Source organism: Leeia oryzae DSM 17879 (assembly GCF_000376945.1).
In the GTDB taxonomy this organism is placed as follows: Bacteria; Pseudomonadota; Gammaproteobacteria; order Burkholderiales; family Leeiaceae; genus Leeia; species Leeia oryzae.
In genome coordinates this window covers 402,124-458,149 of record NZ_AQXU01000025.1, presented here as the reverse complement: position 1 = coordinate 458,149, position 56,026 = coordinate 402,124, and the positions used below count along the sequence as shown (strand labels likewise).

The following is a 56,026-nucleotide window of genomic DNA, read 5'->3' as shown; positions in this document are numbered from 1 at the left end:
TGCCGCGGCCAGGCTGCCGCTAGCCCCGAATGCCATGCCGTGTGCAAGCACAAACATCATGTTGGGACCGGGTGACAGCAATAACAGGCTGACAGACAGGGTAAACAGCCACAGGGTATGTGCATCCATGGTTTGCTCCCGAAGTCAGTACACGACAGAAATCACCAGCAGCAGTACCATCGCCCCATTGAAACAGCGATGATGCCGCGGTCGGGTCAGCAACGTTTGCAGGCGGGTGCCAGCCAGTACCCAGACGGCGATGCTGGGAAAGTTGATCAGGGCAAAGATACCGGCAAACACGGTCAGCGCCAGCAGGTTGCTGCCCGGGATATAGGCGCTGATGGCGCCCAGTGCCATCAGCCAGGCTTTGGGGTTGACCCACTGGAACGCGGCTGCGCCCCAGAAGCCAAGCGGGCGATGCTGTGCAGTGGTTTCTGCGGGCGCGTCAGCAGGTGGCGCCGTTAGTAACCCCCAGGCCAGCCAGGCAAAATAAACCAGGCTCAGGCCATGCATCCATTGCATCAGGCGCGGAAAGCGCTCAAAAATGACCGACGCTCCGGTACCCAGAATCACCACCATGGCAAAGAAACCGATGCTGATCCCCAGCATGTGCGGCAAGCTTTTGCGAAACCCGAACCGCAAACCTGACGTGAGCAGCATCAGGTTGTTCGGACCCGGGGTGATGGAGGTCACAAAGGCAAATAGGGCAAAGGCCAGCAGAGACGGCGTCAGCATGATCATTCTTTCTTGGTAGTGGAACCGGATCAGATAAAGCGGCGTAGCCACCTGGGCTTGCCTCACTTCACAAGTCCGATGCTAAAGACTATGATTGATACAATCAAAAAATTGTTATAGATACAATCCATGGCCCAACCCAGATCCCGAATCCTCCTAGACCAGCTGGTACAGTCCATCCGCGATGGCCGCCTGAAACCGGGCGACCAGTTGCCACCGGTACGTCAGTTGATGAAACAGCACGGGCTGGCACTGGCCACCGCGGCCAAGGTGTATCGCGAACTGGAGAACCTGGGGCTGGTGGTGGGTGAAACCGGTCGGGGGACCTTTGTGCGGGACCAGACGGTGCCGCGGGTGTCCTGGGTAGATCAGCAGCGAGCCACTGAGATTGTGGACCTGACGTTTAATTACCCCTCACTGCCCGGGCAGGACGAGCTGCTGCGAGAAGGGCTAAGGGGGGTGGCTGCCGTGGGGGATCTGGATGCGCTGATGCATTCTCAACCGCATGGCGGACGCCTGCACGAGCGGGAAACCGTGGCGCGCCATTTGCTGTCGCGAGGGGTGCAGGTGAGCGGCGCACAGGTTTTTTTGCTCAACGGCGCACAGCATGGTTTGTCGATTACCATGGGGGCCTTGTTCAAACCCGGCGACGTGATTGCCGTGGATGCCCTCACGTATCCCGGTTTGCTGAACCTGGCCCGGCATTATTCGCTGGAAGTGGTGGCCATTCCGGTGGGGGATCACGGTACCGATCTGGATGTGCTGGCAGAGGTGTGCCGACAACGCAAGGTTAAGGCCGTGTACACGATGCCCACGCTGCATAATCCGCTGGGGGTGGTGATGCCTGCCCATCAGCGCGAGGCGCTGGCCCAGCTGGCCAGAAGGTTTGACCTGATCTTGCTGGAGGACGGGGCCTATGCGTTTCTGGCCGAACCCGCGCCGCCGCCGCTCTGGCATTTCGCACCGGAGCGTACGGTGTATGTCTCTGCGCTCTCCAAGAGCGTCGCTTCCGGTTTGCGATTTGGCTTTCTGGCCGTGCCGCCGCAGTGGACCGCCATCATGGAGCACACCATCAGCGTGACCACCTGGAGTACCTCTAGCATTGTCAGTGCGCTGGCCTGCCGCTGGCTGGACATGGGGGTGGTCGAGGCGTGGGAGCACAAGAAGCGGGAGGATGCCCGCCAGCGACAAGCGCTCGCCGCGCAAGTATTCAGCGGACTGGATATCCAGACGCATCCGGCGTCTTATTTTGTCTGGATTCGCCTGCCAGAAGAAGTCCGGGCGGATGTACTCGCGGCCGATCTGGCCAGGCAGGGTGTGCTGGTGTCCACAGCGGCGCCATTCTGCGCGCATGGCAATCCGCAACATGCGCTACGGGTGGCGCTGGGTTCGCTGGACATGAACTCGCTGGCACAGGCACTTGCCAGCGTCCGGCACGCCATCGACTGGTACCCGGTTTAAGGGAAAACGGCCTTGCAGGCAGGGCTGAACATCGTTCAGGATTGGGTCTATACTATGTATATGGAACGCTTGCCTGTCTCCCCGCTTGTCAGTGGGCGGGGTTAGGCAGACCGCTAAAGCGCTTGACCTGTTCAAGTGCTACGCTGGATTTCACGCTGCGGACACAATCCATGGCAAGGAGTTTGTGCATGACAAAACGCGAGAGTGATGGCAAATCTGCCGCGACCACGCGCAAGGCGTAGTCGGCATCTCCGGTCACGGCATGGGCTTCCAGTATCTCCGGAATGGCATCGATGCCCTGAATAAAGTCCTTGATGGCTTTTTCGCCATGACGCTCCAGACAGACATTCATGAACGCCAGTACCCCAAGCCCCATGGCTTCGGGTTGCAGCTCGGCCCGGTAGGCAGAAATCACACCGGCTTCTTCCAGTTGCTGGATGCGCCGGCCAATCTGCGAAGAAGACAGCGGGATGATCTGGGAGAGTTTCTGGTGCGGCATGCGGGCATCTTTTTGCAGGGCCTGCAGAATCTGGTAATCAAAACGGTCAAGTTGCATGCTGATACTCCGCAAAATCGGGTCCGACAAATGGCTTGCGGGAATAATGCATGATTTATGATTTGCGTGCATTAAATTTGTGATTGGTCAAGAAATTGGCGCAAATATGCGGCAAAAAATCAGTGGGGTTTCCGTAAACTGTAATGAAGGTAGCCAGTAAAAAAACAGACGCACCTTCAAAAACAGGAGACACACATGAACGACATGACAGAGTTTCAAGCCCCTGACATTACCGTCCGTAAGAATCAGGGCCTGGTGCTGGCGGCAGACTTTACCTTGCCTCAGCCGCTAGATCGTTACACCGATGAAGACCATCAGGTATGGTCCCAGCTGTATGCTCGCCAGATGGAGGTGCTCCAGGGGCGCGCTTGCAACGAGTTCATGGAAGGCCTGACCCGCCTGCCGATCGAACCCCATCGCGTGCCGGTATTTGATGAGCTGAACCAAGCCCTTGGAGCCGCTACCGGCTGGCAGATTGTGGCCGTGCACGGGCTGATTCCGGATGACGTGTTTTTCGAGCATCTGGCCAATCGTCGCTTCCCAGTGACCTGGTGGCTGCGGGAAGCTAACCAGATCGATTACCTGCAAGAGCCGGATGTATTTCATGATCTGTTTGGCCATGTACCGTTGCTGGCCAACCCGATTTTTGCCGATTATATCCAGGCCTACGGCGTGGCAGGCCTGGCGGCCAAAAGCCAGAATGCACTTCACATGCTGGCCCGTCTTTACTGGTACACGGTGGAGTTTGGCCTGATCGCCACCCCGGACGGCACCCGCATCTACGGGGCCGGCATCATGTCCAGCCGCACAGAATCCATCTACAGTCTGGAAAGCGACAGCCCGAACCGCATCGCTTTTGACATGCAGCGCATTCTGCAAACCCGCTACCGGATCGATACCTTCCAGAAAACCTATTTTGTCATCGACAGTTTTGAAACACTGTTTGCCGCTACCCAGGACCTGGAGCGGCTCAGCCAGTATTACAATGCCATTCGTGATCTGACGCCGATCGGGGCCGGTGACATTGTCAGTACGGATACCGTCATTCATGCCGGTAATCGTGAAGGCTGGTCAGCATCGGACGACGTATAAAGGATATTCGAACCATGAGAACATTACTCGCAACAGATGCCTTGCAGGCGGCGCTAGTCGGCTTGCCGCACTGGCAGGTCAACGATGCTGAAAAACCTACGGCCATTCAGCGCAAATTTGTCTTCAAGGATTTCAGCCAGGCGTTCGGCTTCATGACCCAAGCGGCCATGCAGGCCCATCATCTGGATCATCATCCGGAATGGTTTAACGTCTATAACCGCGTCGAGGTGACCCTGAATACCCACGATGCCGGTGGACTAACCCAGCTGGACATCGATCTCGCACGTTATATGGACCAACTGGCCGGCACAATGGGAGTCTGACACGATGGAAAAGCAAGCAACCCTGATTCTGGCTGGCGGTTACGGCGCACTGGGGCAAGTCGTCGCCCAAGTCGCCCAGGCCAACGGTTATGCAGTGGCGTTACTGGGCCATCGTCCGGCGGATGCCGTATCCAGCAGCACCTGCCTGGCCCTGGATGTCGACTTGTGCGACGAAGATGCGGTCAAACAGGTGCTGGCGCAGGTGCATCAGCAGTTTGGCAGTATTGATGCGCTGGTGAATGTGGCTGGCGCGTTTGCCTATGCCCGCTTTGGCGACAGTGATGCCGCGTTGTGGGACAAGATGTTCCGCAGCAATGTACTAACGTCCGTCGTGACATCCCGTGCCGTGCTACCGTATTTCCAGCAACAAAAACGTGGACGTATCGTGTTCATGGGTGCCAAATCGGCCACCAGCGGCCAACCGGGCATGAGTGCCTATACCGCTGCCAAGTCGGCCCTTGCGCGGCTGACAGAAGCGCTGGCCGAAGAGGTAAAGGCCGACGGCATCACCGTGAATGCCCTGTTACCCACCATCATTGACACCCCGGCTAACCGGCGTGACATGCCGAACGCAGACTTCAACAGCTGGGTAAAACCGGAAACACTGGCGCATGCCATGCTGTCCCTGATGGCTGGCGACGCCGCATTCCAGACTGGCAGCCTGATCCCGATGACGGGTGGTTGAGGCTCAGGTCAGGGAAATGTTGCCTGGTGGATATCGCTACGCTCCATCCACCCTGCATGCGATATGAGGGATAGCGATAAGCATGAGCATCGCTATCCCGTCGGATGGATCTTCATCCCGCATAAACGGGATATTTCGCAACGCTTGATGCTCACTTGGACATCACGACAAAACGTAGGGCGGATGGAGCAACGCGATATCCGCCAATCCTTCTATGCCACCATTGGTTTGGCATCAGAACCGCACGAGGGCTGTGGATTCGAGGACAAGAGCCCTCAGGAAAATATCGTCATCTTCACGGGTATTGTGACAATTCGGCTGCCTAAGGCACTTGCACAGGGTGGATGGAGCGAAGCGATATCCACAAACTCCCCATTAATCCTCTGAACCGCCGGATGAGCCTTTCTTGGCTCTTGGGTGGGTTTTGTCGTAAACGCTGGCAAGATGCTGGAAGTCCAGATGGGTGTACACCTGAGTGGAAACAATGCTCGCGTGACCCAGTAATTCCTGTACCCCGCGCAAATCCTGAGAGGACTGCAGCACATGGCTGGCACAGGCATGCCGCAACAAGTGTGGGTACAGGTTCTGTGGAATACCCGCTTTGATGCCTTGGGCCTTGATGCGTAACTGAACGGTGCGAGTGGTGAGGCGCCCGCCTTGCTGGTTGATGAAGAGCGCCGGTTGGGCAGCCCATGGCCCTCTGACCGCCAGCCAGTGCTGCACAGCAGCCTTGGCCGATTGTCCGAACGGAACAAGGCGGGATTTCTTGCCCTTGCCAAACCGTACCACCAGCAACTGTTCATCCAGATCCAGGTCATGCTGATCCAGACCCACCAGCTCGCTAACCCGCAGTCCGCATGAATAGAGCAATTCAAACATGGCGCGGTCACGTAGCGTCAGCGGGTCGTCTCCGGTCATGCTATCGAGAAAGAAACTGGCCAGATCAGGGGTCACCACTTCCGGCAGACGCTTGTCCGCTTTGGGCGGGTGTATGCCGTCACAGGGGTTGCTTTCCCAGCCATGGCGGTTCACCAGATAATGGAAACAACGCCGCCAGGCAGACAGCATGCGCGCCAGACTGCGGGGGGAGAGGCCGCCTGCCGCCAAGGCCGCCAGACGGGCACGAATATCCCTTGGCGTCAGTTGCTCGAACGGAATCTCGGCTTTCATCAACTGCTGCAGGTCGCGCTGATAGGCCGCAATGGTATGCGGACTGGCCTGACGTTGTTGCGCCTGCCATGTCAGAAAAGTGGACACCACAAGCTGGTTATCCATGACCGCTTCCGGTTCAGGCCTCGTCACTATGGGTGGCGCTGACGGCGGCCTCGCGTTGCAGGGCTGCGGTCAACAGTTCACCCAGTCGGGTCAGGTATAGTGTCCCCATTTCCGGGTAGAAGCGCTGCGGGTCTTCACTGGCCATGGCCAGCAAACCGATGGTTTCGCCATGACGCAACGGGACCAGTGCAAAAGACTTCAGGTCATCACCGGGCTCGCCAAACCAGCCCTGGATGTCGGGATGGATGTGCGGACCGCAATAAGGATGCTGCATGTCCAGTGCCAGTGCTTTCACGCTGTCGTCTACGGGTACTGCAACCGGCAAACCTTCCAGACTGGCAATCGGGCTCCAGATGCGCAGGGTGGCTTGCGGTACGTTGAAGTTCTCGGTCAGATGGAACAGGAAGGTATTGATCGTGGCTTCCAGTGATGGTGTACGCAGCAGGGCGACCACAATGCGGTGCACCTTGTCGCTAATGGTGTCGTTTTCTTCGCCGAATTGCAGCAACTCCCCGAGCTTGCTTTCCAGCAACCGGTTTTTCTCGCGCAGCGTCAGCATCTGGCGTTCTGCCAGCGAAATGGCGTGGCCGCCATGCGGGTGCGGCACAAAAATATCGGCCAGCAAATCAGCATAGTCTTCAAAAAATGTCGGATTGTCTTTAAGGTAGTGCGCAATATCCGCAGCTTGCATCTGGGGTTACTCCAAAATAATGAGGTCGATCGGTCGTATACGGACCGGGTATCAGGCAGCAACAATCTGTCCTTCAAATACGGTGACGGCCGGGCCGGTCATCATCACCGGGCTGCCATTGCCAGCCCAGGCAATCGACAGTTGCCCGCCACGGGCGTTGACTTTGACCGGGCTGTCGAGCAGTCCGCGCGAAATGCCGGCTACCACTGCGGCACACGCACCGGTGCCGCAGGCCAGTGTTTCGCCTGCACCACGTTCATAGACACGCAGGTTGATTTCGTGCCGGTCGACAATCTGCATGAAGCCGGCATTCACCCGGGCCGGAAATTGCGGGTGATATTCCACTTGCGGTCCCAGAACGGCTACCGGCGCCGTTTCGGTGTTGTCGACCACGGTCACCGCATGCGGGTTGCCCATGGAAATGGCGCTGATGGTGAGTGTCGTACCATCTGCCAGCGTCAACGGGTACGTCGTGGCCATGGTCTCTGCCAGAAACGGGATGTCAGCCGGGTTGAACTGGGGTGCCCCCATGTCGACCGTGACCAGACCACCTTCCACCAGCCGGGGCTTGATGACGCCTTTGGCGGTTTCCACCAGGATTTCCTGCTTGTCCGTCAGTCCTTTTTCCACCACAAAGCGGGCAAAACAGCGGGCACCGTTGCCGCATTGCTCTACTTCGGTCCCGTCGCAGTTAAAAATCCGGTATTTGAAATCATGTGCCGGGTCGTCGGCTTTTTCTACCAGCAGCAGCTGGTCGAAGCCCACGCCAAATTTGCGGTCACCTACCTGACGCAGCCAGTCCGGGGTAATGTGAATTGGCCGGCTAACGCCATCCAGTACTACAAAGTCATTACCCAGACCTTGCATTTTAGTGAACGGAATCGTGTGGTCAGACATGTGCGGGCTACCTGAAAATGAAATGTTTGGCTGTCCAGTCAGTGTATACCGGCCAGCATGAAGCGGCTAGGGTTGGCAAGGTGCGGGTCAGCCAGCGCTTACTGCCGGCACAGTCGCAGGTAATCCTTATAGATGCACCTGTCCATGATGACCCAGATACCGGCATCCCGCGCGCGCTGGGCAGCGGCTTCATTGATGATGCCTTCCTGAATCCACAAGGCCGGTACTTGCCGGGCGATGCAGGCATCCACAATCGGGTCCAGCTCGCGGGCATTCCGGAACACGTTGACCAGATCAATATTGCCCGACACTTCCTGCAAGTCCGGGTAGGCCTTTTCTCCCAGCACTTCAGCCACGGCGGGCCGGACCGGTACGATCTGGTAGCCAAACGTGCGCATGATCTTGGAGACGCCAAAACTGGGTCTGGCAGGGTTAGGCGACAAACCGATCACGGCAATGCGGTGGCTCTTTCTCAGGGTATCCCGAACGCTGTCATCGTCTGGATTGATAAACATGTGTGCTCTCCTCCATCCCGTTCATTAATTTACTCCAAGATGGCCAGTCTGTGTGCAGCAATTCGGGGGGTAAACCCGTTGTGTGTCACTGGCCGGATCGTTGGATGCAATGTTGACGGTCCTTATTTTTTATACGGATTTTTTTCGCCTTTGGGGCGGGTTTTATAACGTTTGTGCAGCCAGAAGTATTGCTCCGGATACTGGCGGATGACATCCTCCAGCCAGGCATTCATGCGCCGGGTATCGGCCTCGATGTCGCCACTCGGGTAGTTTTCCCATGCCGGTTTAAAGCGTACGGTATAGCCGTCTTTTTCCATGGTGGTAATCACCGGCACCACCTTGGTGCGTGTGACCTGGGCCAGTCTGGGCATGGCCGTTACCGTGGCGGCCGGTTTCCCGAAAAAGGGGACAAAAATCGCATCCCGATCCCCAAAATCCTGATCCGGTGAGTAGTGCAGCTGATAACCTTCCCGGAATGCCTTGATCAGGGCCCGGGCGCCGTCCTGCCGGGAGACCATGCACGACGGGATGAAGCGCTGCCGGGATTCTTTCAGCATCTTGTCAAACACCGGATTTTTCTGGGTGACGTACATGGCTACCATTTTCCGGTCGATGGCCATGCGCATGCCGCCCGCATCCAGTCCCAGAAAGTGGGGTGCAAACCAGAGGCTCGGTTCCTCGGGTAGGTTTTCCATGCCTTCAATGCGAATCAGCTTTTTCAACTGTGCTTCAGAACCGAACCAGATATAGGCATGGTCCAGCAAGGTCATCACAAAGTAACGAAAATGCCGTCGCAGGATATGGTAACGAGCCGATGCACTTTTTTCCGGAAACGCGATATCAATATTGTATTGCGCCACCCGGCGCCGCTCGGCCGATAGCCAGAACAGCAAATCCCCCAGGAAAAATGCCAGTATTTTTAACAGGGGGCGCGGCAGGAAGCGCAGGCATTTAAAAACGGCGAGAAAAAATTGCATGATCACCTTTTAGGGACGGGTATTGTGAGCACTCGTGCCATATTCATTTGTACAGGTTTTTGCTGTTGGGTGGACGTGTGCCAAACCGGCGGTGTACCCAATAATACTGCTCCGGCATTTCCCGGACCCGATCCTCGATAAACGCATTCATCCGCCGGGCATCCGCTTCATCATCACCGGATGGAAAGTTCTCCCAGGCCGGATAAAAACGGGCCTCATAGCCATCGTTTAGCCCTAGTTGCCGGATCACCAGCGGTACTACTTTGGCATCACTTACCTTGGCCAGGCGTGACACGGCCGTAATCGTTGCTGCTGGTGTACCAAAAAAAGGAACAAACACCGAGTCACGCGCACCAAAGTCCATGTCCGGCAAGTAGAAGAGCGGGGCATGCGTTTTTAGAGCCTTGATAATGGCGCGTAACCCCTGCTGCTTGCTGATCAGGTTGGGGTTGCCATAGCGCTGGCGTGCCAGGCGGAGCACTTCGTCCAGGGCTGCATCCTTGTTGGTGCTGTACATAGCATGTGACGGGATCTGCTCGCTGATGGCGGCGGCGGCATTGATGCCGACAAAGTGTGGCATCAGGATCATTACCGGTTTGCCCTGATGGTCGGTCAGGTGCTGCATGTCAACGATGCGCACAGAATTCAGGAAGCGTGACTTAGGCTGCCAGCATTGGACTGCCAATTCCATAAAGCTTCTGGTCAGGGCCATGAAGTGCCGGCGTGCTACCTGCTTGCGCTGCTGGTCCGTCCATTCGGGAAAGCACAAGCACAAGTTGATATCGACAACCTTACCACGTCCGAGGGCATACAGCAGGGCGCCGATGGCGTACCCGATCATCCCGATAACCGGTAGCGGCAGATAGGCCAGCAAGCGCAGGCCCGACAGCATGGCCCTTGTCAGGCGTTGTCGCTGGTAGCGCGGGTGGGTGCGTTCGCGGGGGTCTTGTAGCGGTTGTAGCTCCACAAATACTGTTCCGGGCTGCGGCGGACGAGCTGCTCGACCGCTTGGTTTAACAAGGTGACGTCATGTACACGTTCACCACTAAAATGGGCGGGCAGGCTGGCAAAATGGATGACAAATCCCCGTCCCCAGGCAAGACGCTCTGCATAAAACAGAATCACCTCTGCCCCTGTACTGACGGCCAGCCTCGGTACCAGCGTCATGGTATAGGCAGGACGCCCGAAAAATGGCACCCATTCCCCATCCCCCTGACCCGGCACCTGATCCGGTAAGATCATGGTGCTCCCGCCGTTTTTCAAGGTTCGCAGCAGTTTGCGTACCCCTTGGGCGTCTGCGCTGACCGCATCGCTGTCTTTTTTCTCGCGTCCGTGCATCATCAATGGTGCCAGCCAGGCCAGCTTGGGTGGCTTGAACATGGCCAGAATGGCCAGCCGGGAGGCCAGAAAGTGGCCGCCAATCTCATAAGCACCTAGATGGGGGGTGACGAAGAGGATGCCTTTGCCGCTTTGTTGCGCCTTTTCCACGATCTCCCAACCCGTGGTGTGGCGCGTCCAGCCGGCAATCTCGGCAGGCTGGCGACTCCAGGCCGCCAATAGTTCCAGCACGGCTTTGCCCGATTCGCGCACATTTCTGCACACCAACAAGGTATAATCCCAAAATGTATGACCCAGTTGCGCGTTGCGGATGTTTTCCATCAACCGCTTACGGTAACGTGGTGTGACCAGAAAGACCAGCCAGCCGAGTAAACCGCCCAAGGCATGTAATACCGGGAGCGGCAGCTTGCCAATGCCTTGCAGGCAGCGGTGCGTAAATGAAAGTCTGGCCATCTGTCTCTGTGTTAACGCTTTATTTTATGAAGTGCTGTTGAAGCATCAATAACCCGGGTTTAGCCCGCTATTTTACACGTGCCCGTCAAAGCCGCATAACAGATGTTGGGTGAATCGTCAGGAGATCCGTTGCTGTCGGTCAGATTTTCTTCAGAAAATCGCCAGAACTGCCGATATCCATCGTACTGACATGCTGTGACATGCGTCGCCTTTGATCCGGCGCAATAGAGGAAAGATAATGAGTGAATATCTGTTTACCTCGGAATCTGTATCCGAAGGCCACCCGGACAAGGTGGCGGATCAGGTTTCTGATGCCATCCTGGATGCCATTCTGGCTGAGGACAAACATGCCCGCGTTGCGGCAGAAACGCTGGTAAACACCGGTTTGTGCGTGCTGGCTGGCGAAATTACGACCCATGCCAACGTTGATTATATCCAGATTGCCCGCGATACCATTCGCCGCATCGGGTATGACAGTTCTGACATGGGCTTTGATGCCAAAGGGTGTGCGGTGCTGGTCGCGTATGACAAGCAGAGTCCGGATATTGCTCAGGGCGTGAACGAAGGCCAAGGGCTGGATCTGGATCAGGGCGCGGGTGACCAGGGGTTGATGTTCGGCTATGCGTGTGATGAAACGCCAAGTCTGATGCCTTTCCCGATTTACTACGCGCACCGTCTGGTGCAGCGCCAGAGCGAGATGCGCAAGGATGGCCGTTTGCCATGGCTGCGTCCGGATGCCAAAAGCCAGGTAACCGTCCGTTATAACGAAGAGACCGGCCTGCCGGTGGCGATTGATACCATCGTACTGTCTACCCAGCACCATCCGGATATCGCTTACGAGACCCTGCGCGAAGCCGTGATTGAAGACATTATCCGCCCGGTATTGCCGCCGGAAATGCTCACCAAGGACACCAAGTACCTGATCAACCCGACTGGCCGTTTTGTGATTGGCGGCCCAATGGGAGATTGCGGTCTGACCGGTCGCAAGATCATTGTGGATACCTATGGTGGCGCGGCCCCGCACGGTGGTGGTGCATTCTCTGGCAAAGATCCGTCCAAGGTGGACCGCTCTGCAGCGTATGCAGGCCGTTATGTGGCGAAAAACATCGTTGCAGCCGGTCTGGCACGTGAATGCCAGATTCAGGTCAGCTACGCGATTGGCGTTTCCCAGCCAACCAGCGTCATGGTGTTCACCAATGGTACCGGCAAACTGCCGGACAACGAAATTGCCGAATTAGTCAAACGTCATTTTGACTTGCGTCCAAAAGGTATCGTGCAAATGCTGGACCTGTTGCGTCCGATCTATGCCAAAACGGCAGCTTACGGGCACTTTGGTCGTGAAGAGCCTGAATTCAGCTGGGAGCAGACTGATAAGGCGGAAGCATTGAAAGCGGATGCCGGTTATTAATTCATATTCTGAATAATACATTGGCATTAATCTGCTAGGTTTCTAGCAAATAAAAATCCCGAATGCATAATATGTGTTCGGGATTTTTATTTTCTGGCATTGGAAATTTTAAAAATTTTGCCTAAGTAATATTACGTATTTGTGTTTGGGGAATTGGAATAATTAGCAGGGAACTTGTTTCCAGTAAAGAATTGCATTAAATTACGTTGAAAGCGTATTTGCCGGGAGCAATACAAACACATGAAAAAGAGTCTGGTTATCAGCGGGTTTGTATTGAGCAGCGTTTTGTGGGCTTCGGTAGCCCATGCCCTGCCGCTGAGAGTCATGTATGGTCGGGCAGATTATGTCCCGTTTGCCGAATTTGCCGACAAGAACAGTCCGGAGAAACTGACCGGCGGTATTGTGTATGATCTGGCTAACTTGCTGGCTGGTGAACTGCAGGTGGATGTGAAATTTGTCGAGTCTTCCCGGAAGCGTGTCGAGTTCACCTTGCTTTCTGGCAATGTCGACATCGCCTGCAATACCAACCCTGCCTGGATGGCGCAATCTGGCCGCTATGGCTGGACCCAGCCTATTTTTGCCCATGAAGAAGTCATCGTTACGCTGGCCGCTGAGGATTTCAAGCCCGATACGCTGGCTGAATTAAAAGGCAAGCGCTTGGGCACAATTCTTGGTTATTTCTATCCTGAGCTGCAAAATGCTTTTGCGCATGATGTCAAACGGATGGATGAACCAACGCTGGACAGTAATTTCCGCAAGCTGCAATTGCATCTGATCGATGCCTTGATCACGACCAGAGATGAGTTCTTTGCCAGGCTAAAGTTAAAACCCGCAGAGCGTCTTGCCTACCGCATGAGTGATTTCAAGGTGTCTGAATCAACTGCATATTGTACGGTGTCTCCGTTGTCCCGTTTTTCCGTTGCACAAATCAATCAAGCCATTGACCGGTTAAAACAAAGCGGGAAATGGACAGATTTATTGAGCAAATATGACCTTGCCCCGGTTGAATCAATGAGAAAATAAACCAGCAAATTCGGTATGCAGCGGATTCACTTTTAAAAATGAATCTGGTTCGTATTAGAAAAGCATGAAACTCTAAAAAATAAGAATTGAATAGGCACGATCATGAATCTGAAAAAAACAAATATTCTGCGCTGGTGCAGTGCTTCCCTTTTGTGTGCATTGGCATGGCCTGCCACTGCAACCACCCTCAAGGTCATGATCGGTCATGGCGATGGCGAACCGATTGTCGAATTTGCCAACAAGCAGCAGCCTAACAAGCTGACCGGTGGCGTGATGCATGATCTGGCCTATGCGCTGGGCAAACAGCTAAAGCTGGATATTGCGTTTGTCGAGTTTTCCCGCAAGCGGGTAGAGCCGTCATTGCGTGATGGGGGGGCTCATCTGGCATGCAATACCAGCCCTGATTGGTTCGAGCACAAAGACTGGTTTGTGTGGAGCAAGCCGGTATTTGATCAGGTAGAAACCTTTGTGACCCTGTCGGATGCTGCCAAGCATCCAAATCTGCCCGAAGACCTGAACGGTTTGAAGTTGGGGACCATTCTGGGCTATGGTTATCCGAATCTGGACAAACAGTTTGCCAATGGCACCAAGCGGGTGGATGAACCTACGGTGGCCGGCAACTTTAAAAAACTCAAACTGAAAATGATTGATGTGCTGATCAGTTCGCGTGGCGAGATTGGCGCTTTTCTGCACAAGCTGCCGGACAATGAGCGGGATGACTTCTGGGTGAGCAAGAATGACCTCACCGTGACGCCGACTTATTGCGCTTTGTCCCCCAAAGCGCCGATTAAGCTGGATGCTCTGAATAATGCGCTACTGGCGATCAAACAGTCTGGTGAGCTGGGGCGTATCTTGCGCAAGTATGACCTCAAACTGAGTGACTAGATCACAGTCAGCTAAAGACGCACAACAAAAAGGCACATCCCATGACGGGATGTGCCTTTTTGTTGTGCGCTGTTGCGGGGATGCGCTTGTTTGCGCTGCTGGTTTGTCATTTTCCCCGGTTCGGGTCTATGATGTGCCCCATCTTGTTTAAGGTTTCAGGTACTCCCTATGTCTGACGATACCCTTTCAGCCGCTGCGTTGCGGGCTTTGCAACTGATGGATCTTACCTCGCTGAACGACAGTGATACCGACGAGGTAATTACCGCCCTGGCGGCCTCCGCGAAGACCCCTGTGGGTTCGCCGGCCGCCCTGTGCGTGTATCCGATGTTCATCCGTGCCGCCAAGCAAGGACTGGCTGCGGTTGGTCTGAGCCTGCCGGTGGCGACGGTGACCAATTTTCCGGGGGGCGACGCTTTGCCGGAGCTGGCCGCTGCAGAAACGGCTGCTGCCATGACGCTTGGGGCCGATGAAGTGGATGTGGTGTTTCCCTACCGGGCACTGATGTCCGGCGATGAAAATGTCGGACGATTGCTGGTGCAGAAATGCCGTGCCGCCGTGGGCGACAAAGTGCTCAAGGTGATCATCGAGTCTGGCGAGCTGAAGTCACCTGCACTGATCAAGCGTGCCAGCGAGATTGCCATCGAAGCCGGTGCCCATTTCATTAAGACCTCGACCGGCAAGGTGCCGGTCAATGCCACGCTGGAAGCTGCAGAAATCATGTTGCAAGTCATCCATGATGCAGGCAAACCTGTCGGCTTCAAAGCCGCTGGTGGCGTGCGCACTGCCGCAGATGCAGCAGCTTATTTAGCACTGGCAGATCGCATCATGGGACCCGGCTGGGCGAGCCCGGCCACATTCCGCTTTGGTGCATCCGGTTTGTTGAATGCATTGCTGGAAACACTGGGCCATGGCGAAAACCGCAAACCATCCGGCGGATACTGAACTGTATGACCCGGATCACCGAGATTATCCGCAAAAAGCGTGACCGGCAGATGCTGGCGACGGCAGATATCGAAGCGTTTATTGCTGGCGTTACCCGGGGTGAAGTCAGCGATAGCCAGATTGCCGCGTTGGCGATGGCCATTTGCATCAACGGCATGCAGGTAGACGAGCTGGTTGCCTTGACACTGGCCATGCGGGATTCCGGGGACGTGCTGCAATGGGCGCATCTGGGTTTGCATGGCCCGCTGCTGGACAAGCATTCCACTGGCGGGGTGGGCGACCTGACCTCCCTGCTGCTGGGGCCGATGGTGGCCGCTTGCGGAGGCTATGTACCGATGATTTCCGGGCGCGGTCTTGGGCATACCGGTGGCACGCTGGATAAACTGGAAGCCATTCCCGGTTACTCGGTCACGCCTTCGGTTGGCCATTTTCAGCAGGTCGTAAAAACCGTGGGTGTTGCAATTGCGGGACAAACCGACCGACTGGCTCCCGCCGACAAGCGGATTTACAGTGTGCGCGATGTGACGGCTACGGTAGAATCGGTGCCGCTGATTACGGCCTCCATTCTGTCGAAAAAGCTTTGTGCCGGACTGGATGCGCTGGTGATGGATGTCAAGACCGGTTCGGGGGCTTTCATGCCTACACTTGACCAATCGGTCAGTCTGGCGGAAAGTATCGTCCACGTCGGTAATGGTGCCGGCATGCGTACACGTGCCGTACTGACCGACATGAGCCAGTCACTTGCGCCATCGGCAGGCAATGCACTGGAGGTGCAGGTCGCGCTGAATTACCTGATGGGCAAACGGCGGCCCGCACGTCTGCACCAGGTGACGATGGCATTGGCAGAGCAGATGCTGCTGCTGGGCAGTCTGGCGGCAGATGCTGCTGAGGCGCAACAGAAATTGTTGCAGGTACTCGACTCGGGTGCCGCGTTTGAATGTTTTGACCGCATGTGCCATGCCATGGGGAGTCGGGCAGATATCGCCAGCTATGATCACTGGCTGCCAAAGGCACCGGTTGTGCGCCCTGTGCCCGCAGTGCAAAGCGGCCAGGTGGTGTCCATTGATTGTCGTGCCTTGGGCTATGTGGTGGTTACTCTGGGTGGCGGCCGTCTGTACCCGGATGACCGGATTGATCATCGGGTGGGGTTAAGCGGCCTCGCTGAACTCGGGCAAAGTCTGGAGGCCGGGGAGCCTGTGGCCTGGGTGCACGCCGCATCGGATGCCGATGCCGACCGGGCATGCGAACGTGTGCGTGAAGCCTATACCCTGATGACGGGGAGTGGGATAGAATATCCTTCAGTGATTGGCCCCTTGGTGGGGTAATTTTTTAATGCAAGCTGACCAAATGGTTAGCCGGAAAGAGCCTGCAGCATGCGCGCGATAATTTTGATCATGGATTCGCTGGGGGTGGGCGCCACGCCCGATGCCGATCGCTTTGGCGATGTCGGCTCGAATACGCTGGGCCATATTGCGGCTGCTTGTGCTGAAGGGCGGGCTGAAGAAGGGCGTAGCGGTGCGTTGCATATCCCGCATCTGGAACAGCTGGGGTTGGGCATGGCGTGCAAGCTGGCCACCGGCGAGATGCCTGCCGGACTGTCGGCGTCGCCATTGCTGACGGGCAGTTACGGTGCCGCCAAAGAGGCTTCATCAGGCAAGGATACGCCTTCTGGCCATTGGGAAATTGCGGGTGTGCCGGTGCGATTTGACTGGGGTTATTTCGAGAAAAAAACCGAATCTTTCCCGCCGCAGATGCTGGAGAATATCGTCCGGCGCGCAGGGATCCCGGGTTTTCTGGGTAACTGCCATGCATCGGGCACGACCATTCTGGACGAGCTGGGCGAAGCGCACATGCAGACGGGCAAGCCGATTTTTTATACCTCGGCGGATTCGGTGTTCCAGATCGCCTGTCATGAAGAAACTTTTGGCTTGCAGCGCCTTTATGATCTGTGCGAGATCGCGCGTGAAGAAGTGGATACTTACAACATTTGCCGCGTGATTGCGCGGCCGTTTGTGGGCAGCGGTACAGGCGATTTTCGCCGGACCGGCAACCGGCATGATCTGGCGGTTGCTCCACCGGCAGACACCTTGCTGAAAAAGCTGACGGATGCGGGCGGCGAGGTGGTATCTATCGGCAAAATTGCCGATATCTATGCGCACGTGGGGATTACCCGCAAGCTCAAGGGAACCGGGCTGGATGCCTTGTGGAACCAGACGCTGGCGTGCATGGACGATACACCGGACAACAGCATCATCATGACCAATTTTGTCGACTTTGATGAAAAATTCGGCCATCGTCGCAATGTGCCCGGCTACGCCGCAGCCATGGAGTATTTTGATACCCGGCTGCCCGAGCTGCAAGCCAGGTTAAAAGCCGGCGACGTGGTGGTAATCAGCGCAGATCACGGCTGTGACCCGACCTGGGTGGGCTCGGACCATACCCGTGAACATATTCCCGTGCTGGTCTTTGGCCCCGGTATAGCCGCGGTGAACCTGGGGGTTCGCGAGAGCTTTGCCGATATCGGTCAGTCGCTGGCACAAGGATTTGGCTTGTCGGCGTTCCCGGACGGGAACAGTTTCTGGCCAGAAATTCAGTCTTAACCGGAAGAAAACACAATGGATAACAAGACGCTGATTGCAGCTGCTGCAGAAGCACGTGAAAAAGCCTATGTACCGTACTCCAGATTCAAGGTGGGCGCCGCCTTGCTGACACACGACGGCCGGGTGTTTCCCGGCTGCAATGTCGAAAATGGCGCCTACCCGCTGTGCAATTGCGCAGAGCGTACGGCGATGTTTTCCGCGATTGCCGCAGGGTATCGTCCCGGAGACTTTGCCAAGCTGGCTGTCATCGGCGATACTGAAGGACCGATATCGCCTTGTGGCGGCTGTCGGCAAGTGATGGCCGAGCTGGGGACGGCAACCCTGGAAGTGGTGCTCAGTAATCTGCACGGGGATGTGCAGGTGACCAATCCGTCCGAATTGTTACCCGGTGCATTTTTTCTGGATCAGCGTCAGGATAAAGGGGGTAGTCAGTGAGTGCAGAGGTTTTTCATCTGGGGCTCTCCAAAGCGGATCTGCAAGGAGCTACGCTGGCGATTATTCCGGGAGATCCGGCCCGCAGCCCGCGCATTGCCGAACTACTGGATAACCCGGTGCCGCTGGCCAATACCCGCGAATTCAATTCCTGGTTAGGTTTCATCGAGGGAAAACCGGTTGTGGTGTGTTCTACCGGCATTGGTGGCCCTTCTACCTCGATTGCGGTCGAAGAACTGGCGCAGTTGGGGGTTTCGACCTTTTTGCGCGTGGGTACCACTGGTGCCATTCAACCGCATATTGCGGTGGGCGACATTCTGGTGACGACTGCATCGGTGCGTCTTGATGGCGCCAGTTATCATTTTGCCCCTGCAGCATATCCCGCCGTTGCCAATTTTGACTGTACCACCGCGCTGGTCGATGCGGCCAAGGCGGCCGAGGTCGGTCTGCATATCGGCATTACCGCGTCTTCTGATACCTTTTATCCCGGGCAAGAGCGTTATGACACCTTCACTGGCCGGGTCGCGCGCGAGTTTGTCGGCTCGATGAAGGAGTGGCAGGCGCTCAACGTCATGAATTACGAAATGGAATCTGCCACCTTGCTGACCATGTGTGCCGCCATGGGGCTGAGAGCCGGCATGGTGGCGGGGGTGATCGTCAACCGTACCCAGACAGAACAACCAGACCATGCGGTCGCCAAAGCGACCGAGCACCACAGTATTACCGTCGTCGTAGAGGCCGCCAGACGTTTGCTGGCCGCTTGATTAGTTGTGAATTTTTGACTGTTTTTTCCTGAGGGGAGCATCCTAGATGAAAGCAAGCATGACCAAAGTAGCCGTTGCTGTTTCTGTTGCCTTGATGGCATCTGCCGTATCTGCCAAGAACTTCACCCCGGCCGTGGTTTATGACCAGGCAGGCAAGTTCGACAAGAGCTTTAACGAAATGGCTTATAAGGGTGCCGAGCGTTTCAAAAAAGAAACCAAGATGAACTACCGCGAAGGCCAGATCGCCAACGAAGCACAAAAAGAACAAGTGCTGCGTAACCTGGCCCGCAAGGATGCCGACGTGATCGTGGCGGTCGGTTTCTCCTTCACCCAGGCAGTGGAAACCGTTGCCAAAGAATTTCCAAAAGTGAAATTCACCCTGATCGACTCGGTTGCCAAGGGCGATAACGTGCAGAACATCGTGTTCAAGGAACAGGAAGGTTCTTTCCTGGTCGGTATTGCAGCGGCTGAAGCTTCCAAGTCCAAGAAAGTCGGCTTTATCGGTGGTATGGACTTCCCGCTGATCCGTGCCTTCGGTTGCGGTTATGCGCAAGGTGCCAAGTACGACAACAAGGCCGTGGAAGTGTTCCAGAACATGACCGGCACAACACCGCAAGCCTTTAACGACCCGGCCCGTGGTACCGAACTGGCCAAGTCCCAGTTTGACCGTGGTGCAGACGTGGTGTTTGCTGCAGCTGGCGGTACCGGTATCGGTGTGTACCAGGCGGCCAAAGATGCCAAGAAATTTGCGATTGGCGTGGATAGCAACCAGAACTACGTACAGCCAGGTACCATGCTGACCTCCATGGTTAAACGGGTAGACAATGCCGTTTACGGTGCTTTCAAATCCGCACAGGATGGCAGCTGGAAAGCCGGCGTGACCGTGCTGGGCCTGAAAGAGGGTGGTGTGGACTGGGCGCTGGACAGTTTCAACCGCAAACTGATCAGCCCGGCCGTCGAGAAGAAAATCAAGGACGCACGTAACGAGATCATTGCTGGCAAAATCCAGGTGGTTGACTACCGTGCCAACAATAGCTGCCCGGTACAATAAGCTTTACCGGATTCTGTTGTAGCTTGAGGTTGTACATAAGCGCGTCCTGCACGTAAAGTGCAGGACGCCTCTTGTTATATGGCGACTGCTTTTTGGCCGCGTGCAGGCAGCAGACGGACAATGGCAAGCAGGTAGCGAGCCGGACAAACCGGCATTTGCTTGCTATGGTTAGAACATCACACAGATTTTGTTAAGGAAGATTCCATGGCCGAGATTGCCATCGAACTGACCGGCATTGATAAGCGGTTTGGCGACGTGCATGCCAACCGGAATGTCAGCCTGACCATTTATCAGGGCAGCATTCACGGCATTATCGGTGAAAATGGTGCGGGTAAATCGACCCTGATGAGTATCCTTTACGGCTACTACCAGGCGGATAGCGGCCACATCCAGGTGCGCCAGCAGCCGGTGCATATCCGTAACAGTCATGATGCGATCCGTCTGGGGATCGGCATGGTGCACCAGCACTTCATGCTGGTCGACAACTTTAGCGTACTGGAAAACATCGTACTGGGGGCAGAGGGCGGTTTTACGCTGAAAAGCGGTCTGGACGCCGCACGCATCCATCTGAAACAGCTGAATCAGGATTACGGTCTGGAAGTGGACCCGGATGCCATTGTCGGGCAACTGGGGGTGGGTTTGCAGCAGCGGGTGGAAATTCTCAAGGCGCTGTACCGTGGTGCCGAAGTCTTGATTCTGGACGAGCCGACCGCCGTGCTGACACCGCAGGAGGCCGACCACCTGTTCCGCATCCTGCGCGCGCTGCGGGATCAGGGCAAAACGGTGGTCATCATTACCCACAAGCTGCGTGAAGTGATTGATGTGACCGACCGGGTCACGGTCATGCGCGCCGGCGAGGTGGTCGGTAACGTGATGACGGCCGATGTGGACAAAGAAGACCTGGCCGATCTGATGGTCGGGCGCAAGGTCAACCTGCAAGTCGAAAAGTCGACCCGGACCCCGGGCGAGGTCTTGCTGGACGTTCGCCATGTGTCGCTGAAAGACAAGCGGGGCGTGGAACTGCTCAAAGACATCAACCTGCAGGTGCGTGCTGGCGAGATCGTCGGCATTGCCGGGGTGTCCGGTAACGGGCAGAGCGAGTTACTGGAAGTGCTGGCGGGCATGCTACCGGCCAGCGAGGGGGAAATGCTGTTCAAGGGCGAAGACCTGTTTCGCCTGAAAGGACACCGCCCCAAACCGTCCATCCTGCGGGAAAAAGGTGTGGCCCATATTCCGGAAGACCGCTCACGGGAAGGGCTGGTCAAGACCTTCTCTGTCTTCGAAAACAGCATTCTGGGGTATCACCATGATAGGGATATCCAGAAAGGCTGGTTATACAACCGCACCGCATTGATCGAGAAAGCCAAGCGTTTTATCCAGCAGTTTGATATCCGCCCGACCAACCCTCTGCTGCGTGCCGGGCAGTTGTCCGGCGGGAACCAGCAGAAGGTGGTACTGGCGCGCGAGATCGACAGTAATCCGGATGTATTGCTGGTGGGACAGCCCACCCGCGGGGTCGATATTGGTGCCATCGAGCTGATTCACAAGCAGTTGGTGAAGCTGCGCGATGAAGGCAAGGCGATTTTGCTGGTGTCGGTCGAGCTGGATGAAATCCTGGCGTTGTCAGACCGCATTCTGGTCATGGCAGGTGGACGCATTACCGGTGAAGTACCGGCACACGAAGCCACCGCCACCGGGTTGGGATGTTTGATGGGAGGGGTACAATCTTGAAATTCGGACAACCGTCCACGCTGCCCCGCTGGGCGCAGCTGAGTGTTTTACCACTACTGAACCTGCTGGCGGCGCTGGCCATTACCGGGCTGGTGGTATGGCTGATTGGCGAAGACCCGTGGGAATGCCTGAAACTGCTGGTAGGCGGCGCATTCGGCTATGGCGAAGGCATCGGCTACACGCTGTTTTATACCACCGGCTACATTTTTACCGGTCTCTCGGTTGCCGCGGCTTTTCATGCCGGCCTGTTTAATATCGGCGGGGAAGGGCAGGTCTATATTGCCGGGCTGGGGGTATCGCTTGCTTGCTACGCTTTCGACAGTTTCATGCCCGCCGTGTTCATGGTACCGCTGACCATCATGGCCTCCATGCTGTTCGGTGCCGCCTGGGCTTTCATGCCGGGCTATCTGCAGGCCAAGCGCGGTAGTCACATCGTGGTGACGACCATCATGTTCAACTACATTGCCGCTGCGCTGATGGGGTACCTGTTTAACCGTGTGCTGATGGAAAAAGGCGGCACCAATACGGCCACGCGCGCCTTTGCCGAAGCGTCATGGATGCCGTCCATGCAGCAGATGGGCGGCTGGCTGGGGCTGACCTTGCCGAACACCCCGCTGAATGCCAGTCTGTTCATTGCACTGATCTGCTGCGTGCTGTTCTGGCTGGTGGTGTGGCACAGCAAATGGGGTTTTGAGCTGCGTACCGTGGGCACCAACGAGCAGGCCGCCCGTTTTGCTGGCATGAATGTGAGCAAGGTAGTGATTGTCGCCATGTGCTTTGCGGGGGCGCTGGCCGGGCTGGCGGCGGTGAACGAGATTCTCGGTTCTACCCATCGCATGAACATGACGTTTACCAACGGCATCGGCTTTGTCGGCATTGCCGTGGCCCTGATGGGGCGTAACCACCCGGTGGGCATTGTGCTGTCGGCCTTGCTGTTTGGTGCGCTGACCCAGGGCGGGCTGGATTTGTCGCTGGACAAACCGAACATCACCCGCGAGATGATCATTTTCATCCAGGGGCTGATCATCCTGTTCTGCGGTGCGCTTGAAAACCTGTTCGAGCCGTTTATTGCGCCGCTCTTCAAAAGGAAACCATGACCATGGATCTCCTCTTCAGTATTCTTGAGTCAACCTTGCGGGCCGCCACGCCCCTGATGCTGGCTTCGCTGGCCGGTTTGTTTTCCGAACGCTCCGGCGTGGTCGATATCAGTCTGGAAGGCAAGATTCTGGCCGCTGCGTTTGCCTCGGCCTCGGTGGCCTATATCAGCCATTCCCCCTGGATGGGCATGGCGGCCGGCATGGGCGTGGCCGTTGCGCTGGCCATGGTGCATGCCTTTGTCTCGGTCACCTACAACGGCAACCAGCTGATTTCCGGCATGGCCATCAACATCATTGCCTCCGGTCTGACACCCGTGCTGGGCCTGGCCTGGTTCCAGCAAGGTGGGAACTCCCCGCAGCTGGAAAGCGACATGCGTTTTCACGAAATCGCTTGGCCGGGTGTTGATGCCGTACGCGATATTCCGTTCATCGGCCCGTTCTACAGCCACCTGATTTCGGGGCATAGCATCATTGTCTATCTGACCTTCATCATCATCCCGGTCGTGACCTGGTTCATCTACCGCAGCCGGTTTGGCCTGCGTGTACGTGCCGTTGGCGAGAACCCCCACGCCGCTGATACCGCCGGCATCAGTGTGGCCCGAATCCGTTATACCGCGCTCTTCTGGGGCGGGTTGCTGTGCGGCATGGCGGGCACCTTCCTGTCGGTTTACCAGACAGGTGGCTTTATCCGCGAGATGTCCGCCGGCAAGGGCTTCCTGGCGCTGGCGGCGCTGATTTTCGGTAAATGGCGTCCGGTGCCGGCCGTGATCGGTTGCCTGCTGTTTGCGTTCTTTGATGCCATCCAGATCCGTCTGGAAGGTGTCTCGCTACCGATGGTGGGCGAAGTACCTTCGCAACTGATCCAGGTCATCCCCTACGTGCTGACCGTGCTGCTGATGGCCGGATTTGTCGGCCGGGCCACCGCGCCAAAAGCGATTGGCGTACCGTTCGTGAAATCGCGTTAGAACGCTGCTGCTGCATACGTACACACGCCCGCCATCGCGGGCATGTGTACGTGGTCTGACGCAACGGGGTAAGGATTACCCGTCACAATCAAACCGCAATTTCGTTCAATACCCCGTCTACTGCAGTCTCTACACTGGCCTCATTCCCTATCTGATGAGGTATGTCATGTCTGCGCTCTGGTTATCCATGTTTCTGTTCGCCCTGACGGGTGCCATTTCACCCGGGCCGGTGAACCTGATTGCGACGTCAGTCGGCGCCAGTGCCGGTTTTCTGCGTGCCATGCCGCATGTGCTGGGAGCAAGTCTCAGTTACGTGCTGATCGTGGCGCTGGCGGGGAGCGGCCTGAACCAGCTGCTAATCCGTTTTCCACAATGGTCGCAGGTGCTGCAATGGATGGGCGCTGTCTATTTGCTGTACCTGGCGGTCAGAATTGTGTTTGCGCCTTTTGCCGAGCTTACAGGGGATCAGGCGATGCCGGTGCCGACCATATGGCAGGGCGGGTTGGTGCAGGCACTCAATCCCAAAGCCTGGCTGGTCGCCATGTCCGGCGTCAGCCTGTTTGTCGCGGCTGATGTGCATCGCTGGGTGTTGCTGGCATTATTCTGCAGCATCTCGGGCGTGGTTTGTTTTGTCTCGGTTGCCACATGGGCAATGGTTGGGCGTATGATCAGGCAATGGCTGGCAACGCCAGCATGGCAGCGCGCATTTAATGGCGGGATGGGCTTGGCGCTGGCGGGATCGGTGGTGTCAATCTGGGTAGGTCATGGCTGAAGGGGGCGGGTGAATGCCGCATAACGATGCATTGTATTTCAAGCGTAGCAGCAGTTTGCCGGTGGTGGAGTTGCGCCGTGCCAACCATTCTGCCGCCTGTTACGATACCCATACGCATGACGAGTTTTCTTTTGGCGTGATCGATGCAGGCGAAGCCTGCTATACCAATCATGGGACGCCGCAACGGATTCATCAGGGCATGACGGTGCTGATCAACCCGGGAACGGCGCATGCCTGTAATCCGGACCGTGGGCAACGCTGGTCTTATCGCATGCTGTTTGTGGAGACCGCCTGGATGGCCCGATTGCAACAGGAAACCGGGCAAGCTGGGGCACAAGACTATATGCCATTTTCCAGAACCAGCCTGACCAGCCGTACGGCGCTAGCCGACTTCAATGCCTTGTATGCGGCCTTGCTGGAAGAAGGTAACCCGCTGGCAGCTGAATCGCAGCTGATCCATTTCTTGATGACACACGGTTTTACACAGATGGGCGATTCGCCGGTCCTGCAACTTGCGCCGAACCTGCGCCAGGCCCGCGAGCTGATCATGGACCAGCTGACCGACAACCTGTCACTGGACAGCATTTCCGAAGTAGCCGGTATTAGCCGCTATCATCTGATCCGCAGTTTCAAGCAACGGTTTGGCCAAACGCCGCATGCCTACCAGCTGGACCAGCGCATTAACCGGGCCAAGCATTTGTTGCGAAACGGAGAATCGATTGTCGCAGTGGCGCAGCAACTGGGGTTTGCGGACCAGAGCCACTTCCAGCGGCATTTCAAACGACGTCTGGCGACCACGCCCAAGCATTATCAGCAATCGTTTGTGGGGTAGGTTAGATGCCGTGGTAGCTGGCTATTGGTTTGCCAGTCCCACCGCCCGCAATACCAGCGCCACCACATCGTCGGTGGCCTGATCAAACCAGTCTTTGTCCAGGGCGGGTTGTGCGGTCATGACCCGGATCTGGGTCTCGAAATCGGCATAATGCTGGGTGGTGGCCCAGATCATGAACATCAGGGCTTGCGGATTAATCGTAGCCATTCTGCCGTCATCAATCCATTGCTGGATTCTGGCGGTACGGCTGTCAAACCACGGTTTGACCTCGTTGGTGAGGATATCCATCAGGTGAGGGGAGCCGGCAATCATCTCCTGAGCCCAGATTTTGGAACCCTGCGGACGGGTGCGGGACAGCGCCATCTTGACGCGGACATAGCCTTCGAGAGCGGTGGCCGGATCGTCGGTTTCATCAAACTTGACGGCCGCCTGATGCCACTCGTCAAACACGCTGTGCAGTACCTGACGGTACAGTTCTTCTTTGGTGCCAAAGTGGTAATGCAGTGTGGCTTTGGGAATGCCCGCCTGTTTGGCAATCAGGCCGGTGGTCGCGCCTTCGTAGCCTTTCTGGGCAAAAACGTCCTCTGCACTGGCCAGCAATGCAACGACCGGGTTTACTTTGACAACGGCAACAGGCATGTAATCCTCCACTGGAAGGCGGGCATTCTAAAGCGGTTCGGCCGACCTGTCACGGCCAGGCAGTCAACTGCCTTAGCCGTGTTGTTTGGTCCCGAAAATCTTGTCACCCGCATCACCCAGGCCCGGAATGATATAGCCGTGCTCGTTCAGGTGCGAGTCAATGGCTGCGGTGTAAATAGCGACATCCGGATGCGCATCCTGCACCGCTTTGATGCCTTCTGGTGCGGCGACCAGCACCAGGGCCCGGATTGACTTGCAACCCGCACGCTTTAGCAGGTCGATGGTGGCAATCATGGAGCCGCCGGTGGCCAGCATCGGGTCGATGATCAGCGCCATGCGTTCGTCCAGACTACCCACAAACTTTTCGAAGTAAGATTCCGGTTGCAGGGTTTCTTCGTTGCGCGACAAACCCACCACGCTGATCTTGGCGCTGGGGATCATGTCCAGTACGCCATCCAGCATGCCAATGCCGGCGCGCAGAATCGGTACCACCGTGACCTTCTTGCCCTTGATCTGCTGGATATCCACCGGGCCGCACCAGCCATCGATGGTGACGGTTTCCAGCGCAAAATCCTGGCTGGCTTCATAGGCAAGCAAACGGCCAATCTCGTTGGTCAGTTCGCGGAATTTTTTGGTGCTGATATCAGCTTCCCGCAGCAGGCCAACTTTGTGTTGAACCAACGGGTGTGCAACGAGATGGATGCCCATCGAATGTCTCCTGCAGAAATCCTGTCCAAATGGTCAGTGTATTTTACATGAGGTTGCCGCAGCGTGGGATGTTTGATGCAAATGGCGGGCAGGTGACGGGTTGAGGCGGAAGATACCGGCCCGTATACTTGGGTTCGTCTTGTTATTGAACTGGCGGTTTGTCATGCACATCACCCCTGTGATCCGTTTGGGTACGGTATCCGATGCCGAGGTACTGGCCGATCTGGCAAGGCGTACCTTTGTGGATACTTACGCGCATCTGAACACGCCGGAAGATACCGACCATTACATCCGGACCCATTTTGATGTCAAACAAGTCGCAGCAGAGCTGGCCGACCCGGATCATGTCTTTTTGCTGCTGTACGCAGCAGCGCAACTGGCGGGTTTTGCCCAGTTGATTCGCAAGCCGGTACCGCCGGCTGTACCGGCAGGGGCGCTGAATCTGTCGCGCTATTATCTTGACCGCCCCTGGCTGGGCAAGGGGCTGGCCCAACCGTTGCTGGATGCGGCCAAGCAGTCGGCAATGGCACAAGGGGCGAGTCATTTGTGGCTGACCGTGTGGGAGAAGAACCCGCGGGCCATCGCCTATTACCAGAAGTCAGGCTTTACATCCGCAGGGCTGATTCCGTTTACGGTGGGGCAGGATGTCCAGACCGATCACCTGTTGGTGCTGGCGCTTTCGTGACCCCGCCTCTGGCGGCCAAGCCGGCATGTCTTGATCGGATGATGGCGTGTTGTACCGCCAAACTACTGAAAACCTTGGAATTTTCCGCTATAATGCGAAGCATTCGAGGAGCGCTGCAAGGCTTTTTACGCCCTAGGCTCGCATTCAAACTGCGCTCACCTGTTAACCCGTGCCGGTCACGGGGGTGGGTGAGCATGCCCTCCCTGTCCGGCCACACTGTCTGGAGTTCACACTGTGGTCGCTACCTTTACTGATTACAAAGTTGCCGATATGAGCCTTGCCGACTGGGGTCGCAAGGAAATCCGTATTGCCGAAACCGAGATGCCCGGCCTGATGGCCATTCGCGAAGAGTTTGCCAGCCAGCAGCCTTTGCGTGGCGCGCGTATCGCCGGTTCGCTGCACATGACCATCCAAACCGCCGTGCTGATCGAGACCCTGGTGGCATTGGGGGCCGATGTGCGCTGGGCGTCTTGCAATATCTACTCTACCCAAGACCATGCCGCTGCTGCCATTGCGGCCAGCAACATCCCGGTGTTCGCTTACAAGGGCGAATCACTGGAAGCCTACTGGAACTTCACCCACCAGATTTTTGAATGGCCAGGCGAACAGGCCAACATGATTCTGGACGATGGCGGCGACGCCACCCTGTTGCTGCATCTGGGGGCTCGTGCAGAAAAAGACGCTTCTTTGCTGAACCACCCGGGCAGCGAAGAAGAAACCTTCCTGTTTGCCAGCATCAAGGCCAAACTGGCCCAAGACCCGACCTGGTACTCCACCCGTTTGAACCAGATCAAGGGCGTGACCGAAGAAACCACCACCGGCGTGCACCGCCTGTACCAGATGTTCGAACGTGGCGAGCTGAAATTCCCGGCCATCAACGTGAACGACTCGGTCACCAAATCCAAGTTCGACAACCTGTACGGCTGCCGCGAATCGCTGGTGGATGGCATCAAACGCGCAACCGACGTGATGATTGCCGGTAAAGTAGCCGTGGTGGCTGGTTATGGTGACGTAGGCAAGGGCTCTGCCCAGGCGCTGCGTGCACTGTCTGCCCAGGTATGGGTGACCGAAGTTGACCCGATCTGTGCCTTGCAGGCTGCCATGGAAGGCTACCGTGTGGTGACCATGGACGAAGCCGCCTCACAGGCCGACATTTTTGTGACCTGTACCGGTAACTTCCACGTGATTACCCATGAACACATGAAGGCCATGAAGGACCAGGCCATCGTTTGTAACATTGGCCACTTTGATAACGAAATCGATGTTGCCTCCATCAAGCAGTACACCTGGGAAAACATCAAGCCACAAGTTGACCATGTGATCTTCCCGGACGGCAAGCGCATCATCCTGCTGGCCGAAGGCCGCTTGGTGAACCTGGGGTGTGCTACCGGCCACCCAAGCTATGTGATGAGTTCTTCATTTGCCAACCAGACCATCGCCCAGATCGAGCTGTTCACCCGTACCGCCGATTACCCGGTGGGTGTGTATGTGCTGCCTAAACATCTGGACGAAAAAGTGGCCCGTTTGCAGCTGAAAAAGCTGAACGCCAAACTGACCACGCTGACCGATACCCAGGCACGCTACATCGGCGTGAACAAGGAAGGTCCTTACAAGCCAGAGCACTACCGCTACTAAGGCACCGCTAGCATTGGTGAAATGTCATCAGGCGGGCAGCGCCAACATGCGTTGCCCGCTGGCAAGGAAGTTATCATGACCCAACAACGTGTTTACAGTTTCGAGTTTTTCCCGCCCAAGACGGACGAAGGCATGGAAAAACTGCGCGTCACCCGTCGCCAGCTGGCCCAGTACAATCCGCATTTCTTCTCGGTCACCTATGGCGCTGGCGGTTCTACGCAAGAAGGCACCTTGCGTGCCGTGCGCGAGATCAAGGCCGAAGGCTATAACGTTGCACCGCACCTGTCCTGCATCGGCAGTACCCGTGACGGTATCCGTGAGCTGCTGAAAGGTTTTCAGCAAGACGGTATCCGCCATATCGTGGCGCTCCGTGGCGATTTGCCATCGGGCATGGCGGTGGCCGGCGAGTTCCGCTACGCCAACGAACTGGTGGCGTTCATTCGTGAGGAAACCGGCGACTGGTTCCACATCGAAGTGGCCGCCTATCCGGAATACCATCCGCAAGCCAAGAGCGCACAAGACGATATCAAGAATTTTGTACGCAAAGCCAGCGCGGGCGCCAACTCTGCCATCACGCAATATTTCTACAATGCAGATGCCTATTTTGCCTTTGTAGATGCCGTGCGTGAGCAGGGCGTGGATATCCCGATCGTGCCGGGCATCATGCCGATCAGCAACTTCAGCCAGTTGGCACGCTTTTCGGACGTTTGCGGCGCGGAAATTCCTCGCTGGCTGCGTCTGCGCCTGCAAGGCTATGCCGACGACGTGGCGTCTATTCGCTCGTTCGGTCTGGATGTGGTGACCGAACTGTGCGACAAACTGCTGGAAGGCGGTGCACCTGGGCTGCATTTCTACACCCTGAACCAGGCTGGTTTGGTATCCACCGTGTGGCAGCGTTTGGGTTTGTAAACAAACCGCTGCAGTTGTATCGGGAAATGGCAGACACGTGCAAACGTGCCTGCCATTTTTACTTTGGGGATGGCGTCTGTTTGCCATTTCAGCAAGATTTGATGAAGGGTCAGGTTTTGTTCACGGTGGATCTAGCGTTTTGTTTCTATAATGCAATTGATGCAGTTGGCAACAGATGTGCTGTAACTGATTAACAGACGGGATAGATACCCCATGATTGAACTGTATTACGCAGAAACGCCCAATGGTTTAAAAATCAAGATCATGCTGGAAGAAGTCGGACTGGCTTACAAAGTGATCCCGGTAAATATTAGTGAAGGGGATCAGTTTTCGCCCGAGTTTCTGGCTATTTCGCCCAACAATAAGATTCCCGCGATTGTCGATCATGAACCGACGGATGGAGCCGGGCCATTGGCGGTATTTGAGTCGGGTGCCATCTTGCTGTATCTGGCAGATAAGTTGAAACAACTGATCCCTATAGATCTACGAGGCCGGACAGAAGTGCTGAAATGGCTGTTCTGGCAGGTAGGGGGTTTGGGGCCAATGGCCGGCCAGAATGGCCACTTTTCCGTGTATGCACCTGAAAAAATCCCTTACGCCATCGATCGTTACACACGGGAGACCAGCCGCTTGTATGGCGTGCTCGACGAGCAGTTATGGGGGCGCGACTATATTGCGGGTGACTATTCAATTGCCGATATCGCGTGCTATCCATGGATTGTGCCATATGCAGCACATGGCCAGGATTTGACCCGTTATCCGGACCTGAAACGCTGGTTCGATAAGATGGCGGCACGGCCAGCAGTGATAAGAGCGTATGAGGGAACCACGCCAGCCTATCGCCGGGACAAACCCATGTCGGAGAAAGAGCGCGACATCCTCTTTGGGCAGGGGCAAGCGGACCGGAAAAAATCATAAAGTACGATTTACTGCCTTGGCTCAGGACATTTTTTTGATTACTTGCAACGCACTGGCTGCCATAGTGCGGTGTAGCAATTGTTAATTTGGTTAAAGCCCCGGGATTGAAGCCAGTGAATGCTCTATCATTGGCTCCGCTGCCTAACTGCATCAAACTATCCAAGAAGTAAATTCACATGAATCACAATCTACCCTCAGCAAAAGACATGCTGGTCTTTGGTAACCGCTCCATGGCGAGCATGGTATGGCATGGTTTAACGCACGATGCCTGCCGACAGGTGGCCGGGTTTGTCGTCAATAAGGCCTATGCCACGACAGGTCAACACGAAGGCTTGCCGCTGTATGCATTTGAAGACCTAGCCGATATTTTCCCTGATAACCGGCCCGAACTCATTATTCCGGTTGGTAGCGTGCATATAAATGGCATCCGGCGCAGTCTGTGCGAGCAGGCGAGAGCCTTGGGTTTTTCGCTAGGGTCTTATGTTTCCCGCAAGGCCAGTTATTTTCCGGATACGCCCATGGGCGAGCATTGTCTGGTATTCGAACATGCGGTAATCCAGTCTTTTGCCCGTCTTGGTTCGAATGTCGTGTTGCGGAGCGGTGCCAATATCGGACATCACAATGTGATCGAAGACCACTGCTTTATTGCAACCGGCGTGGTCACTGGCGGTAACGTCAGCATTGGCGAGCAGTCCTTTATCGGGTTAGGAGCCATTATTCGCGATGGCGTGACGATCGCACCCAGATCATTAATTGGGGCCGGGGCTGTTGTCTTGCGCGATACGGAACCAGATGGTGTGTATGTCGGTAACCCCGCAAGGAAGATTGCCAAAACCTCGCTGGAGGCGACCTCAGATGCAAGTTGAACCGGGCAAGCCGTTTGTCGTCAATCTGGCATGTACCGGGATAGTGCCAACCAAGGCCATGAATCCGAATATACCGGTGACGCACGATGAAATCATCGACGATGTTGGCCATTGCCTGGAACTGGGCGTGCAAATGTTTCATTTGCATGCCAGAGATGCGCAAGAATACCAGACGGATGACCCCGAGGTGTATGGACGGTTGATCGAGAGCATTCGTGCATTGCCGGGTGGCAAACAGGCCGTTTTGTGCGTGACCACCAGTGGCCGGTTAAAACATGAATTCGAATTCCGGTCGCGAGTGCTGGAACTGGATGGGGCCATGAAGCCTGATATGGCCAGCTTGACCCTGAGCTCGTTAAATTTTGCGCATTCCGTTAGCGTGAATACGCCCGCCGTGATCCGGCAGCTTGCTGAAAAAATGCAGCAAAAGCAGATCAAACCAGAGATTGAAGTATTTGACCTAGGGATGGTCAACTTCCTGAAAGTCTTGCAAAAAGAAACTCTGGTTGAAGGTACTGTGTATGTCAATATCCTGCTGGGTAACATGTTCTCTGCACAAGCCAGCCTGTTAGAGCTGGGTTGCCTGATGGCGGCATTGCCTGATGCAAGCATGGTCTCTGTAGCAGGCCTTGGCAAGTTTCAGCTACAGGCTAATATGCTGGGATTGATGTTTGCTGACGGTGTGCGTACAGGACTGGAAGATAATCTCTGGCTGGATGGTACACGGCAAACATTTGCCTCTAACGTGGATTTGGTCAAGCGGGTATTGCGCCTGGCTGACGAACTGGAACGCCCCTTGCTAAATGCTACTGATCTTCGATTGTCTTTGGGCCTGAGCACTGCTGATGGTCAATCATGAAAGCGCGTAAACCGATTTATGTGGCTCGTCCTACATTACCGCCGCTAGAAGCGTTGTTGCCCCATCTTGAAACCATATGGGATTCCCGCATTTTGACCAATATGGGTGAATTTCATCAGCAACTTGAACAACAGATAGAAGCGTATCTGGATGCGGGGCCAGTAACCTTGACCTCCAGTGGGACCGTGGCACTGGTCATGGCCTTGAAGGCATTGGAAATCACGGGTGAAGTCATTACCACACCATTCAGTTTCGCCGCGACGGCGCATGCGATTGACTGGGTGGGTTGTACCCCAGTGTTTGTGGATATTGAAGCAAACGGTTTTAATCTGAACCCTGCTTGCATTGAGCGTGCCATTACCGATAAGACCAGGGCGATTCTGGCCGTCCATTGTTTTGGTGTGCCTTGCAATACCGTGGAGATACAACGGATAGCGGACAAGCATGGCTTGAAGGTGATTTATGACGCCGCTCATGCATTCGGTGTCAGATCGTCTCCCAATGTCATCCGGCATGGTGACTGCACGGTATTCAGTTTTCATGCGACCAAACTCTTCAGTACCATTGAAGGCGGGGCGGTGGTTTGCCACTCCGCTGCTACAAACGACTGCTTGGCACTGCTAAGGAATTTTGGCATAGTGGATGAAAGTACCATTGCCTGTGCCGGCACCAATGCAAAACTCAATGAAATCTGTGCTGCCATTGGCGTATTGCAACTGGCTGCCCTGGACCAGAACATGGCGCGGATGAAGGCCGTGCATATGGCCTATCAGACGCATCTCAAGGGCGTGCCAGGCCTGACTACTCTGACCTATCCGGAAGGTGTCGAGCCCAACTATAGTTACTTTCCCATTCTGCTGGGCCCAGATTTTCGGTGCGCGCGTGACACGCTGCATCATGAACTCAAACGGCAAAACATCCATAGCCGCCGTTATTTTTCTCCACTGCTCAGTGAAGCATCGCCCTATTGTGACCGTCCCGCATGCACGCCGTTTGGCATGCCAAATGCCAGACGTGTTGCCGACAACGTCATATGTCTGCCAATGTACCCGGACTTGTCGATGGAAGATATTGTGGACATATGCAGCATCATTAAGGATAACTAGCCGCGCTGAGCATGCTCGCTGGCAGGCCAGATGATTGAGGGATTGTCACGCCATCTCGCAGATAATCGTCTATGCTGTTGAGTATAGTTATTTCCCTTGATGCCAAGCCGAGGTCCTCATGTCTGAATTATTCGGTTCTGATGCGTTTGCGCCCAAAGAAATTGCCGCCAGGGTGGAGTCTATCGGGGTGGCAAAGGCGAGGCTGCCGTTACTGACCATGCTGATGCTAAGCGTGCTGGCCGGGGCATTCATCGGATTGGGGGCGTTGTACTTTACTCTGGTGCGGTCGGATGCGTCGCTGGGGTTTGCCGTCAAGCAGGTGCTGGGTGGCGTGTGCTTTTCGCTCGGGCTGATTCTGGTGGTGATTGCCGGAGCCGAGCTGTTTACTGGTAATAACCTGCTGGCGATGGCCTGGGCAGCACGCAAGATATCGACACTGGCGTTGCTGCGCAACTGGACCATTGTCTGTCTGGGGAACTGGATTGGCGCCATGGGGCTGGCATTGCTGGTGTTCTGGTCTCACCATGCTGACATGAACAATGGCGCGATTGCACACGAGTACCTGAAGATTGCCACTGCCAAAGTGAGCATGCCGTTCTGGACCGCCTTCTTCAAAGGCGTGATGTGTAATGTGCTGGTCTGCATGGCGGTGTGGATGACGCTGGCCGGCCGTAGCGTGGTAGACAAAGTGCTGGTGATTATCTTCCCGATTTCTGCCTTTGTGGCGGCGGGTTTTGAGCACAGCGTGGCCAATATGTATTTTATTCCGCTGGCGATGTTGCTCCAAGGGCCGGAGCCGGCATCGGGTATGGTACTGATTACCTGGGGTGGGTTCTTCAGCAATATGCTGCCGGTGATTCTCGGCAATATTCTGGGTGGCAGCGTGCTGGTCGGATTGGTGTATTACGTGATCTACCTGCGCCAGGAACCGGTCTAAGTCCATGGCGCGGCAGAGGCGCCGGAGGGCGTTGCCTCCGGCATGCGGCAAAGATCAGATTTCGCCCAGTGCAACATTGCGTTTCAGTACCTTGGTCAGTACCAGGTAATACACTACACCCAGTCCCAGCCAGATCAGGCCCAGCTCTTTGGCAGCCCATTCCATTTCATAAATCACATACATGATGATCAGCAAGCCGATGACCGGGAACACCAGGTGTTTGACCAGATCGGTCGATTTGTTGCGGATCACGTGATGATTGATCACCGAGACATGCAGCAGCAGGAAGCCCATCAAGGCGCCAAAGTTGACCAGCCGGCTCAGGTTGGCAATCTGGCCATCAAAATACACGGCAGCCACGACTGACACCGCTGCGACCACAAAGGTACTGACATACGGGGTTTTGAAGCGCGGGTGGATTTTGGCCAGGATGGATGGCAGTTTACGGTCGCGTGCCATGGAGTACATGATGCGGGCCACGGCCGACTGGGCTACCAGTGCGTTGGCAATCCCCCAGGACAAGATGGTAGACCATAGCGTAACTTGTTTCAGCCAGTTGCCGCCCGCTACAGAGGCGGTATCGTAAAAGGCAGTATCCAGGTTGGTAAACTTGAGCCCAACCGCCAGTTCGCTGGCAATCCAGGTTTGCAGGATGAACAGCACGCCAACGGTCAGCAGTGCCCACATAGAGGCCTTGCCCACGCTGTCTACGCCGTCTTTGCTTTCTTCTGACAAGGTAGAGATCCCGTCAAAGCCCAGGAAGGACAAGACGGCAATCGACACCGCGCCAAATACCAGCGACAGGCTGAAGTTGGCCGGATCATACCAAGGCTTCATGGTCAGGCCGTGTCCATGCTCGCCGTACAGGGCGATCAAACCCATGACCACAAAAATGGCCAGCACGATAATTTCGGCCACCAGAATGTAGCGGTTGGCTTTGGCTGCCAGCTCAATGCCCAGCAGGTTAATGACGGTATTGATGCCGATGAAAGCAACAATCCAGACCCAGCTCGGTACACCCGGAACGGCGGATGCCAGGGCGGCCGCACTGACAATGTACAGCAGCGACGGGATCAGGATGTAATCCAGCAGGATCAGCCAGCCGGCAAAGAAACCGACGGTTTCATGAATGCCGCGCTGCGCATAGGTATAGACAGAGCCGGCCACCGGGAAAGCCTTGGACATGGACCAATAGCTCATGGCAGTGAAGAACATCGCCACCATCCCGATCAGGTAAGCCAAGGGCACCATGCCTTTGGTACCATCCCATACGGCGCCAAACACGCCAAACGGGGCGATTGGTACCATGAAGATCATCCCGTAGATCATCAAGTCCCAGACGCTGAGCGTCCGGTGCAATTCTTGTTTGTAACCAAACTGTTCAATCGACATCAGTATCTCCCTCTGATTGGATTAGAGTTGTATGTCCAGTTGCCGGGCAACGGATAGGGGTAATGCAAAACGGCAGGTTTTTTGCGGGTCGACTACCTGGCAAATCTGCAGGTCACCGCAAATACTCAGCAGACTGACGGCTTCTGACAAACTGAGCCGGGTATGACGGGTAATGAAGCCGGCCATGTTCCGTGCTGCCATGTTGGCGGCATCGTCCAGCAGCTTGGCAGAGGCGATGGTGTAGATGGCATCTGCGGTTTTTACCATCGGGGTCGGTAGGGCACGCTCCTTGATGACAGACAGGCGTACGGTAACCTTGCCCTGGATTTCCAGGCCGCAGACCGAGACTTCGCCGTCACCCATGGCGGCGTGCAGGTCGCCCAGCGCAAACAGTGCGCCATCCACATTCACGGGCAGATACAAGGTTGCCCCCTCGGCAATCACCTTGCAGTCCATGTTGCCGCCGTGCGCATCCGGGATGCCGCACGATACCGGTTCTCCGGCGGGTGCCGTGCCGATCACGCCGATCATCGGTTTGATCGGCCATTGAACGCCACCAGGCAACAGGGCCATGCCGTCCGTGATGGGGACAATATGGATTTCCGGACCGTGGTGCATGTCGCCGGTCACGCCCAGATTTGGCGCGGTGACCATCACGGCTTGCTGCGCCACGTCAATTTTCTGGATCTCTACACACAGCACATCGCCAGCCTTGGCTTCTTCCACATAGACAGGGCCGGTGGCCGGGTTGATCCGCCCCCAGTCCAGTTCGCCAAAAGGCGTGTCAGTGGTCTGAATCTGGTCACCAAAGCAGTCACAGGTTTCAAGCTGTACCACAGTGCCAGACTTGACCGTGACCACTGCCGGGTTTTCGCGCGACATGGCGTAGACGCTGTCTGTTTTTTGTACAAAAACCGTCATGTGAACTCCTCTTTTTAACAGGCATGAACATCGATTTTCATTCCATTCAATTTAATTCTTAAACAGAACGAACTAAATTGAATGGGGATTGTATACTAAGTTCGCAAAAGAAGAAGTAAAATTTAATCCAAATGATTGATTTAATCGGATACTGCAACAGCTGGTGGATTATCGGGGGGGCAAAGTGATGTCCGGTCCCCGGACGGGGTGGTGTATATACGCGGTGACTGGCAGCGCTTTAAGCTACAAGGGGATGGGTTAGGCGTCGTGATCTTGCAAAAAGGGGGTGGCGTACGCGCAGATAGTCAAAGCTAACACCCGGTTTGCACTGGTGCACAGTGCTCCGGCATGTGGTGGCGGATGTAAACGAAGCTGTTATGTTGTGCTTCGGCCCGCAGACTGCAACGGCGGGGTTCTGCGCTTGACCGGCGAGCTTTTGACAATCGAAGTGGCGGTCATGGCGATGGTTGAAAACCCGTCCAGGATCTCATCCAGCTCGGTAATATCGCGCAAGACCAGTCTGGCAATGAAGCAGTCTTCGCCGGTGACCTTGTCGCATTCGGTGATGTTTGGGGTATCGATGATCTGTTTTTCCAGGGCTTTTAGCTGCCCCGGCAAGGGTTGCATCCGGACGATGGCCTCCAGCGTGTAGCCCAGCGACTTGATGTTCAGTACCGGTACGTACGCTTCGATCACGCGCTGTTCTTCCAGTCGCTTCAGGCGTTCAGACACACTGGGGCCGGACATGTTGAGCGCTCTGGCCAGATTGGCCAGGCTGGTGCGGGCATTCCGTTGCAAGGCCGTTAGCAGGGTAATGTCTATCCAGTCCATCATCTTAGGTAATTCCCTTTTTTTACCGACAGAAACAATGTAATGAATTCTTTTCGCCTTGTAAATTGAATTTAAAAGCGTGATGTGTGCTTGTAAACTAAATCCAGCTAAATGACCGGAGTAATCAGGGATGGAAAAGCAACAACGAGGTGCAGTGATCGAGCTGATCATTGCCATGTGCCTGTCGGGTACGATCGGCTGGTTTGTCACCGAATCCAGGCAGCCAGTATGGAATGTGGTATTTGCCCGCTGTGTGGTGGGCTCGCTCGGGCTGGCGGCTTATATCAGCCTGACGGGGCTGTGGCGTGCGTGGCACTTCAATGCCCGCAGCCTGCTCTGGTGCATTGCCGGCGGTTTGGCGCTGGTGGCGAATTGGCTGCTGCTGTTTAATGCCTATCTCTACAGTTCGATTGGTCTGGCGACGGTGGTATATCACACCCAGCCGTTCTGGCTGCTGCTGCTTGGGGTACTGCTGCTGGGAGAAAAACTCACCCGCCAGAAATTGCTGGCGTTGGCGCTGGCGTTTGCCGGCCTGCTGCTGATCGTGTTGCCGGATACGCACATGGCCCTGAAAAACTGGCAACTGGGTAGCCTGCTGGCGCTGGGGGCGGCCATTCTCTATGCCGTGACCACCATCATTACCAAACAGCTGCCCAAAGACTTGCCGCCACACCTGATTGCGCTGGTGCAGACACTGGTCGGGGCGGTACTGCTGTTCCCGATGCTCGACAGCGGCAGTGCGCTGCAGATTGGCAACCATTGGTACTATCTGGCCATACTGGGCCTGGTCCACACCACGGGGATGTACATTTTGATGTATGCCGCGTTCCGCAAACTGCCCACGCACCTGATCGGGGTGATCGGGTTTATTTATCCGGTGGTGGCGATGCTGGTGGATTATGTGGCGTATGGCCGGGTGCTGGGCTGGCTGCAGCTGGCGGGCATGGTGCTCATCATCGGCAGCAATGCCTTTGTGTTAAACCGTGCGAAATGAATCGCACGGTTTAACCGGCTAACCTCACGGGCGCTGCTTGAAGAAGGTTACGGGCGCCGTGTAAGGGATGTCTGACGGCGGCGGGGATTTGAGCACGTGCTTTTTCATCTTGCCCATCACATGCATTTCGCAGGGGCGGCATTCAAACTTCAGGGTATAGGTTTCGTCACCGGTCTTTAGCGTCATCGGGTCGGCACGAACCTGGCCCATGACGCCCTTGATGCCTTTGGCCTGTTTCGGACACAGGTTATAACTAAACCGCAGACAGTGCTTGGTAATCATCAGCGATACCTCGCCAGCCTCTTCATGCGCTTCGTAGGCGGCCTCGATGACCTCTACGCCGTGTTTGCGATAGAACTGCCAAGCCAGCTGGTTGTACACATTGGCCAGATAACTGAGGCTGGTTTCCGGGTAGGCGACTGGCGGCTCGATGGCCGCTTTGCGTGCCGGACGCATCCAGGCGGTCAGCCGCGCGGTTTCAAGTTGCTCGATGGCGTCACGGCGCAGGCCGTTAATGATGGCATTGGGTACAAACCAGGGCTGGGACAGCTGCAAATCAATATGGACGGGGCTGAACATGGTGTTGCCCAGTTTGCCCAGGCTGTCTCTCAGGTTAGCGTCGGCCTTCTGTGCATCCTTGGCCGCTGCCAGCGGGTGCTCCACACGGGCAGTCGCGGTACAGCCATCTGCATCGGTCACGGTCAGCGCCAGCCCGGTGGGTGTTTCGCCCAGTCTTAGCCAGACATCTACCCGGCGTTCGGCCGATTTCTTCAGCAAGGCCAGTTCCCAGGCATGGTCGCGGTTGCGGCTGATATCGGTGCCCGGTTTGAGTCCGTTCAGGACGCTCAGGTCATTCGGGACGACGCGCCAGACGGTTTGCCCGTCTTCGGTGCTGCCGGTTTTCTGGACGGTGTTGACCTGAACGCCAATCACCTCGCGTTTTTTCATGAAATTGATGCCGTCACCATTGCTCATGGGCTCTGTGGTGGCAATGTCCAGCCAGTCTTTGCCAACCTTGTGGACGGTGCCCAGCTGCACGCCGACGAATTTGGGCGAGTCAAAGGCGCCAATGTCTTCCTTGCGGCCAGTGGCAAAATAATCCGTGCTGCCGCGGTGAAACGTCTTGTCCGGATTGGGGGTAAAGAAAATCTCGCTGCGGCCGCTGGACGCCGGTGCCAGTTCCGGGCGCCGCGTCATGATCTCGTCCAGCAGCAGGCGGTAGTGGGCGGTAATGTTCTTGACGTAGCTGACGTCCTTGTAACGCCCCTCGATTTTCAGCGAGCGGACACCCGCATCCAGCAGGGCTTCCAGATTGTTGCTCTGGTTGTTGTCCTTCATCGACAGCAGGTGTTTATCGAATGCCACCACGCGGCCCTGATTGTCTGTCAGGGTATAGGGCAGACGGCAGGCTTGCGAGCAATCTCCACGATTGGCGCTGCGACCGGTATCTGCGTGGCTGATATAGCACTGGCCAGAAAACGCTACGCACAAGGCGCCATGGATGAAGTATTCGATGGTCGCTGCGTCACCCACCATGTCGCTGATCTGGCGAATTTGCGGAATGGTCAGCTCGCGCGCCAGTACCACTTGCGAGAAGCCTGCATCGGCCAGGAAACGGGCTTTCTCAGGGGTGCGAATGTCGCACTGGGTTGACGCATGCAGCTGGATGGGCGGGAGATCCATGGCCAGAATCCCCATGTCCTGGACGATCAGCGCATCCACGCCGGCATCGTACAGTTGCCAGATCAGCTTGCGGGCCGTCTCCAGCTCGGCATCGTGCAAGATGGTATTAAGGGTGGCAAAAATCCGTGCGTGGTAACGGTGGGCAAACTGGACCAGCCCGGCAATGTCTTCTACGCTGTTGCAGGCATTATGCCGCGCGCCAAATGAAGGGCCGCCAATATACACGGCATCGGCGCCGTGCAGGATGGCCTCTTTGCCGATATCGGCCGTTTTGGCCGGGGCTAACAATTCAACTTGGTGCGGTAACAGACTCATGACGGGCTCGGGGTCGCGTTTTTTATCGAGCAGAATTATAGCGAAATCAGTGGGTTGGAGCTATTGCGGCATTCAAAATGCCCGCTTGGCGATGGGAGTTTCATGCTTAATTGGAGATATTTTGACCGTTTTATTTGACAGGGCATAGAATGGTTGGGTGGCTGTGGTGCGGTGGGCGTCACCGGGAGGACATACTGGCACACATGACACGGCAGCAACCAAACGCTCTATCAACAATTAGAAGGAGAAGCATATGAGTGGATCTGCACGCAGTACCATCTGGTTTCGACTGGCGGTTATCTATTTTGCTGTGGCGGTGACCCTTGGTGTTGGCATGGGCGCGAGTGGGGATCATCACCTGATGCCTGTACATGCCCACCTGAATCTGCTGGGATGGGTTTCGATGACCCTGTTCGGCCTGATTACCCATCGCTTTCCAGCAGTGGGAGAGGGCAAGCTGGCGCTATTTCATTTCTGGGTTTACAACCTGAGCGTCCCGGTCATGATGGTGGCGCTTACGCTCCGGATGAATGGCATGGTGGCCATTGAACCCTTGCTGGGGCTGACCTCCGGCATTACCTGGCTGGCCGTGATGGCCTTTGTGATTCAGGTACTGACCAAGGCCAAATCCTGAGCCTTGCCTCATCGAGACTACAAAAACACAACGGCTGAACTGCAAGGCTCAGCCGTTGTGTTTTGCATTTCACCGGATGGTTATACTTGTTCCAGTGCCAGCAGTTCGTCTACGGTCTGGCGACGACGGATCAACCGGTCGGCATCACCATCCACCAGCACTTCGGCAATCAACGGACGGGTATTGTAATTGCTGGACATGGAAGCCCCGTAGGCGCCCGTATCGTGGAAAATCACCAAATCCCCGACGTGCGCCGCCGGCAAGGAACGCGGCGTGACTACGCCACCGTCTTCCTGTGTAAAGACGTCACCAGATTCGCATAATGGCCCGGCCACCACCGTCGGTTTTGCCGGCTTTGTGATTCCGTCCGCAGGGACAACGGTAATGCCATGGTAGCTGCCGTACATGGATGGGCGCATCAGTTCATTAAAACCGGCGTCTACCAGCACAAAATGATTATAGCCGGCATCTTTGACGGCCCGGACCTCGGCCAGCAGGTTGCCGGATTCGGCCACCAGATAGCGGCCTGGCTCGATTTCCAGCGAGACCGGATGACCCAGCAGGGTGGCAATCTCGCGGCGAGCCGCATCCCACAGGCCAAAGTAGTGCGCCGTATCCACCGTGGCATCGCCTTCCTTGTAGGGAATGGACAGCCCGCCACCAGCAGAAATGGCATGCAGGTCATGTCCGGCAATCTGGGTTTTACGTACCAGTTCTACCATGGCGCCGCACACTTCTTGCAGATGGTCATAATCCACCCCGGAGCCAATGTGCATGTGCAGGCCGACCAGTTTCAGTCCGTGTCTGGCAATGGCAATCAGTGCCGCAGGCAAGTCTGTGTGCCAGATACCGTGTTTGCTATGTTCACCGCCGGTATTGGTCTTGTTGCTGTGCCCATGGCCAAACCCCGGGTTGATGCGCAACCAGACCCGATGTCCAGGAGAGGCTTTGCCCAGTTGCTCCAGCATGTCGATCGAACCGGCATTGACCGGAATATCGTGCTCGATCACGGTGGCCAGTGTGTCACGGTCGATCAGGTCGGCCGTAAAGACGATGCCGGACGGTTCGCCCTTGGCATCAAAGCCGGCAGCCAGTGCACGCAGGATTTCGCCACGGGATACGGCATCCACCTTGACACCCTGTTCGCGCATCAGGCGCAGAATATGGGTGTTGGAGCAAGCCTTTTGCGCAAAGCGGATGGTATCAAACTGCTTGAGTTCATGAATGCGCTGGCGGATCACGGCGGCATCATAGACCCACAGCGGGGTTTGATATTGGTGCGCAAGTGCAGACAGGCGTTGTGTGTTCGGGGTTTGCATGACTTCTTCCTTTACATTCTGACCGCTATCATGAGGCAAGCAGTTAATTCAGTAAAATGCTATTATTTTTAGTGTCTATTCATTTTTGATATGGAATAACAGTGAGTATCCAGCACCGCCACATCGAGGTTTTTCGCGCCATCATGACCAGTGGCAGTGTGACCGAAGCTGCCGTTCTCTTGCATACCTCGCAACCCACCATCAGCCGCGAACTGGCCCGGCTGGAATACCTGCTAGGCTTCAACCTGTTTGATCGCCTCAAGGGGCGTCTGGTACCAACCGCACGGGCGCTGACGCTGTTTGAGGAAGTACAGCGATCCTATATCGGACTGGAGCGCATCATGGATACTGCCACCAGCCTGTCCCGGCAAGAGGGCGGTGCCTTGTCCGTGGTGTGCCTGCCGGCGTTTTCCCATGCCTTGCTGCCGGCGGTTTGCAAGCGTCTGCATCGGCAACTGCCCACTGCCCGAGTCACCATCACCCCGCAGGAGTCGCCACTGCTGGAAGAATGGCTGTCCATGCAGCGTTTTGACGCGGGCCTGACCGAGCACGATGAAGCCCCGCCCGGGACGCGGCTGATACCCTTGCTGAATGCTGACGAAATCTGTGTATTGCCGGATGGTCATCCGCTCTTGGAGAAATCCATACTGACCCCGGCCGATTTTGCCGGACACCCGTTTGTCAGCCTGGCCGTGACCGACCCCTACCGGGTGCAGCTGGATGCAGTCTTTGCAGCTGCGGGTGTGACGCGGCAACTGCTGTGGGAAACCCCAAGCGCCGTGTCGGTTTGTGCGCTGGTGGCGCAAGGGATCGGGGTGTCGATTGTCAATCCGCTCACTGCGCTGGCCATGTCAGGGCAGGGGCTGCAGTTGCGCCGCTTTTTAGTATCAATCCCGTATCGTGTCAGCGCCGTGTTGCCGCAATTCCGGCCCTCCGCCGCGCTGACAGAGACCTTCATGCAATTGCTTCAGGCAGAGCTGGCAGACATTCGCCAGCGACTGGATGTACTATAGCGTCATGCAAAACGCATGCAATTCTCGTGCAGCTTGCCAACCGGACAGGAGCGACATCATGAAACTCGGCTATACCATTGTGTATGTGGCAGATGTACCCACCTCTATCGGCTTCTTTGAAACTGCTTTTGATATCCCGCGCAAGTTCTTGCACGAATCCGGCATGTATGGTGAGCTGGACACAGGCGAAACCACCTTGTCGTTTGCCAATCATGCCTTGGGGAAAATGCATTTTCCCGCCGGCTATGTCGCGGCGGATGCTTCTGCCCTGCCGCTGGGCATGGAAGTGGCGCTGGTAACTGAAGATGTCGCTGCAGCGCACCTGAAAGCGGTCGCCGCCGGCGCTAGCTCGCTGTGCGAGCCGGAGTCCAAACCGTGGGGACAGGTGGTGTCGTACGTGCGCTGCCCGGACGGGCTGCTGGTAGAGCTGTGTACGCCGGTAAGCGCCTAAACGGACACCGCCACCAGCTCCAGTTCTACCGTCGCATTCTTGGGCAACTGATACACGCCGATCGAGGTACGGACATGCGCACCGGCCTCTTCGCCAAGTACAAAATACAGGATGTCTGAGGCACCATTGGCGACTTCGCTCTGGCTGGTAAAGTCTGCCGACGATTGTACGTAAACGGTCAGTCGCAAGATACGCTGGATATGGTCCAGAGAGCCCAGGTGCTGGCGCAGCAGGGCCAACGCCCGCATCACGCAGATACCGGCGGCTTTCTGTGCCACGGGCAGAGCCACGTTGCGTCCGGCAGGGCCGGTAATCACGACCTTGTCTCCTACACGGGGAATCTGCCCGCTGATATACACATCGTTGCCATGCTGCAGCACCGGGGTGTAATTGCCGCCTATCTTGATCTCGCCATCAAATTCATACCCCAGTTGCTGGGAGACTTGCTGGAATCTGCTTTCACGGGTAACAGGCATGCGATGACTTTCTCTTGGATGGCCAGATCAGGTAAATGGTAGAAACAAAAACAGCCAGCCGGTTTCTACCCGTCTGGCTGTCGATTGTACTGCAATTCCGCACGCTGGCGGCTATAGCTTAGTCAACTATCGCTTAGTCAATATACTCGAAGTAACCGGTCACCACTTTTTTCACGCCACTGGTCGTGCGAGCCACTTCTACCGCGTCTAGCGCCTCCTGGTGTTTAACCAGCCCCATCAGGTAGACCACTCCGTTTTCCGTGACGGTTTTGACGTGGTTGGCAGAGAATTTTTTCGAGTCTACCATCCGTGCCTTGACCTTGGAGGTGATGTAGCTGTCGTTGGCGCGAGAGCTCAGGCTGCTGACCGGACTTATCGCCAGTTCGTTGAAGACGTAGCGTACATTGGGGACACCCTTGACGATACGTTCGACTTCCTGGCGGGTTGCTGCATCAGCTGCTTCGCCGGTAATCAGCACCTGACGGTTAAAACTGATCACGTTGGCATGGACCACCTTGCTGCCAAATTTGCCGGAAATGCGGGTTTCGGCCTTGTCTTCGATGCCTTCGTCTTCCAGCTGGGCACCCGTCGTGCGACGGTCTGTGGCAGACATGGCACCAACCGCGACACCGGTAGCCACCACTGGCAAACAACCGGACAGCAGAGGTACCGACAAGCTCGCCAGCAAGACAACGGCCAGGGTTTTAGCAGAAAAATCAGTACGTTGGATCATGTTTCTACTCCTAATAACAGGCAATCAATGGCATCGCACAGGGTATGCACAATCAGCATGTGCATTTCCTGTATCCGCGCGATACCGGAGAGCGGGATATTCAGTAACAAATCACTATCGGTTAGCTGGCGCGCCAGTTCTGCGTCCTCACGTCCGGAGATCACGATGACACGCATGCCCCGTTCATGGGCCGCTTCTATGGTCGCGACCAGGTTGGCGGGACTGCCATGACTGGCAAACACCACCAGTACATCATGCGAATGGGCCAGTGCATGGGTTTGCCGTGCCATGCTGAATTCAAACCCCTGGTCTGCGGCAATGGCCGTCAGGGTAATTGGCGTGGCGCCCAGTGCAATGGCAGCCAACCCAGGGCGGTCGTGTTCCAGGCGGTTTAACAGCAGGGCCGCCGTATATTGTGCCATGGCGGCAGAGCCACCATTGCCACAGGTTAATACCTTGCCATCCTGCATCAGGCTTTCGACCAGAAGTTCGGCGGCCATGGCAATGGGAGTGGCCAGGTGTTCTGCCAGCCAGTCAGCAGCTTGCTGGCTGTCCTGGCATTGCTGCTGAATACGAGAGATTAAATCCATGAATGTCTTTTAAAACGTCTTGCGGCGCATCTTATCACGCTGCCAGCTGTAGGTAAGAGGGGGCGTCAGGCCGTTAAGTTCCTTTGCGTATGCCAAAGGCAATCAGGCCGACGGTTCAAAGGCATGCCGAATCCAGTGGGGTGGTGCATCCTGGCCTTCAAAGCCGACCACGTCAAAACGGCAGGCGGGCAGATGGCGCAGGGTGCTCAGGTAGCTTTGCGCGGTCAGAATCAGCTTCTGCTGCTTGCTGGCGGTGACACTGGCCACCGCGCCGCCAAACGTTTTGCTCTTGCGGGCACGGACCTCGACAAACACCAGTGTCTTGCCATCCTGCATGATCAGGTCGATTTCACCAAACCGGCAGCGGTAATTCCGGGTAAGCAGTTTCAAGCCCTGCTGTTGCAGATACAGTGCCGCCAGCTGCTCGGCACTGTGCCCGGCTACCAGACTCAAGGTAGCACCCGGATGACTTCGCCCCCACGCACATCGGCTGCCTGCAGCTCGCGGATGAAGTTACCATCCTTGCCAAGCGTCAGGTGTCCGGTAACGCCATCCAGCTCGATCGGCCCGCTGGTCGTTTTGGCCAGCAGTTCGGCAATGCGCAAGGCATCAATCCCCAGTGCATAAAGGCGCTCATCCTCGACCACCAGTGGCTTGGCAGAGCGCGGGTATACCATCACGGCCGGATGATCCGGCTGCAGCAGCCAGGGCATGTCAAACAGGCGCATGCCTTCCAGCTCCAGATTGCTGGCTGACTTTACCTTGCCGGAAAATCCCTGCGAGGTACTGTAGACAGGAATCCCTGCAGGCAGGAAAGGCTTGATCAGTTTGGTGCGGTTGGCATCGGCCGCGATGAAGATCACGTCGCAATTGCATTGCGCCATCTGGGTTCTCAAGACCGTGTAATCCGGTTTGGCGGCCGGTACATTCACCAGCATGCTCAGTGTGCCGCCACGTGCTTGCCATTCGCTGGCAAAGGCTTGCTGGATACGCTGGGCAAGCGGAGATTCGATGGTGATTGTGGCGGCCTGCTGGTAGCCTGCTTGCACGGCCTTGTCGGCCACCAGCTTGCCTTCGGCAGCGGCAGACAGGTTGAGCGAGTACAAGCCCTGGACTGCCGGGCCTTCCGGTAGTGTGTTCAGGGCCAGTGTCGGGACAGGGAGCGGTGCTTTGGCCGCCATGGATTTGACGCCGGCCAGGGTCAGCGGGCCGACCACCACGGTAGCGCCTGCGTCGATGGCTTCCTGATAAGTTTGCTGCAAATCGGTGGTTTCATCGGCGATGGGGTATACCATATAGGGCAAGTCGCCTACGCTGGGTTTGCTGGCCGCGGCCGCAATCCCTGCCTTGATGGCTTCAGAAGGTTCGCCAAGGGCCTTGGACTGCAAGGGCAGGATAATCGCAATGTGTGGTGACTTTGACGCATCGGCAGAAGCGGGTTGTTCTGCCGCAGTGCTGGTGGTCGACAGCGCGACACTATAGAATATGGCAATTACATATTGGAACAAAGCATGAATGCGCATAGCAGCACCGAAGGGAATGGAGTGGGGACATTATATGTGGTCGCCACGCCGATTGGAAATTTACAAGACATGACGGCCCGCGCGGTGTCTGTTTTAGGTCGGGTACCGGTGGTCGCGGCAGAAGATACTCGGGTCTCTGGCGGCTTGCTGCGTCATCTGGGGATACGTCCCCGTCTGATTGCCTCGCATGAACATAACGAGCATGCCGCAGCCGAGAAAATCGTCTCTATCCTGCGCAATGGTGAAGATGTGGCGGTGATTTCCGATGCCGGCACGCCAGGTGTGTCAGACCCCGGTGCGGTGGTGGTCAAGGCGGTACTGGACGCCGGCCTGACGGTAGTGCCGTTGCCCGGTCCGTCAGCAGCCATTGCGGCCGTATCGGCCAGCGGGTTTCAGGAAAACAGCTTCCGTTTTGTCGGGTTTCTGCCGCCCAAGCACGGCGCCCGGACGGCTGCCATTACCCTGCTGAAAGAAGACCCGGCGCTACAGATCATCTATGAAGCACCCCACCGGATTCTGGATTGCATTACCGACTTGCGTGACGTACTGGGCACAGAACGGGAGGTGGTCATTTGTCGCGAACTGACCAAAACCTTCGAAACCATCCGCCGGTTGCCGCTGGGTGACGCGGTGGAATGGGTGGCGGGGGACAGCAACCAGCAACGCGGCGAATTTGTGCTGGTGCTGGCCGGCTATAAAGCGCCAGAAAAAACCGATGACGGCCTGCCGGAAGACGCCGAACGCATGCTGGGTATCCTGCTGGAAGAGCTGCCGGTGAAACAGGCCGTAGGGCTGGTGATGAAAATCACCGGTTTGCCAAGAAATGCCCTGTATCAGCGGGCACTGGCCCTGAAGGAGCAGGACTGATGTCACTGGCGGTGTTATATAGCCGGGCGTTGAACGGGCTGGCAGCACCACTGGTGACGGTGGAAGTGCATCTGGCCAATGGATTACCCTCGTTTGCCTTGGTCGGCCTGCCGGAAGCAGAGGTCAAGGAAAGCCGCGACCGGGTACGTGCCGCCCTGCAAACCGCCGGGTTTGAATTACCGCCCAGACGCATCACCGTGAACCTGGCACCGGCCGATCTGCCCAAAGAATCGGGCCGGTTTGATTTGGCCATTGCCATCGGCATTCTGGTGGCCAGCGGGCAGTTGAAAGTCAGCCGGCTGGAGCAATACGAATTTGCCGGAGAACTGGCGTTGACCGGCGCGCTAAGGCCCATTCGTGGCGCACTGGCGATGTCGCTGGCGACACACCAGGCGGAGCGCCAGTTTATCCTGCCAACCGAAAATGCCGCCGAGGCCGCGCTGGTACAAGATGCCCGGATACTGCCTGCGGATAATCTGCTGGCTGTATGCGCGCATCTGGCCGAGCTGGAAAAACTGGTCCCCTATCAAGGTACCCCAGCGACTGTTGAGCAATCGTACCTGGACCTGATGGATATCAAAGGCCAGGGGCAGGCCAAGCGTGCGCTGGAAATTGCCGCCGCTGGCCAGCACTCGCTCTTGTTTGTCGGCCCGCCGGGTACGGGCAAATCCATGTTGGCCCAGCGCTTGCCGGGCCTGTTGCCGCCGATGAGGGATGAAGAAGCGCTGGAGTCCGCCATGGTGCAATCACTCGGCTCAGGCGGCTGGCGCAGTCAGGCATGGAAGCAGCGGCCCTATCGTAACCCGCATCACACGGCCAGCGGTGTTGCGCTGGTAGGTGGCGGGAGCGACCCGAGGCCCGGAGAAATCAGCCTCGCCCATCATGGCGTGCTGTTTCTGGATGAACTCCCCGAGTTTGACCGTAAAGTGCTGGAAGTGCTGCGAGAGCCGCTGGAAGCCGGCAAGATCACCATCTCCCGCGCTGCACGCCAAGCCGATTTTCCGGCACGCTTCCAGCTGATTGCGGCCATGAACCCGTGTCCATGCGGCTATTTTGGCCATCCATCGGCGCAATGTCGCTGCACGCCAGATCAGGTCAGCCGCTACCGGGGCAAATTGTCCGGTCCGTTTCTGGACCGTATCGACCTGATGATGGAAGTGCCCAGCGTCCCGCCCGAGCAACTGGCTAGCATGCCGCATGGGGAGCGTTCCGACACGGTACGACAGCGGGTCATCCAGGCGTTTGAGGTACAACAACAGCGCCAATCCAAACCCAATAGCCGCTTATCCGCCCCGGACATCGAGCAGTACTGCCAGCCGGACGAGGCTGGGCAAGCCTTGCTGACCCAGGCTACCCGCAGCCTGAACTTGTCTGCCCGTGCCTACCACCGCATCCTCAAGGTCGCCCGAACCATTGCAGATCTGGCCTGTCGGCCATCTGTAACTGCAGCGGATGTTGCCGAAGCTATCCAGTTTAGGCGGGGGTTGTAGACTTCATGGGCACAGCTGCGCAGTCCGGTAAAAATCTGCATTTCTCTCGTGATTAGGCGTACATTGTGGAGGCTGTTCCCCTTCGTCAATCCACAAGGAGTGTCACATCATGAAAGCACGTCTCACGCTGGTTTCGCTGGTGTTGTTCGGGTTCGGGATGCACGCCATGGCGGCCAATCCTCCGCAGGTGATTAAAGTATTGTTGACGGATACCTCTATCAAGCTGGATGCCCAGACGGTTAAGCCCGGCAAGGTGATGTTTGATGTGATCAATAGCACTGACAGCAAGATGCCGCATGAAATGGTGGTCTTGCATACAGATCAGGATGACAGCAAGCTGCCTGTCAAAGGTGCACGGGTGGAGGAGGGCAAGTTCAAGAACATGGGTGAAGCCCATGACATGAAACCCGGAGTCGAGAAAAAACTGGCCATGAAACTGAAAGCCGGTCACTATGACTTGATCTGCAATATCCCCGGCCACTATGCGATGGGGATGCACACGTCGCTACAAGTGGTGCCATGAGGCAGCCAAGGAAGCAGCACGCGGATGGATAATGGACGCTTAGTGATCGACTGGCCGAAGACGGAATGGTCTTCGGCTGCCCGTGGCTGTGGCCGATAACCAGTCAGAAAATCTTGTTCCTGAACGCATAATTGATCAATTCTGCATTGGATTTCATGTCCATCTTGGTCAGGATGCGTTTACGGTAGGTGCTGATGGTGCTGGGGCTGCGATTGAGCTTGTCAGAGATTTTCTTGATCGGGTAGCCGGAAACAATCAGGCTGAATACATTGAATTCCCTTTCTGACAGATGCTCGTGCGGCTTTTTGGTGCGTTTGCCGGAAAGGTCAGACACCAGCCATCCTGCCAGGTTTTGCGAAAGGTAACTGCGCCCTTTCAGCGCCGCAGCCACCGCAAACGGTAAATCCAGATGCAGGTATTTTAAATCCAGATAGGCATTGGCCCCGGCCCTGAACAACTGCTTGGCCACTTGTTCTTCCGGATGGATGCTGTAGGCAATCAGTGGCAAGGCCGGTTTCATCTGTTTGAGCTGCTCGATCAGGTGCTGACCAGTGTCAGTGTGCTGATGCAGATGCACGCAAACCAGATCCGGTTGCTGCCCTGCTTGGCCCGCCCCGACTATCAGCTCATCTGGCTCGGAAAAGCAAGTCACTTCACAGTCTGCATTGCTGTCCTTCAGTATGCCGCCCAACCCGCGGGCGATGACGCTGATGTCGTCATAAATCCAGTACTTCATCTACTACTCACTCACAATAGAAATTAGCGGGAGATAGCCGCTACAGCCATCATGCCTTGCTGGTGTGGCATGGTTTTATATGGCAATCAGATAATATGCCAATTCATTTTCTGCATTTCTTGTGAATGCATTTACATTAAAAGTAGGACATGAAAAAGGGATTTGCAAGGAATAGTTTTTGAAAAAATTATTCTGCATCAATAATTTGTGTGTGCTGATGATGAGTAAGCCGTATGTAGATTTTCATCTACATACGGGTAAATTAATTCTACGAAAAACAGAATTTTTACTATTTATTTATGATGTTTTTTGACTTATAAAACAATTGAGTGATAAATGATTGTTTTGTTTAGTTTTTATTCTTGTTTGTTTATGAAAGACGAAATGATCAAATAAGTGATTGAAAGGCGCTAAGTCCTTTCCCTGAATAAGCGAATGACAAGATGACGCTGGATAATGGCAAGATACAATCTACCGGATTTTTGTCCCAGGTCAGGCCCAAGGTGCTGGCGGTGGATGATATGGAATCCAACCTGAAATTGCTCACGCATATTCTACTGCGGGACTATGACGTGTATACCGCAGTGTCTGGGCAGGATGCATTAGCATTGATCAATGAAGTCAATTTCGACATTATCCTGCTGGATATCATCATGCCGGAAATGGATGGATTTGAAATTCTGAAAAGAATTCGCCTGAATAAACAGCATCAGGATGTACCTGTTATTTTCCTTACAGCGAATAGCAATGCTGAAAATGAGCGAATTGGACTGGATATGGGGGCGAGTGATTATATCCTCAAACCTTTTAATGCCAATATTGTCAAGTTAAGAATAAGAAATAACATTAATCGCAATAGTCTGAAAAAATACCTTGAACTGTCGCTGGCATCCGCCGACCAAGGTATCTGGGAGTGGTCACTGACGGATGACCAGGTGTTTTTCAACCAGCTGGCAGGGCTGGATATCATGAGAAATCATGATGACAGCCTGTTTATTACCCATTGGGAAAATATCTGCCATCCTGAGGATGTGACCCCGCTTTATCTAGCCGCCCAGAAAGTGACTGCCGGTGAATCCGGCTTGATCGATATGGACGTGCGAATACTGGACAGTGACGGTAATTGGGTCTGGTGCAATATCTATGGCAAATCCGTGTATAACACCGTGACGACATCCCGGTATATCCAAGGGATTTATCGCAATATCAATCACCGAAAAATTGCCGAAACAGCATTAAGGGAAAGCGAAGAGCGTCTGGGTTTTGTGATGGAGGCGACCGGTGAAGGAGTATGGGACTGGGATATCCGGCAGTCGCTGGTCATGCATAACAAAGCCTGGTGCCGCATTCTCGGTCTTGAAGACGGTTATCTGTTTCATCATGTGGACATCTTCAAAGACCTGATTCATCCGGACGACAAAGACCGTGTGCTGCAAAAAATTTCTCACTGCCTGGAAGGGAATGGGGACTATCAGTCCGAGCACCGGATGCGGCATGCCAGTGGCCGATATCTGTGGGTAATTGACCGTGGACGGGTGGTCAAGCGAACGGAGACCGGTGCCCCGCTACGGATGATCGGCAGCTTGCTGAACAACACCGACAATAAAGAGCGTGAAGACAAGATTGCCAATCTGGCTTATTTTGACCAATTGACCAATTTGCCCAACAGGAGGCTTATGTTGTCCTTTATCCAGAAAGCGATCCATGATCTGGCAACCATAAGCAAGCACTGTGCTGTCATGTTCGTGGATATTGATAACTTCAAGACGCTCAATGACACACTGGGGCACCGGTCCGGTGACTTGCTGCTGTCTGAAATTGCCAATCGCATCAATCAGGTACTGGAATATGCAGGATGCCAGGCCTCCCGCTTTGGGGGGGACGAGTTTGTCATCTTGCTGGACAATCTGTCTGCGAATAAGGAAGAGGCGCAGGCAAGTGCCCTCAGTATTGCCCGGCAATTGCAGCGGGTACTGAATGAAAAGTACCACCTCATGACCCATGAGTACTCAATTACCCCCAGCATTGGCATCACCTTGTTCAACCAGAGCCATCTGACGGTCGAGCAAGTCCTCAGCGAGGCAGATACTGCCATGTATCATTCCAAAATCAGCGGAAAGAACCGGATTACCTTCTTTGAGCACGAGATGTCGTGCGAGCAGGGGACAACGGCCTGAGAGGCTGCAGGGCATACCGGAGGGCATGCCCTGCAGCGTGCCTTAACCCACATTGACCGGGACAAACAGAACCTCTTCGCCCCGTTTGATTTGCAAGGCCAGATGGCCTTTACGCTTGTCCATTTCGGCTTTCAGGTCATCGACAGAAGCCGTTTTCACCCCGTTGACGGACAGGATGATGTCCCCGGGGGTGATCCCGGCTCTGGCGGCGGGGCCATTGGTCACATCTTCTACTACCAGCCCATCACGCGTACCGGCTTCTTTGGACTCTTGTGGCGACAGCGGCCGCAACATGAGCCCAAGCTTCAGCTTGCTAGTCGGTGCGGCCTCTGCTGCAGCTGTCTGGGTTTTCAGTTCACCGACTTTCAGTGTCAACTGCTTTTCTTTGCCCTGATGCCAGACGCTCAGCGTGGCGCTGCTGTTAGGTGCGGTTCCCGCCACCAGGACCGGCAGCTGCTCGGACTGGTCGATCTTGCTGCCATTGAACTTCAGAATGATGTCACCCGCTTCCAGTCCGGCACGCTCAGCCGGACTGTCTTTTTCGACAGACCGGACCAGTGCGCCTTCAGGGGCTGGCAAGCCAAACGACTTGGCCAGTTCTTGCGTCACCGGCTGGATGGTGACGCCCAATTTGCCCCGACTGACTTTACCGGTATTCACCAGTTGCTGCTCCACCTTCATGGCCACATCAATCGGGATGGCAAACGACAAGCCCTGGTAACCGCCGCTTCGGCTGTAGATCTGCGAGTTGATGCCGATCACTTCGCCGTTGAGGTTAAATAGTGGCCCACCCGAGTTACCCGGGTTGATGGCTACATCGGTTTGCAGGAAGGGAACGTACCCTTCATCCGGCAACGATCTGGATTTGGCCGACACAATGCCCGCCGTCACGCTGTTCTCGAACCCGAAAGGCGCGCCAATGGCGGCTACCCATTCGCCGGTCCGGACATTGGCGGTATCTCCGAGCTTGACGGTTGGCAGATGGGTGGCCGGAATCTTGAGCACAGCCACATCCGACAGTTTGTCGACCCCCAGCACTTTGGCCTTGAACTCCCGTTTGTCCGTCAGTTTGACGATCACTTCATCTGCATCCGCCACCACATGGGCATTGGTCAGGACGATGCCGTTGTCTTTGACGATAAATCCAGAGCCCAGGCCATGTACCGGTGTGCGCTGCTCCGGAGACGGTAGCTGGAAGCGCTTGAAGAGCTCGCCAAACGGGTCGCCATCGGCAAACGGATTATTGTCTGTATCCGATGCTTTGACCGTACCGGATACGCTGACGTTAACAACGGCCGGCCCTTGCTCTGCAACGATTTTGGTGAAGTCCGGCAGCAGCATGCTGGCCGCGTTATGGAGTGACGCAACGGACGTGGTAACCGTGGTTTGTGCAGGCAGGGCATTGGCCTGTGAACTGGCATGAAAGAGATACCCCGCGCCGGCACCGGCAGCGACCAGAACCAGACCGCCTAACCACGTTTTAGATGTAGGGCGTGTGTCTTTTTCCATGATGTGCACCTTCCTCCAAATGAACTGCCCCGGCATGGCCGGGCATATGGCAACACGATGATTCAGGTAGGTTTTGAGTTGCCAAAGGATAAAAAGTTCAGTGCATGGAGAGGGTGGCTCGCCGGGGTGGTAACGGTGGCGTACCGCATGCGCCCCCGGGCATTTGTGGCCCTTGCCGCTCATGCCTCCTTCATCAGAGAGGCGAGTTCGACAGCCGATTTGACCCCCATCTTGTCCAGAATGCGGGCCCGGTGTACTTCGACGGTTTTCATGCTGATATTGAGTTCGTCGGCAATGATCTTGTTGAGTTTTCCGGCCAGGATCAGGTGCATGACTTCGGTTTCGCGCTGGGTCAGGCTGGCCAGTCGTTCACTGATCTGGTGCTGCATGACCCATTGCTGGCGCAGGGTCTGATCCTGCATCAGGGCTTTTTCGACCAGATCGACCAGCTGGTTGTCGTTAAACGGTTTCTCGATAAAGTCCATGGCCCCTTGCTTGAGCGCTTGCACGGCCATGGGCACGTCTCCGTGACCGGTGAGGAAAATCACCGGCGGGCAATAAGCTTGTGCTTTTAGCTGGGTAAACAGTTGCTGGCCGCTGAGGCCGGGCATGCGTAAATCCAGCAGCAGGCAACCAAAACGGGTCGGGTCAGCATCAGCCAGCAGTAACTCTGCCGATGCAAAGGTCAGGACCTGATGTCCGCGGCTGGCAAACAGCCAGGACAGCGCATCCCGAATGGCGTCATCATCGTCCACAATGGCGATCTGACGTGTCTGTGTCGTGCTCATCTCTTGTTCTCCACGGTTTTCTCGTATTACCCCCTGATCTAATGGATGTTGTGGGGGGCTGACCGTTATGTCTTGATGCTGTGGCAAGTCTCTGCTGGGGATTATACGGTGACGCGCTCCTTATGCGTGTGGTCCGGTGTCAGTGCCGGCATCGACCGGCAAAACGAAAATGAACTGGCAGCCGCCTTCGGGGTTGTCTTCCACCCAGAGCCGGCCATGATGGTACTCAATAATGCTGCGACAGATGTTCAGCCCCATGCCCAGTCCGTGCTGTTTGGTGGTGTAAAAAGGCTTGAAGA

Annotated in this window: 60 protein-coding genes and 1 riboswitch (2 of these 61 running past the window's edge); of the genes, 34 read left to right on the top strand and 26 right to left on the bottom strand. The window is 55.9% G+C overall.

What is annotated here, in order from left to right; all coding sequences use genetic code 11:
* Both F552_RS0115655 and F552_RS0115650 read right to left on the bottom strand, forming a co-directional pair.
* A protein-coding gene (locus F552_RS0115655; protein ID WP_018152707.1) for a LysE family translocator crosses the window boundary here: on the bottom strand, positions 1-129 show its 5' end (the start). 489 nt of this gene lie to the left of the window's left edge; the window shows 129 of its 618 coding nt (coding positions 1-129); its start codon is at positions 127-129; its stop codon lies beyond the left edge, outside the window.
* Between the two features lie 15 nt (positions 130-144).
* Complete coding sequence (locus F552_RS0115650; protein WP_026182803.1) at positions 145-735, bottom strand: LysE family translocator; 591 nt, start codon at positions 733-735, stop codon at positions 145-147.
* Positions 736-864: 129 nt separating this feature from the next.
* On the opposite strand from F552_RS0115650, the gene F552_RS0115645 reads away from it, so the two are divergent.
* A complete protein-coding gene (locus tag F552_RS0115645; protein WP_018152705.1) occupies positions 865-2,196 on the top strand; it encodes an aminotransferase-like domain-containing protein in 1,332 nt (443 codons plus the stop codon).
* Positions 2,197-2,284: 88 nt separating this feature from the next.
* Here F552_RS0115645 and F552_RS0115640 read toward each other — a convergent pair whose 3' ends face one another.
* Positions 2,285-2,752, bottom strand: coding sequence for an Lrp/AsnC family transcriptional regulator (locus F552_RS0115640; RefSeq protein ID WP_018152704.1), 468 nt, complete (start codon positions 2,750-2,752; stop codon positions 2,285-2,287).
* Positions 2,753-2,947: 195 nt separating this feature from the next.
* Between F552_RS0115640 and phhA the strand changes: the two genes are divergently transcribed.
* The 3 genes from phhA to F552_RS0115625 are packed head-to-tail and all read left to right on the top strand — an operon-like array spanning position 2,948 to position 4,852.
* Positions 2,948-3,844 carry a phenylalanine 4-monooxygenase gene (gene phhA / locus F552_RS0115635; RefSeq protein ID WP_018152703.1) on the top strand — a complete coding sequence of 299 codons (897 nt, stop codon included), beginning with the start codon at positions 2,948-2,950 and terminating at the stop codon, positions 3,842-3,844.
* 14 nt (positions 3,845-3,858) lie between these two features.
* Positions 3,859-4,167 (top strand): 4a-hydroxytetrahydrobiopterin dehydratase, encoded by a 309-nt coding sequence (locus tag F552_RS0115630; RefSeq protein ID WP_018152702.1) that lies wholly within the window; start codon positions 3,859-3,861, stop codon positions 4,165-4,167.
* Positions 4,168-4,171: 4 nt separating this feature from the next.
* The gene (locus F552_RS0115625) at positions 4,172-4,852 is read left to right on the top strand and encodes an SDR family NAD(P)-dependent oxidoreductase (protein WP_018152701.1); all 681 of its coding nucleotides are present in this window, start codon (positions 4,172-4,174) and stop codon (positions 4,850-4,852) included.
* A gap of 375 nt (positions 4,853-5,227) precedes the next feature.
* On the opposite strand, the gene F552_RS0115615 is transcribed toward F552_RS0115625, so the two are convergent.
* The 7 genes from F552_RS0115615 to F552_RS0115585 form a co-directional block, all read right to left on the bottom strand.
* Entirely contained in the window at positions 5,228-6,127 is a 900-nt protein-coding gene (locus F552_RS0115615) for a tyrosine recombinase XerC (protein ID WP_018152699.1), read from the bottom strand.
* 13 nt (positions 6,128-6,140) lie between these two features.
* Positions 6,141-6,818, bottom strand: coding sequence for a DUF484 family protein (locus F552_RS0115610; protein WP_018152698.1), 678 nt, complete (start codon positions 6,816-6,818; stop codon positions 6,141-6,143).
* A 51-nt stretch (positions 6,819-6,869) separates the two neighbouring features.
* On the bottom strand, positions 6,870-7,715 hold the full coding sequence (gene dapF, locus F552_RS0115605; RefSeq protein ID WP_018152697.1) for a diaminopimelate epimerase: 846 nt from the start codon (positions 7,713-7,715) through the stop codon (positions 6,870-6,872).
* A 98-nt stretch (positions 7,716-7,813) separates the two neighbouring features.
* Positions 7,814-8,230, bottom strand: a complete 417-nt coding sequence (locus F552_RS0115600; protein WP_018152696.1) for a CoA-binding protein — start codon at positions 8,228-8,230, stop codon at positions 7,814-7,816.
* A 122-nt stretch (positions 8,231-8,352) separates the two neighbouring features.
* Entirely contained in the window at positions 8,353-9,207 is an 855-nt protein-coding gene (locus F552_RS0115595) for a lysophospholipid acyltransferase family protein (RefSeq protein WP_018152695.1), read from the bottom strand.
* 43 nt (positions 9,208-9,250) lie between these two features.
* Complete coding sequence (locus tag F552_RS0115590) at positions 9,251-10,174, bottom strand: LpxL/LpxP family acyltransferase (RefSeq protein ID WP_156802349.1); 924 nt, start codon at positions 10,172-10,174, stop codon at positions 9,251-9,253.
* On the bottom strand, positions 10,108-10,998 hold the full coding sequence (locus F552_RS0115585) for a lysophospholipid acyltransferase family protein (RefSeq protein ID WP_018152693.1): 891 nt from the start codon (positions 10,996-10,998) through the stop codon (positions 10,108-10,110). The genes F552_RS0115590 and F552_RS0115585 overlap by 67 nt, the downstream gene beginning before the upstream one ends.
* Positions 10,999-11,236: 238 nt before the next feature.
* Between F552_RS0115585 and metK the strand changes: the two genes are divergently transcribed.
* From metK to F552_RS0115515, 14 genes are all read left to right on the top strand, one after another.
* Positions 11,237-12,406 carry a methionine adenosyltransferase gene (metK, locus tag F552_RS0115580; protein WP_018152692.1) on the top strand — a complete coding sequence of 390 codons (1,170 nt, stop codon included), beginning with the start codon at positions 11,237-11,239 and terminating at the stop codon, positions 12,404-12,406.
* 240 nt (positions 12,407-12,646) lie between these two features.
* Positions 12,647-13,429, top strand: coding sequence for a substrate-binding periplasmic protein (locus tag F552_RS0115575; protein WP_018152691.1), 783 nt, complete (start codon positions 12,647-12,649; stop codon positions 13,427-13,429).
* Positions 13,430-13,531: 102 nt separating this feature from the next.
* Entirely contained in the window at positions 13,532-14,314 is a 783-nt protein-coding gene (locus tag F552_RS0115570; protein ID WP_018152690.1) for a substrate-binding periplasmic protein, read from the top strand.
* 168 nt (positions 14,315-14,482) lie between these two features.
* Positions 14,483-15,256 (top strand): deoxyribose-phosphate aldolase, encoded by a 774-nt coding sequence (gene deoC, locus F552_RS0115565; protein ID WP_018152689.1) that lies wholly within the window; start codon positions 14,483-14,485, stop codon positions 15,254-15,256.
* Positions 15,257-15,261: 5 nt separating this feature from the next.
* Positions 15,262-16,581: a thymidine phosphorylase gene (gene deoA, locus F552_RS0115560; RefSeq protein WP_018152688.1), complete on the top strand. Its 1,320-nt coding sequence runs from the start codon at positions 15,262-15,264 to the stop codon at positions 16,579-16,581.
* Positions 16,582-16,629: 48 nt separating this feature from the next.
* A complete protein-coding gene (locus F552_RS0115555; protein WP_018152687.1) occupies positions 16,630-17,856 on the top strand; it encodes a phosphopentomutase in 1,227 nt (408 codons plus the stop codon).
* Positions 17,857-17,871: 15 nt separating this feature from the next.
* Complete coding sequence (locus F552_RS0115550; RefSeq protein ID WP_018152686.1) at positions 17,872-18,291, top strand: cytidine deaminase; 420 nt, start codon at positions 17,872-17,874, stop codon at positions 18,289-18,291.
* Positions 18,288-19,052 carry a uridine phosphorylase gene (gene udp, locus F552_RS0115545; protein ID WP_018152685.1) on the top strand — a complete coding sequence of 255 codons (765 nt, stop codon included), beginning with the start codon at positions 18,288-18,290 and terminating at the stop codon, positions 19,050-19,052. Before F552_RS0115550 ends, udp begins: the two co-directional genes overlap by 4 nt.
* A gap of 58 nt (positions 19,053-19,110) precedes the next feature.
* A complete protein-coding gene (locus tag F552_RS0115540) occupies positions 19,111-20,103 on the top strand; it encodes a BMP family lipoprotein (RefSeq protein ID WP_156802348.1) in 993 nt (330 codons plus the stop codon).
* Between the two features lie 204 nt (positions 20,104-20,307).
* Entirely contained in the window at positions 20,308-21,834 is a 1,527-nt protein-coding gene (locus F552_RS0115535) for an ABC transporter ATP-binding protein (protein WP_018152683.1), read from the top strand.
* Positions 21,831-22,931, top strand: coding sequence for an ABC transporter permease (locus F552_RS0115530; RefSeq protein WP_018152682.1), 1,101 nt, complete (start codon positions 21,831-21,833; stop codon positions 22,929-22,931). The genes F552_RS0115535 and F552_RS0115530 overlap by 4 nt, the downstream gene beginning before the upstream one ends.
* Positions 22,932-22,933: 2 nt before the next feature.
* Positions 22,934-23,896, top strand: a complete 963-nt coding sequence (locus tag F552_RS0115525) for an ABC transporter permease (RefSeq protein WP_026182800.1) — start codon at positions 22,934-22,936, stop codon at positions 23,894-23,896.
* Positions 23,897-24,062: 166 nt separating this feature from the next.
* Positions 24,063-24,668 carry a LysE family translocator gene (locus F552_RS0115520; RefSeq protein WP_018152680.1) on the top strand — a complete coding sequence of 202 codons (606 nt, stop codon included), beginning with the start codon at positions 24,063-24,065 and terminating at the stop codon, positions 24,666-24,668.
* A 13-nt stretch (positions 24,669-24,681) separates the two neighbouring features.
* Positions 24,682-25,500, top strand: a complete 819-nt coding sequence (locus F552_RS0115515) for an AraC family transcriptional regulator (protein ID WP_018152679.1) — start codon at positions 24,682-24,684, stop codon at positions 25,498-25,500.
* A gap of 21 nt (positions 25,501-25,521) precedes the next feature.
* On the opposite strand, the gene F552_RS0115510 is transcribed toward F552_RS0115515, so the two are convergent.
* Complete coding sequence (locus F552_RS0115510; protein ID WP_018152678.1) at positions 25,522-26,139, bottom strand: TetR/AcrR family transcriptional regulator; 618 nt, start codon at positions 26,137-26,139, stop codon at positions 25,522-25,524.
* A gap of 72 nt (positions 26,140-26,211) precedes the next feature.
* A complete protein-coding gene (gene upp / locus F552_RS0115505; protein WP_018152677.1) occupies positions 26,212-26,847 on the bottom strand; it encodes a uracil phosphoribosyltransferase in 636 nt (211 codons plus the stop codon).
* A gap of 163 nt (positions 26,848-27,010) precedes the next feature.
* Between upp and F552_RS0115500 the strand changes: the two genes are divergently transcribed.
* The 8 genes from F552_RS0115500 (at position 27,011) to F552_RS0115460 (ending at position 34,762) form a co-directional block, all read left to right on the top strand.
* Complete coding sequence (locus F552_RS0115500; protein WP_018152676.1) at positions 27,011-27,532, top strand: GNAT family N-acetyltransferase; 522 nt, start codon at positions 27,011-27,013, stop codon at positions 27,530-27,532.
* 100 nt (positions 27,533-27,632) lie between these two features.
* A riboswitch (S-adenosyl-L-homocysteine riboswitch) is annotated at positions 27,633-27,696 on the top strand.
* Positions 27,697-27,766: 70 nt separating this feature from the next.
* A complete protein-coding gene (gene ahcY / locus F552_RS0115495; RefSeq protein ID WP_018152675.1) occupies positions 27,767-29,167 on the top strand; it encodes an adenosylhomocysteinase in 1,401 nt (466 codons plus the stop codon).
* Between the two features lie 75 nt (positions 29,168-29,242).
* Positions 29,243-30,076, top strand: coding sequence for a methylenetetrahydrofolate reductase [NAD(P)H] (gene metF / locus F552_RS0115490; protein WP_026182798.1), 834 nt, complete (start codon positions 29,243-29,245; stop codon positions 30,074-30,076).
* 213 nt (positions 30,077-30,289) lie between these two features.
* The gene (locus tag F552_RS0115480) at positions 30,290-30,994 is read left to right on the top strand and encodes a glutathione S-transferase N-terminal domain-containing protein (RefSeq protein WP_018152672.1); all 705 of its coding nucleotides are present in this window, start codon (positions 30,290-30,292) and stop codon (positions 30,992-30,994) included.
* A 176-nt stretch (positions 30,995-31,170) separates the two neighbouring features.
* Positions 31,171-31,860 carry an acetyltransferase gene (locus F552_RS19600; protein WP_083917531.1) on the top strand — a complete coding sequence of 230 codons (690 nt, stop codon included), beginning with the start codon at positions 31,171-31,173 and terminating at the stop codon, positions 31,858-31,860.
* Complete coding sequence (locus F552_RS0115470; RefSeq protein WP_018152670.1) at positions 31,850-32,719, top strand: beta-keto acid cleavage family enzyme; 870 nt, start codon at positions 31,850-31,852, stop codon at positions 32,717-32,719. Before F552_RS19600 ends, F552_RS0115470 begins: the two co-directional genes overlap by 11 nt.
* Positions 32,716-33,825 (top strand): DegT/DnrJ/EryC1/StrS family aminotransferase, encoded by a 1,110-nt coding sequence (locus F552_RS0115465; RefSeq protein ID WP_018152669.1) that lies wholly within the window; start codon positions 32,716-32,718, stop codon positions 33,823-33,825. Before F552_RS0115470 ends, F552_RS0115465 begins: the two co-directional genes overlap by 4 nt.
* Positions 33,826-33,943: 118 nt before the next feature.
* Positions 33,944-34,762, top strand: coding sequence for a formate/nitrite transporter family protein (locus F552_RS0115460; RefSeq protein WP_018152668.1), 819 nt, complete (start codon positions 33,944-33,946; stop codon positions 34,760-34,762).
* A 54-nt stretch (positions 34,763-34,816) separates the two neighbouring features.
* Here the strand turns inward: F552_RS0115460 and F552_RS0115455 are convergent, their stop codons facing one another.
* From F552_RS0115455 to F552_RS0115445, 3 genes are all read right to left on the bottom strand, one after another.
* A complete protein-coding gene (locus tag F552_RS0115455; protein WP_018152667.1) occupies positions 34,817-36,154 on the bottom strand; it encodes an APC family permease in 1,338 nt (445 codons plus the stop codon).
* A 21-nt stretch (positions 36,155-36,175) separates the two neighbouring features.
* Positions 36,176-37,075 carry an acetamidase/formamidase family protein gene (locus F552_RS0115450; protein ID WP_018152666.1) on the bottom strand — a complete coding sequence of 300 codons (900 nt, stop codon included), beginning with the start codon at positions 37,073-37,075 and terminating at the stop codon, positions 36,176-36,178.
* A 375-nt stretch (positions 37,076-37,450) separates the two neighbouring features.
* Entirely contained in the window at positions 37,451-37,909 is a 459-nt protein-coding gene (locus F552_RS0115445; protein WP_018152665.1) for an Lrp/AsnC family transcriptional regulator, read from the bottom strand.
* 127 nt (positions 37,910-38,036) lie between these two features.
* Between F552_RS0115445 and F552_RS19595 the strand changes: the two genes are divergently transcribed.
* Positions 38,037-38,900: a DMT family transporter gene (locus F552_RS19595; protein WP_018152664.1), complete on the top strand. Its 864-nt coding sequence runs from the start codon at positions 38,037-38,039 to the stop codon at positions 38,898-38,900.
* Positions 38,901-38,924: 24 nt separating this feature from the next.
* Here F552_RS19595 and F552_RS0115435 read toward each other — a convergent pair whose 3' ends face one another.
* Positions 38,925-40,898, bottom strand: coding sequence for a peptidase U32 family protein (locus F552_RS0115435; RefSeq protein WP_018152663.1), 1,974 nt, complete (start codon positions 40,896-40,898; stop codon positions 38,925-38,927).
* A gap of 253 nt (positions 40,899-41,151) precedes the next feature.
* Between F552_RS0115435 and F552_RS0115430 the strand changes: the two genes are divergently transcribed.
* Positions 41,152-41,532: a hypothetical protein gene (locus F552_RS0115430; protein WP_018152662.1), complete on the top strand. Its 381-nt coding sequence runs from the start codon at positions 41,152-41,154 to the stop codon at positions 41,530-41,532.
* An 80-nt stretch (positions 41,533-41,612) separates the two neighbouring features.
* Here the strand turns inward: F552_RS0115430 and lysA are convergent, their stop codons facing one another.
* Complete coding sequence (lysA, locus tag F552_RS0115425; protein WP_018152661.1) at positions 41,613-42,851, bottom strand: diaminopimelate decarboxylase; 1,239 nt, start codon at positions 42,849-42,851, stop codon at positions 41,613-41,615.
* Positions 42,852-42,952: 101 nt separating this feature from the next.
* On the opposite strand from lysA, the gene F552_RS0115420 reads away from it, so the two are divergent.
* Positions 42,953-43,864, top strand: coding sequence for a LysR family transcriptional regulator (locus tag F552_RS0115420; protein ID WP_018152660.1), 912 nt, complete (start codon positions 42,953-42,955; stop codon positions 43,862-43,864).
* 58 nt (positions 43,865-43,922) lie between these two features.
* On the top strand, positions 43,923-44,315 hold the full coding sequence (locus tag F552_RS0115415) for a VOC family protein (RefSeq protein ID WP_018152659.1): 393 nt from the start codon (positions 43,923-43,925) through the stop codon (positions 44,313-44,315).
* Here F552_RS0115415 and F552_RS0115410 read toward each other — a convergent pair.
* The 5 genes from F552_RS0115410 to F552_RS19590 all read right to left on the bottom strand — a co-directional run bounded on the left by F552_RS0115410 (position 44,312) and on the right by F552_RS19590 (position 47,637).
* A complete protein-coding gene (locus F552_RS0115410) occupies positions 44,312-44,791 on the bottom strand; it encodes a RidA family protein (RefSeq protein ID WP_018152658.1) in 480 nt (159 codons plus the stop codon). The genes F552_RS0115415 and F552_RS0115410 overlap by 4 nt on opposite strands.
* Before the next feature lie 133 nt (positions 44,792-44,924).
* A complete protein-coding gene (locus tag F552_RS0115405) occupies positions 44,925-45,524 on the bottom strand; it encodes a BON domain-containing protein (RefSeq protein WP_018152657.1) in 600 nt (199 codons plus the stop codon).
* Positions 45,521-46,114, bottom strand: a complete 594-nt coding sequence (locus F552_RS0115400; RefSeq protein WP_018152656.1) for an SIS domain-containing protein — start codon at positions 46,112-46,114, stop codon at positions 45,521-45,523. The genes F552_RS0115405 and F552_RS0115400 overlap by 4 nt, the downstream gene beginning before the upstream one ends.
* 102 nt (positions 46,115-46,216) lie before the next feature.
* Positions 46,217-46,567 carry a YraN family protein gene (locus F552_RS0115395; RefSeq protein WP_018152655.1) on the bottom strand — a complete coding sequence of 117 codons (351 nt, stop codon included), beginning with the start codon at positions 46,565-46,567 and terminating at the stop codon, positions 46,217-46,219.
* Positions 46,564-47,637: a penicillin-binding protein activator gene (locus tag F552_RS19590; RefSeq protein ID WP_018152654.1), complete on the bottom strand. Its 1,074-nt coding sequence runs from the start codon at positions 47,635-47,637 to the stop codon at positions 46,564-46,566. The genes F552_RS0115395 and F552_RS19590 overlap by 4 nt, the downstream gene beginning before the upstream one ends.
* On the opposite strand from F552_RS19590, the gene rsmI reads away from it, so the two are divergent.
* From rsmI to F552_RS0115375, 3 genes are all read left to right on the top strand, one after another.
* The gene (gene rsmI, locus F552_RS0115385) at positions 47,626-48,504 is read left to right on the top strand and encodes a 16S rRNA (cytidine(1402)-2'-O)-methyltransferase (RefSeq protein ID WP_083917552.1); all 879 of its coding nucleotides are present in this window, start codon (positions 47,626-47,628) and stop codon (positions 48,502-48,504) included. The genes F552_RS19590 and rsmI overlap by 12 nt on opposite strands.
* A complete protein-coding gene (locus F552_RS0115380) occupies positions 48,504-49,994 on the top strand; it encodes a YifB family Mg chelatase-like AAA ATPase (RefSeq protein WP_018152652.1) in 1,491 nt (496 codons plus the stop codon). The genes rsmI and F552_RS0115380 overlap by 1 nt, the downstream gene beginning before the upstream one ends.
* Before the next feature lie 109 nt (positions 49,995-50,103).
* Entirely contained in the window at positions 50,104-50,517 is a 414-nt protein-coding gene (locus tag F552_RS0115375; protein ID WP_018152651.1) for a plastocyanin/azurin family copper-binding protein, read from the top strand.
* Positions 50,518-50,620: 103 nt separating this feature from the next.
* Here F552_RS0115375 and F552_RS0115370 read toward each other — a convergent pair whose 3' ends face one another.
* Positions 50,621-51,253 (bottom strand): LuxR C-terminal-related transcriptional regulator, encoded by a 633-nt coding sequence (locus F552_RS0115370; protein WP_018152650.1) that lies wholly within the window; start codon positions 51,251-51,253, stop codon positions 50,621-50,623.
* A 443-nt stretch (positions 51,254-51,696) separates the two neighbouring features.
* On the opposite strand from F552_RS0115370, the gene F552_RS0115365 reads away from it, so the two are divergent.
* The gene (locus tag F552_RS0115365; protein WP_018152649.1) at positions 51,697-53,430 is read left to right on the top strand and encodes a GGDEF domain-containing response regulator; all 1,734 of its coding nucleotides are present in this window, start codon (positions 51,697-51,699) and stop codon (positions 53,428-53,430) included.
* Between the two features lie 42 nt (positions 53,431-53,472).
* On the opposite strand, the gene F552_RS0115360 is transcribed toward F552_RS0115365, so the two are convergent.
* From F552_RS0115360 to F552_RS0115350, 3 genes are all read right to left on the bottom strand, one after another.
* Positions 53,473-54,939 (bottom strand): DegQ family serine endoprotease, encoded by a 1,467-nt coding sequence (locus F552_RS0115360; protein WP_026182796.1) that lies wholly within the window; start codon positions 54,937-54,939, stop codon positions 53,473-53,475.
* 179 nt (positions 54,940-55,118) lie between these two features.
* Entirely contained in the window at positions 55,119-55,727 is a 609-nt protein-coding gene (locus tag F552_RS0115355) for a response regulator transcription factor (protein ID WP_018152647.1), read from the bottom strand.
* A 120-nt stretch (positions 55,728-55,847) separates the two neighbouring features.
* On the bottom strand, positions 55,848-56,026 hold the end of the coding sequence (locus tag F552_RS0115350; protein ID WP_018152646.1) for a PAS domain-containing sensor histidine kinase. Its footprint extends 2,134 nt past the window's final position; the window shows 179 of its 2,313 coding nt (coding positions 2,135-2,313); the start codon falls outside the window, past its right edge — the gene reads right to left on this strand; its stop codon occupies positions 55,848-55,850.

Coding starts and splice junctions, on each gene's coding strand:
- F552_RS0115450 (WP_018152666.1), bottom strand. CDS start 37,075: ATGACGGTTTTTGTACAAAAAACAGACAGCGTCTACGCCATGTCGCGC.
- F552_RS0115585 (WP_018152693.1), bottom strand. CDS start 10,998: ATGGCCAGACTTTCATTTACGCACCGCTGCCTGCAAGGCATTGGCAAG.
- F552_RS0115415 (WP_018152659.1), top strand. CDS start 43,923: ATGAAACTCGGCTATACCATTGTGTATGTGGCAGATGTACCCACCTCT.
- F552_RS0115380 (WP_018152652.1), top strand. CDS start 48,504: ATGTCACTGGCGGTGTTATATAGCCGGGCGTTGAACGGGCTGGCAGCA.
- F552_RS0115470 (WP_018152670.1), top strand. CDS start 31,850: ATGCAAGTTGAACCGGGCAAGCCGTTTGTCGTCAATCTGGCATGTACC.
- F552_RS0115355 (WP_018152647.1), bottom strand. CDS start 55,727: ATGAGCACGACACAGACACGTCAGATCGCCATTGTGGACGATGATGAC.
- F552_RS0115550 (WP_018152686.1), top strand. CDS start 17,872: ATGGATAACAAGACGCTGATTGCAGCTGCTGCAGAAGCACGTGAAAAA.
- lysA (WP_018152661.1), bottom strand. CDS start 42,851: ATGCAAACCCCGAACACACAACGCCTGTCTGCACTTGCGCACCAATAT.
- F552_RS0115570 (WP_018152690.1), top strand. CDS start 13,532: ATGAATCTGAAAAAAACAAATATTCTGCGCTGGTGCAGTGCTTCCCTT.
- F552_RS0115445 (WP_018152665.1), bottom strand. CDS start 37,909: ATGATGGACTGGATAGACATTACCCTGCTAACGGCCTTGCAACGGAAT.
- deoA (WP_018152688.1), top strand. CDS start 15,262: ATGACCCGGATCACCGAGATTATCCGCAAAAAGCGTGACCGGCAGATG.
- F552_RS19595 (WP_018152664.1), top strand. CDS start 38,037: ATGGAAAAGCAACAACGAGGTGCAGTGATCGAGCTGATCATTGCCATG.
- F552_RS0115365 (WP_018152649.1), top strand. CDS start 51,697: ATGACGCTGGATAATGGCAAGATACAATCTACCGGATTTTTGTCCCAG.
- F552_RS0115650 (WP_026182803.1), bottom strand. CDS start 735: ATGCTGACGCCGTCTCTGCTGGCCTTTGCCCTATTTGCCTTTGTGACC.
- upp (WP_018152677.1), bottom strand. CDS start 26,847: ATGGGCATCCATCTCGTTGCACACCCGTTGGTTCAACACAAAGTTGGC.
- F552_RS0115480 (WP_018152672.1), top strand. CDS start 30,290: ATGATTGAACTGTATTACGCAGAAACGCCCAATGGTTTAAAAATCAAG.
- F552_RS0115430 (WP_018152662.1), top strand. CDS start 41,152: ATGAGTGGATCTGCACGCAGTACCATCTGGTTTCGACTGGCGGTTATC.
- deoC (WP_018152689.1), top strand. CDS start 14,483: ATGTCTGACGATACCCTTTCAGCCGCTGCGTTGCGGGCTTTGCAACTG.
- F552_RS0115405 (WP_018152657.1), bottom strand. CDS start 45,524: ATGATCCAACGTACTGATTTTTCTGCTAAAACCCTGGCCGTTGTCTTG.
- F552_RS0115610 (WP_018152698.1), bottom strand. CDS start 6,818: ATGCAAGCTGCGGATATTGCGCACTACCTTAAAGACAATCCGACATTT.
- F552_RS0115510 (WP_018152678.1), bottom strand. CDS start 26,139: ATGCCTGTTGCCGTTGTCAAAGTAAACCCGGTCGTTGCATTGCTGGCC.
- F552_RS0115465 (WP_018152669.1), top strand. CDS start 32,716: ATGAAAGCGCGTAAACCGATTTATGTGGCTCGTCCTACATTACCGCCG.
- F552_RS0115615 (WP_018152699.1), bottom strand. CDS start 6,127: ATGGATAACCAGCTTGTGGTGTCCACTTTTCTGACATGGCAGGCGCAA.
- F552_RS0115540 (WP_156802348.1), top strand. CDS start 19,111: ATGACCAAAGTAGCCGTTGCTGTTTCTGTTGCCTTGATGGCATCTGCC.
- F552_RS0115500 (WP_018152676.1), top strand. CDS start 27,011: ATGCACATCACCCCTGTGATCCGTTTGGGTACGGTATCCGATGCCGAG.
- F552_RS0115370 (WP_018152650.1), bottom strand. CDS start 51,253: ATGAAGTACTGGATTTATGACGACATCAGCGTCATCGCCCGCGGGTTG.
- F552_RS0115410 (WP_018152658.1), bottom strand. CDS start 44,791: ATGCCTGTTACCCGTGAAAGCAGATTCCAGCAAGTCTCCCAGCAACTG.
- metF (WP_026182798.1), top strand. CDS start 29,243: ATGACCCAACAACGTGTTTACAGTTTCGAGTTTTTCCCGCCCAAGACG.
- F552_RS0115360 (WP_026182796.1), bottom strand. CDS start 54,939: ATGGAAAAAGACACACGCCCTACATCTAAAACGTGGTTAGGCGGTCTG.
- rsmI (WP_083917552.1), top strand. CDS start 47,626: ATGAATGCGCATAGCAGCACCGAAGGGAATGGAGTGGGGACATTATAT.
- F552_RS0115515 (WP_018152679.1), top strand. CDS start 24,682: ATGCCGCATAACGATGCATTGTATTTCAAGCGTAGCAGCAGTTTGCCG.
- F552_RS19600 (WP_083917531.1), top strand. CDS start 31,171: ATGAATCACAATCTACCCTCAGCAAAAGACATGCTGGTCTTTGGTAAC.
- F552_RS19590 (WP_018152654.1), bottom strand. CDS start 47,637: ATGCGCATTCATGCTTTGTTCCAATATGTAATTGCCATATTCTATAGT.
- F552_RS0115460 (WP_018152668.1), top strand. CDS start 33,944: ATGTCTGAATTATTCGGTTCTGATGCGTTTGCGCCCAAAGAAATTGCC.
- F552_RS0115625 (WP_018152701.1), top strand. CDS start 4,172: ATGGAAAAGCAAGCAACCCTGATTCTGGCTGGCGGTTACGGCGCACTG.
- F552_RS0115435 (WP_018152663.1), bottom strand. CDS start 40,898: ATGAGTCTGTTACCGCACCAAGTTGAATTGTTAGCCCCGGCCAAAACG.
- F552_RS0115375 (WP_018152651.1), top strand. CDS start 50,104: ATGAAAGCACGTCTCACGCTGGTTTCGCTGGTGTTGTTCGGGTTCGGG.
- F552_RS0115400 (WP_018152656.1), bottom strand. CDS start 46,114: ATGGATTTAATCTCTCGTATTCAGCAGCAATGCCAGGACAGCCAGCAA.
- F552_RS0115595 (WP_018152695.1), bottom strand. CDS start 9,207: ATGCAATTTTTTCTCGCCGTTTTTAAATGCCTGCGCTTCCTGCCGCGC.
- F552_RS0115555 (WP_018152687.1), top strand. CDS start 16,630: ATGCGCGCGATAATTTTGATCATGGATTCGCTGGGGGTGGGCGCCACG.
- dapF (WP_018152697.1), bottom strand. CDS start 7,715: ATGTCTGACCACACGATTCCGTTCACTAAAATGCAAGGTCTGGGTAAT.
- F552_RS0115455 (WP_018152667.1), bottom strand. CDS start 36,154: ATGTCGATTGAACAGTTTGGTTACAAACAAGAATTGCACCGGACGCTC.
- F552_RS0115600 (WP_018152696.1), bottom strand. CDS start 8,230: ATGTTTATCAATCCAGACGATGACAGCGTTCGGGATACCCTGAGAAAG.
- F552_RS0115630 (WP_018152702.1), top strand. CDS start 3,859: ATGAGAACATTACTCGCAACAGATGCCTTGCAGGCGGCGCTAGTCGGC.
- F552_RS0115520 (WP_018152680.1), top strand. CDS start 24,063: ATGTCTGCGCTCTGGTTATCCATGTTTCTGTTCGCCCTGACGGGTGCC.
- F552_RS0115525 (WP_026182800.1), top strand. CDS start 22,934: ATGGATCTCCTCTTCAGTATTCTTGAGTCAACCTTGCGGGCCGCCACG.
- F552_RS0115640 (WP_018152704.1), bottom strand. CDS start 2,752: ATGCAACTTGACCGTTTTGATTACCAGATTCTGCAGGCCCTGCAAAAA.
- phhA (WP_018152703.1), top strand. CDS start 2,948: ATGAACGACATGACAGAGTTTCAAGCCCCTGACATTACCGTCCGTAAG.
- F552_RS0115575 (WP_018152691.1), top strand. CDS start 12,647: ATGAAAAAGAGTCTGGTTATCAGCGGGTTTGTATTGAGCAGCGTTTTG.
- metK (WP_018152692.1), top strand. CDS start 11,237: ATGAGTGAATATCTGTTTACCTCGGAATCTGTATCCGAAGGCCACCCG.
- F552_RS0115535 (WP_018152683.1), top strand. CDS start 20,308: ATGGCCGAGATTGCCATCGAACTGACCGGCATTGATAAGCGGTTTGGC.
- F552_RS0115645 (WP_018152705.1), top strand. CDS start 865: ATGGCCCAACCCAGATCCCGAATCCTCCTAGACCAGCTGGTACAGTCC.